The organism is Haloechinothrix alba (assembly GCF_900188115.1).
Taxonomy (GTDB): Bacteria; Actinomycetota; Actinomycetes; order Mycobacteriales; family Pseudonocardiaceae; genus Haloechinothrix; species Haloechinothrix alba.
On sequence record NZ_FZNW01000008.1, the window covers coordinates 57,672 to 115,342 of the forward strand.

Annotated in this window: 56 protein-coding genes (2 of these 56 cut by a window edge); 11 read left to right on the top strand and 45 right to left on the bottom strand. The window is 69.6% G+C overall.

Going from position 1 to position 57,671, the window contains the following annotated elements; all coding sequences use genetic code 11:
- The 10 genes from rpoZ to pyrR form a co-directional block, all read right to left on the bottom strand.
- Positions 1-237 carry the 5' portion of a DNA-directed RNA polymerase subunit omega gene (rpoZ, locus tag CHB84_RS09170; RefSeq protein WP_089301116.1) on the bottom strand. Its footprint begins 36 nt before the window's first position, so only the first 237 of its 273 coding nucleotides appear in the window; its start codon is at positions 235-237; its stop codon lies beyond the left edge, outside the window.
- 67 nt (positions 238-304) lie between these two features.
- Complete coding sequence (gmk, locus tag CHB84_RS09175; protein ID WP_089301117.1) at positions 305-913, bottom strand: guanylate kinase; 609 nt, start codon at positions 911-913, stop codon at positions 305-307.
- Entirely contained in the window at positions 910-1,227 is a 318-nt protein-coding gene (mihF, locus tag CHB84_RS09180) for an integration host factor, actinobacterial type (RefSeq protein ID WP_089301118.1), read from the bottom strand. Before mihF ends, gmk begins: the two co-directional genes overlap by 4 nt.
- A gap of 145 nt (positions 1,228-1,372) precedes the next feature.
- Positions 1,373-2,200 carry an orotidine-5'-phosphate decarboxylase gene (gene pyrF / locus CHB84_RS09185; RefSeq protein WP_089301119.1) on the bottom strand — a complete coding sequence of 276 codons (828 nt, stop codon included), beginning with the start codon at positions 2,198-2,200 and terminating at the stop codon, positions 1,373-1,375.
- Complete coding sequence (carB, locus tag CHB84_RS09190) at positions 2,197-5,601, bottom strand: carbamoyl-phosphate synthase large subunit (protein ID WP_089301120.1); 3,405 nt, start codon at positions 5,599-5,601, stop codon at positions 2,197-2,199. Before carB ends, pyrF begins: the two co-directional genes overlap by 4 nt.
- 81 nt (positions 5,602-5,682) lie before the next feature.
- A complete protein-coding gene (gene carA, locus CHB84_RS09195) occupies positions 5,683-6,810 on the bottom strand; it encodes a glutamine-hydrolyzing carbamoyl-phosphate synthase small subunit (RefSeq protein ID WP_245818640.1) in 1,128 nt (375 codons plus the stop codon).
- 17 nt (positions 6,811-6,827) lie between these two features.
- Entirely contained in the window at positions 6,828-7,391 is a 564-nt protein-coding gene (locus CHB84_RS09200) for a PH-like domain-containing protein (RefSeq protein WP_089301121.1), read from the bottom strand.
- A gap of 14 nt (positions 7,392-7,405) precedes the next feature.
- Entirely contained in the window at positions 7,406-8,719 is a 1,314-nt protein-coding gene (locus CHB84_RS09205) for a dihydroorotase (protein WP_089301241.1), read from the bottom strand.
- 119 nt (positions 8,720-8,838) lie between these two features.
- On the bottom strand, positions 8,839-9,777 hold the full coding sequence (locus CHB84_RS09210) for an aspartate carbamoyltransferase catalytic subunit (RefSeq protein ID WP_089301122.1): 939 nt from the start codon (positions 9,775-9,777) through the stop codon (positions 8,839-8,841).
- Positions 9,774-10,418 carry a bifunctional pyr operon transcriptional regulator/uracil phosphoribosyltransferase PyrR gene (gene pyrR, locus CHB84_RS09215; RefSeq protein WP_089301123.1) on the bottom strand — a complete coding sequence of 215 codons (645 nt, stop codon included), beginning with the start codon at positions 10,416-10,418 and terminating at the stop codon, positions 9,774-9,776. Before pyrR ends, CHB84_RS09210 begins: the two co-directional genes overlap by 4 nt.
- A 245-nt stretch (positions 10,419-10,663) precedes the next feature.
- Here pyrR and bldD point away from each other — a divergent pair, with 245 nt between their 5' ends.
- Positions 10,664-11,155 carry a transcriptional regulator BldD gene (gene bldD / locus CHB84_RS09220; RefSeq protein ID WP_089301124.1) on the top strand — a complete coding sequence of 164 codons (492 nt, stop codon included), beginning with the start codon at positions 10,664-10,666 and terminating at the stop codon, positions 11,153-11,155.
- Positions 11,156-11,243: 88 nt separating this feature from the next.
- Here bldD and nusB read toward each other — a convergent pair whose 3' ends face one another.
- From nusB to CHB84_RS09235, 3 genes are all read right to left on the bottom strand, one after another.
- Positions 11,244-11,693: a transcription antitermination factor NusB gene (gene nusB, locus CHB84_RS09225; protein WP_089301125.1), complete on the bottom strand. Its 450-nt coding sequence runs from the start codon at positions 11,691-11,693 to the stop codon at positions 11,244-11,246.
- Positions 11,694-11,793: 100 nt separating this feature from the next.
- Positions 11,794-12,357: an elongation factor P gene (gene efp / locus CHB84_RS09230; RefSeq protein WP_089301126.1), complete on the bottom strand. Its 564-nt coding sequence runs from the start codon at positions 12,355-12,357 to the stop codon at positions 11,794-11,796.
- 70 nt (positions 12,358-12,427) lie between these two features.
- Positions 12,428-13,543 carry a M24 family metallopeptidase gene (locus CHB84_RS09235; protein WP_089301127.1) on the bottom strand — a complete coding sequence of 372 codons (1,116 nt, stop codon included), beginning with the start codon at positions 13,541-13,543 and terminating at the stop codon, positions 12,428-12,430.
- Between the two features lie 132 nt (positions 13,544-13,675).
- On the opposite strand from CHB84_RS09235, the gene CHB84_RS09240 reads away from it, so the two are divergent.
- On the top strand, positions 13,676-14,206 hold the full coding sequence (locus CHB84_RS09240; protein WP_176439881.1) for a B-4DMT family transporter: 531 nt from the start codon (positions 13,676-13,678) through the stop codon (positions 14,204-14,206).
- Here CHB84_RS09240 and CHB84_RS09245 read toward each other — a convergent pair.
- From CHB84_RS09245 to CHB84_RS09270, 6 genes are all read right to left on the bottom strand, one after another.
- Complete coding sequence (locus CHB84_RS09245) at positions 14,179-15,741, bottom strand: glycoside hydrolase family protein (RefSeq protein ID WP_089301128.1); 1,563 nt, start codon at positions 15,739-15,741, stop codon at positions 14,179-14,181. The two genes, CHB84_RS09240 and CHB84_RS09245, sit on opposite strands and share 28 nt — an antisense overlap.
- A gap of 153 nt (positions 15,742-15,894) precedes the next feature.
- Entirely contained in the window at positions 15,895-16,329 is a 435-nt protein-coding gene (gene aroQ / locus CHB84_RS09250; RefSeq protein WP_089301129.1) for a type II 3-dehydroquinate dehydratase, read from the bottom strand.
- Positions 16,326-17,447, bottom strand: a complete 1,122-nt coding sequence (aroB, locus tag CHB84_RS09255; RefSeq protein WP_089301130.1) for a 3-dehydroquinate synthase — start codon at positions 17,445-17,447, stop codon at positions 16,326-16,328. Before aroB ends, aroQ begins: the two co-directional genes overlap by 4 nt.
- On the bottom strand, positions 17,444-17,977 hold the full coding sequence (locus CHB84_RS09260; protein WP_089301131.1) for a shikimate kinase: 534 nt from the start codon (positions 17,975-17,977) through the stop codon (positions 17,444-17,446). Before CHB84_RS09260 ends, aroB begins: the two co-directional genes overlap by 4 nt.
- Positions 17,974-19,167, bottom strand: coding sequence for a chorismate synthase (gene aroC / locus CHB84_RS09265; protein ID WP_089301132.1), 1,194 nt, complete (start codon positions 19,165-19,167; stop codon positions 17,974-17,976). The genes CHB84_RS09260 and aroC overlap by 4 nt, the downstream gene beginning before the upstream one ends.
- Before the next feature lie 28 nt (positions 19,168-19,195).
- On the bottom strand, positions 19,196-19,849 hold the full coding sequence (locus tag CHB84_RS09270; protein WP_217898499.1) for a prepilin peptidase: 654 nt from the start codon (positions 19,847-19,849) through the stop codon (positions 19,196-19,198).
- A gap of 133 nt (positions 19,850-19,982) precedes the next feature.
- Between CHB84_RS09270 and CHB84_RS09275 the strand changes: the two genes are divergently transcribed.
- Complete coding sequence (locus tag CHB84_RS09275; protein WP_089301134.1) at positions 19,983-20,810, top strand: serine hydrolase domain-containing protein; 828 nt, start codon at positions 19,983-19,985, stop codon at positions 20,808-20,810.
- 179 nt (positions 20,811-20,989) lie between these two features.
- Positions 20,990-21,256 carry a DUF1876 domain-containing protein gene (locus CHB84_RS09280; protein WP_089301135.1) on the top strand — a complete coding sequence of 89 codons (267 nt, stop codon included), beginning with the start codon at positions 20,990-20,992 and terminating at the stop codon, positions 21,254-21,256.
- A gap of 91 nt (positions 21,257-21,347) precedes the next feature.
- On the opposite strand, the gene CHB84_RS09285 is transcribed toward CHB84_RS09280, so the two are convergent.
- The 11 genes from CHB84_RS09285 to CHB84_RS09335 form a co-directional block, all read right to left on the bottom strand.
- On the bottom strand, positions 21,348-22,298 hold the full coding sequence (locus CHB84_RS09285; RefSeq protein WP_089301242.1) for a D-2-hydroxyacid dehydrogenase family protein: 951 nt from the start codon (positions 22,296-22,298) through the stop codon (positions 21,348-21,350).
- A gap of 10 nt (positions 22,299-22,308) precedes the next feature.
- A complete protein-coding gene (locus tag CHB84_RS09290) occupies positions 22,309-23,238 on the bottom strand; it encodes a shikimate dehydrogenase (protein ID WP_089301136.1) in 930 nt (309 codons plus the stop codon).
- Positions 23,213-24,367, bottom strand: coding sequence for an endolytic transglycosylase MltG (mltG, locus tag CHB84_RS09295; RefSeq protein WP_089301137.1), 1,155 nt, complete (start codon positions 24,365-24,367; stop codon positions 23,213-23,215). Before mltG ends, CHB84_RS09290 begins: the two co-directional genes overlap by 26 nt.
- A 245-nt stretch (positions 24,368-24,612) precedes the next feature.
- Complete coding sequence (gene ruvX, locus CHB84_RS09300; protein WP_089301243.1) at positions 24,613-25,137, bottom strand: Holliday junction resolvase RuvX; 525 nt, start codon at positions 25,135-25,137, stop codon at positions 24,613-24,615.
- A 43-nt stretch (positions 25,138-25,180) separates the two neighbouring features.
- On the bottom strand, positions 25,181-27,847 hold the full coding sequence (gene alaS, locus CHB84_RS09305) for an alanine--tRNA ligase (RefSeq protein ID WP_089301138.1): 2,667 nt from the start codon (positions 27,845-27,847) through the stop codon (positions 25,181-25,183).
- 112 nt (positions 27,848-27,959) lie between these two features.
- Positions 27,960-28,301, bottom strand: coding sequence for a hypothetical protein (locus tag CHB84_RS09310; RefSeq protein WP_089301139.1), 342 nt, complete (start codon positions 28,299-28,301; stop codon positions 27,960-27,962).
- Complete coding sequence (locus tag CHB84_RS09315) at positions 28,298-28,699, bottom strand: DUF948 domain-containing protein (protein WP_089301140.1); 402 nt, start codon at positions 28,697-28,699, stop codon at positions 28,298-28,300. Before CHB84_RS09315 ends, CHB84_RS09310 begins: the two co-directional genes overlap by 4 nt.
- A 118-nt stretch (positions 28,700-28,817) precedes the next feature.
- Positions 28,818-30,188: a replication-associated recombination protein A gene (locus CHB84_RS09320; protein ID WP_245818642.1), complete on the bottom strand. Its 1,371-nt coding sequence runs from the start codon at positions 30,186-30,188 to the stop codon at positions 28,818-28,820.
- 333 nt (positions 30,189-30,521) lie between these two features.
- Positions 30,522-31,619, bottom strand: a complete 1,098-nt coding sequence (locus CHB84_RS09325) for a pyridoxal-phosphate-dependent aminotransferase family protein (protein WP_089301141.1) — start codon at positions 31,617-31,619, stop codon at positions 30,522-30,524.
- Between the two features lie 106 nt (positions 31,620-31,725).
- Entirely contained in the window at positions 31,726-33,420 is a 1,695-nt protein-coding gene (locus CHB84_RS09330; protein WP_089301142.1) for a PQQ-binding-like beta-propeller repeat protein, read from the bottom strand.
- Positions 33,421-33,607: 187 nt separating this feature from the next.
- Positions 33,608-34,792 carry a phosphotransferase gene (locus tag CHB84_RS09335; protein ID WP_089301143.1) on the bottom strand — a complete coding sequence of 395 codons (1,185 nt, stop codon included), beginning with the start codon at positions 34,790-34,792 and terminating at the stop codon, positions 33,608-33,610.
- Between the two features lie 110 nt (positions 34,793-34,902).
- Here CHB84_RS09335 and CHB84_RS09340 point away from each other — a divergent pair, with 110 nt between their 5' ends.
- On the top strand, positions 34,903-35,406 hold the full coding sequence (locus CHB84_RS09340) for a DUF309 domain-containing protein (RefSeq protein WP_089301144.1): 504 nt from the start codon (positions 34,903-34,905) through the stop codon (positions 35,404-35,406).
- A 61-nt stretch (positions 35,407-35,467) separates the two neighbouring features.
- Here CHB84_RS09340 and aspS read toward each other — a convergent pair whose 3' ends face one another.
- Positions 35,468-37,270 carry an aspartate--tRNA ligase gene (gene aspS, locus CHB84_RS09345; protein ID WP_089301145.1) on the bottom strand — a complete coding sequence of 601 codons (1,803 nt, stop codon included), beginning with the start codon at positions 37,268-37,270 and terminating at the stop codon, positions 35,468-35,470.
- 240 nt (positions 37,271-37,510) lie between these two features.
- Here aspS and CHB84_RS09350 point away from each other — a divergent pair, with 240 nt between their 5' ends.
- Positions 37,511-38,164 carry a hypothetical protein gene (locus CHB84_RS09350; RefSeq protein WP_141134631.1) on the top strand — a complete coding sequence of 218 codons (654 nt, stop codon included), beginning with the start codon at positions 37,511-37,513 and terminating at the stop codon, positions 38,162-38,164.
- A gap of 25 nt (positions 38,165-38,189) precedes the next feature.
- Here the strand turns inward: CHB84_RS09350 and CHB84_RS22850 are convergent, their stop codons facing one another.
- Positions 38,190-40,292 carry an intein-containing Rv2578c family radical SAM protein gene (locus CHB84_RS22850; protein WP_089301147.1) on the bottom strand — a complete coding sequence of 701 codons (2,103 nt, stop codon included), beginning with the start codon at positions 40,290-40,292 and terminating at the stop codon, positions 38,190-38,192.
- A gap of 74 nt (positions 40,293-40,366) precedes the next feature.
- Here CHB84_RS22850 and CHB84_RS09360 point away from each other — a divergent pair, with 74 nt between their 5' ends.
- A complete protein-coding gene (locus tag CHB84_RS09360) occupies positions 40,367-41,173 on the top strand; it encodes a DUF3592 domain-containing protein (protein WP_089301148.1) in 807 nt (268 codons plus the stop codon).
- Between the two features lie 117 nt (positions 41,174-41,290).
- On the top strand, positions 41,291-42,709 hold the full coding sequence (locus CHB84_RS09365; RefSeq protein WP_089301149.1) for a YibE/F family protein: 1,419 nt from the start codon (positions 41,291-41,293) through the stop codon (positions 42,707-42,709).
- On the opposite strand, the gene CHB84_RS09370 is transcribed toward CHB84_RS09365, so the two are convergent.
- Entirely contained in the window at positions 42,685-43,455 is a 771-nt protein-coding gene (locus CHB84_RS09370) for a helix-turn-helix domain-containing protein (protein ID WP_089301150.1), read from the bottom strand. The two genes, CHB84_RS09365 and CHB84_RS09370, sit on opposite strands and share 25 nt — an antisense overlap.
- A gap of 64 nt (positions 43,456-43,519) precedes the next feature.
- Here CHB84_RS09370 and CHB84_RS09375 point away from each other — a divergent pair, with 64 nt between their 5' ends.
- Both CHB84_RS09375 and CHB84_RS22855 read left to right on the top strand, forming a co-directional pair.
- Complete coding sequence (locus tag CHB84_RS09375; RefSeq protein WP_089301151.1) at positions 43,520-44,068, top strand: TIGR03086 family metal-binding protein; 549 nt, start codon at positions 43,520-43,522, stop codon at positions 44,066-44,068.
- A gap of 103 nt (positions 44,069-44,171) precedes the next feature.
- Positions 44,172-44,336 carry a hypothetical protein gene (locus tag CHB84_RS22855; RefSeq protein WP_176439883.1) on the top strand — a complete coding sequence of 55 codons (165 nt, stop codon included), beginning with the start codon at positions 44,172-44,174 and terminating at the stop codon, positions 44,334-44,336.
- Between the two features lie 68 nt (positions 44,337-44,404).
- Here CHB84_RS22855 and CHB84_RS09380 read toward each other — a convergent pair whose 3' ends face one another.
- Both CHB84_RS09380 and CHB84_RS09385 read right to left on the bottom strand, forming a co-directional pair.
- Positions 44,405-45,076, bottom strand: a complete 672-nt coding sequence (locus tag CHB84_RS09380; RefSeq protein WP_089301152.1) for a hypothetical protein — start codon at positions 45,074-45,076, stop codon at positions 44,405-44,407.
- Positions 45,077-45,090: 14 nt separating this feature from the next.
- Positions 45,091-45,777: an MBL fold metallo-hydrolase gene (locus CHB84_RS09385; RefSeq protein ID WP_089301153.1), complete on the bottom strand. Its 687-nt coding sequence runs from the start codon at positions 45,775-45,777 to the stop codon at positions 45,091-45,093.
- A gap of 153 nt (positions 45,778-45,930) precedes the next feature.
- Between CHB84_RS09385 and CHB84_RS09390 the strand changes: the two genes are divergently transcribed.
- On the top strand, positions 45,931-46,779 hold the full coding sequence (locus tag CHB84_RS09390; RefSeq protein ID WP_089301154.1) for a peptidylprolyl isomerase: 849 nt from the start codon (positions 45,931-45,933) through the stop codon (positions 46,777-46,779).
- A 119-nt stretch (positions 46,780-46,898) separates the two neighbouring features.
- Here CHB84_RS09390 and CHB84_RS09395 read toward each other — a convergent pair whose 3' ends face one another.
- From CHB84_RS09395 to CHB84_RS09440, 10 genes are all read right to left on the bottom strand, one after another.
- Entirely contained in the window at positions 46,899-47,678 is a 780-nt protein-coding gene (locus CHB84_RS09395; RefSeq protein ID WP_089301155.1) for an enoyl-CoA hydratase/isomerase family protein, read from the bottom strand.
- Between the two features lie 73 nt (positions 47,679-47,751).
- Entirely contained in the window at positions 47,752-50,061 is a 2,310-nt protein-coding gene (locus CHB84_RS09400) for a RelA/SpoT family protein (protein ID WP_089301156.1), read from the bottom strand.
- A gap of 94 nt (positions 50,062-50,155) precedes the next feature.
- A complete protein-coding gene (gene secF, locus CHB84_RS09405) occupies positions 50,156-51,388 on the bottom strand; it encodes a protein translocase subunit SecF (RefSeq protein WP_217898508.1) in 1,233 nt (410 codons plus the stop codon).
- A 76-nt stretch (positions 51,389-51,464) separates the two neighbouring features.
- Positions 51,465-53,282 (bottom strand): protein translocase subunit SecD, encoded by a 1,818-nt coding sequence (gene secD / locus CHB84_RS09410; RefSeq protein ID WP_089301158.1) that lies wholly within the window; start codon positions 53,280-53,282, stop codon positions 51,465-51,467.
- Between the two features lie 328 nt (positions 53,283-53,610).
- Positions 53,611-54,015 carry a preprotein translocase subunit YajC gene (gene yajC, locus CHB84_RS09415; RefSeq protein ID WP_089301159.1) on the bottom strand — a complete coding sequence of 135 codons (405 nt, stop codon included), beginning with the start codon at positions 54,013-54,015 and terminating at the stop codon, positions 53,611-53,613.
- A 201-nt stretch (positions 54,016-54,216) separates the two neighbouring features.
- Entirely contained in the window at positions 54,217-55,281 is a 1,065-nt protein-coding gene (gene ruvB, locus CHB84_RS09420) for a Holliday junction branch migration DNA helicase RuvB (protein WP_089301160.1), read from the bottom strand.
- Between the two features lie 37 nt (positions 55,282-55,318).
- Positions 55,319-55,936 carry a Holliday junction branch migration protein RuvA gene (gene ruvA / locus CHB84_RS09425; protein WP_089301161.1) on the bottom strand — a complete coding sequence of 206 codons (618 nt, stop codon included), beginning with the start codon at positions 55,934-55,936 and terminating at the stop codon, positions 55,319-55,321.
- Positions 55,933-56,526 (bottom strand): crossover junction endodeoxyribonuclease RuvC, encoded by a 594-nt coding sequence (ruvC, locus tag CHB84_RS09430; RefSeq protein WP_176439884.1) that lies wholly within the window; start codon positions 56,524-56,526, stop codon positions 55,933-55,935. Before ruvC ends, ruvA begins: the two co-directional genes overlap by 4 nt.
- A gap of 123 nt (positions 56,527-56,649) precedes the next feature.
- A complete protein-coding gene (locus tag CHB84_RS09435; protein WP_089301163.1) occupies positions 56,650-57,186 on the bottom strand; it encodes a DUF4262 domain-containing protein in 537 nt (178 codons plus the stop codon).
- Positions 57,187-57,252: 66 nt separating this feature from the next.
- On the bottom strand, positions 57,253-57,671 hold the 3' portion of the coding sequence (locus CHB84_RS09440) for a YebC/PmpR family DNA-binding transcriptional regulator (RefSeq protein ID WP_089301164.1). The gene runs 331 nt beyond the window's last position; the window shows 419 of its 750 coding nt (coding positions 332-750); its start codon lies off the right edge, out of view — the gene reads right to left on this strand; its stop codon occupies positions 57,253-57,255.

Sequence of the window (57,671 nt, forward strand, 5' to 3'; positions counted from 1 at the left end):
GATCTCCCGGAGCGCGATCGAGAGCGGCTTCTCCCGCGTACCCGGGTCGACCAGCGGGCCGACGTACTCGAGCAGGCCCTCACCGAGCTGGGCGTAGTAGTCGTTGATCTGCCTGGCACGCTTCGCGGCGAAGATCGCCAGCGCGTACTTCGAGCTGACCCGCTCCAGCAGGTCGTCGATCGGCGGGTTGGTGATGCCCTCGAGCCTGTCACCTTGATGACCAAGCGTGGTGCTCACTCGCGATGCTCCTGTAACTGGGGTCGATGCTGTGCTGGGTGGGGTGGGATCGCCGGCGCGCGCCGGTTCAGCTCACGGCCCTGCCGGACACCAAGGTTAGCAACTCCTCGGCCGCGCTGCGCACATCGGTGTTGACAACGCAGGAATCGAACTCCTCGGCCGCGGACAGCTCCTCGGCTGCGACGGTCAACCTGCTGCGCAGCGCGTCCGTCGCCTCGGTGCCCCTTCCGGTGAGGCGGCCGACGAGATCCTCCCAGCTCGGTGGCACCAGCATCACCAGCCGGGCGTCCGGCATCGCGGCGCGTACCTGCCTCGCACCCTGGATCTCGATCTCCAGCACCGCCGGCCTGCCCGCGTCGAGTGCCTCCTCAACGGGCTGCCGTGGTGTGCCGTAGCAGTTGCCTGCGAACTCGGCGTGCTCGAGGAACGCTCCCTCCTCGATCATCGCCTCGAAGGCGGGGCGGTCGACGAAGTGGTAGTGATACCCGTCGACCTCGCCCTCCCTCGGCGGTCGCGTGGTCACCGACACGCTGAAGAAGACGTCGGGCTCGAGCCTGCGCAGCTCGGCGAGCACACTGGACTTGCCGACCCCAGAGGGCCCGGATACGACCGTGAGCCGGGCCCGGGCTGCCTCGCCCGGCCCCGGCTCACCACCGGCCTTGTCTGCCGCTATCACTCGTCGCTGAACTCGGCGAGGAGCGCCTTCCGCTGTCGCTCACCGAGGCCACGCAGCCGACGGCTGGGTGCGATATCCAGCTTCTCCATGGTCTGCTGCGCACGAACTTTGCCCACGCCGGGAAGCGACTCGAGCAGCGCCGAGACCTTCATCTTGCCCAGTGTCTCGTCCTCGTCGGCCTGCTTGAGCACATCGGCGAGAGTGGTGCCGCCGCGCTTCAGCCGCTCTTTCAGCTCAGCGCGTGCGCGGCGAGCGGCAGCAGCCTTCTCCAGCGCAGCAGCACGCTGTTCCTCGGTCAGCTGGGGAAGTGCCACGATTTCCTCCGATACGCATCTGTTCGGTTCGTCGTCGAGACGGTACCCATCCTTGCCGCGTCATCACAATGCGGGTCCGCCTATTCGCCAGGATTTTCCTCTGTGCGGCCTCAAAAGCCTCTCACAGCGACGCCGGAACGGGGTGTCACGGGGTACCGATCCCGCCCAGGCCGTGCTGCACCGTAGCAATCCGGTCACGCAGCGCACCCGGATCGGGTCCATAGGCGAGGACGTCCCTGGCCGATACGGGAACGACCCCGTGCAGGCCGGCGCCGAACGCGCCGCGCAGCTGCTGCGCGGTCGCTCCCTGCGCACCGAGTCCCGGCGCCAGGACCGGGCCGTTGAGCTCGCTCAGGTCGAGGTCGGTGCCGGTGTGGGTCGCCCCGACCACCACCCCGACATCGCCGTACGGCTGCGCGCCCGCGTTGTGCCCGGCAGCGGCGTCGACGACCAGCTGCGCTACGCTACGCCCACCGACCAGGGCCGCCTGCACATCGCCCCCCTCCTTGTTGGAGGTGCGGGCAAGCACGAACACCCCGCGTCCGGTACTCGCGGCCAGCTCGAGCGCGGGCTGCAACGCCCCGAAGCCCAGGTAGGGGGACAGCGTCACCGCATCGACCGCGAGCGGCGAGCCGTCCGCGAGGTACGCGCGCGCGTAAGCGGCCATCGTGGAGCCGATATCGCCCCGCTTGGCGTCCAGCACGACGAGCGCACCGCGCCGCGCGCACCCGTCCATCACGCGCTCCAGCACCGCGACGCCCTGCGCGCCGTAGGCCTCGAAGAACGCCGACTGCGGTTTGACCACCGCGACCTGGTCGCCGAACGCCTCGACGCAGGTGGCCGTGAACCGGTCCAACCCCGTGACGTCGGCGGGTAGGCCCCACGCGGCGAGCAGCTCGGGATGCGGGTCGATGCCGACGCAGAGGGGGCCCCTCCGGCGCACGGCATCCGCCAGCCGCGCGCCGAACCTCACTCCTGCCGCCCTCTCGCGGCAGGCGCGGTTACCCCCGCTGCTGCCGCCGCCGACTCTGCCGACGCAGCCATCGCGGCCTGGAGCCGCTGCAGGGACTGCACCCCGATGTCACCCCGGATCGACGCCTCGATGCCGTGCACGGCAGCGCCCGCGCCCTGCACGGTGGTGATGCACGGCACGTCCCTGGACACCGCTGCGGTACGGATCTCGTAGCCGTCGATACGCGGCCCGCTGTTGCCGTACGGCGTGTTGATGATCATATCCACGCCGCCGTCGAGGATGATCTCCACGATGTTCGGGGCGTCCTCCCCCGAGCCGTCCGCGGCACCTGCCACGTGCTCGCCCTCCGGGGTCGAGTACTTTCGCACCACCGTGCAAGGCACCCCGTTACGGCGCAGCACCTCCGCGGTCCCTGACGTCGCGAGCACCTCGAAGCCCAGGTCGGCGAGCCGCTTGACCGGGAAGATCAGCGCCCGCTTGTCCCGGTTGGCCACCGAGACGAACACCGTGCCGGACGTCGGCAGTGGCCCGTACGCGGCGACCTGCGACTTGGCGAAGGCCATTCCGAAAGCCGCGTCCACGCCCATCACCTCGCCCGTGGACTTCATCTCCGGGCCGAGGAGCGAGTCGACGCCGAGGCCTTCCGGGGTGCGGAACCGGTGGAACGGCAGCACGGCCTCCTTGACCGCGATCGGGGCGTCCGCAGGCAGCGTGCCACCGTCCCCCCACGCGCGGAGCACCCCGGAGGCACGCAGATCCGCGACCGAGGAACCGGTCATGATCAGCGCGGCGGCCTTGGCGAGCGGGACACCCGTGGCCTTCGACACGAACGGGGCCGTCCGGGACGCCCTGGGGTTGGCTTCCAGCACGTACAACACATCCCCGGCGAGGGCGTACTGCACGTTCAGCAACCCGCGTACGCCGACGCCCTTCGCTATCGCCTCGGTCGATGCGCGCACACGCTCCAGGTCCGCGCGGCCGAGCGTGATCGGTGGCAGCGCGCAGGAGGAGTCGCCGGAGTGCACACCCGCCTCCTCGATGTGCTCCATCACCCCGCCGAGGTACAGCTCTTCCCCGTCGTAGAGGGCGTCGACATCGATCTCGATCGCGTCGTCGAGGAAGCGGTCGACCAGCACCGGGTACTCGGGGCTGACCTCGGTGGCCCTGGAGATGTACGAGGCGAGGTGCGCCGCGTCGTAGACGATCTCCATTCCCCTTCCGCCGAGTACGTAGGACGGCCGCACCAGCACCGGGTAGCCGACCTCGTCGGCGATGCGCTGCGCGCCCTCGAAGGACGTCGCCGTCCCGTACTTCGGGGCTGGCAGCCCCGCGGCCCCGAGCACCTCACCGAACGCGCCCCGCTCCTCGGCGAGGTGAATCGCGTCCGGGGACGTGCCGACCACCGGCACCCCCGCATCGGCGAGCCGCTTGGACAGGCTCAGCGGCGTCTGCCCGCCGAGTTGCACGATCACCGCGGCGAGATTGCCGGACTCCTGCTCGGCGTGTACCACCTCGAGCACGTCCTCGAATGTCAGCGGCTCGAAGTACAGCCGGTCCGAGGTGTCGTAGTCGGTCGAAACCGTCTCCGGGTTGCAGTTGATCATCACCGTCTCGTACCCGGCCTCGCGCAGCGCGAGCGTGGCGTGCACGCAGGAGTAGTCGAACTCGATGCCCTGCCCGATCCGGTTGGGTCCGGAGCCGAGGATCAACGCCTTCGGCTTGTCGTGCTGGGCGATCACCTCGGACTCCGCAGCCGGGTCGCTCTCGTAGGCCGAGTAGTGATACGGGGTGCGGGCCGCGAACTCGGCGGCGCAGGTATCCACCGTCTTGAACACAGGGCGCACCCCGAGCCTGTGCCGTAGCGCCCGCACTCCGTCCTCGCCCGCCAGCTCGGGCCGCAGGGCGGCGATCTGGCGGTCCGACACCCCGAAACGCTTCGCCCCGAGCAGCAAGGCCTCGTCGAGCACGGGCGCCTCGGTGATCTCCTCGCGCAGCTCGACGAGCGACTGGATCTGGTCGACGAACCACGGGTCGATCCAGCTCGCCTCGCACACCTGCTCGATCGTCGCGCCCCAACGCAGCGCGCGCTCCACGGTGTAGAGCCGCCCGTCGTGCGGGGTACGCAGCGCTTCGAGGGTGTCCGCGAGCGTGACCCCCTCCGGATCAGGTTGCGTCCAGAACCCGAGCGCGCGGGTCTCGGTGGAGCGCAGCGCCTTGCCGAGAGCTTCGGTGAAGCTGCGGCCGACCGACATGGCCTCTCCGACGCTCTTCATGGTCGTCGTCAGGGTCGGGTCGGCGCCGGGGAACTTCTCGAACGCGAACCGCGGTACCTTGACGACCACGTAGTCCAGGGTCGGCTCGAAACTCGCCGGGGTCTCACCGGTGATGTCGTTGGGGATCTCGTCCAGGCTGTACCCGATCGCCAGCCTGGCGGCGATCTTGGCGATCGGGAAACCGGTCGCCTTCGACGCCAGTGCCGAGGAGCGCGACACCCTCGGGTTCATCTCGATGACGACCATGCGGCCGGTCTCGGGGTGGATGGCGAACTGGATGTTGCAGCCTCCGGTGTCCACCCCGACCTCGCGCAGCACGTCGATGCCGACATCACGCATGTTCTGGTACTCGCGATCGGTCAGTGTCATCGACGGCGCGACCGTCACCGAGTCGCCCGTGTGCACGCCCATGGCGTCGACGTTCTCGATGGAGCACACCACCACCACGTTGTCGCGGTGGTCCCGCATGAGCTCGAGCTCGTACTCCTTCCAGCCGAGCACGCTCTCCTCGACGAGCACCTCGGACACCGGGCTCTCGGACAGCCCGTAGGCCGCCATCCGCTCCAGGTCCTCCTGGGTGTGTGCCATCCCGGAGCCACGCCCACCCATGGTGAACGCCGGGCGGATCACCACGGGCAGGCCGAGCTCGGCGACACAGTCCCGGACCTCGTCCATCGTCCAGCACACGGCACTGCGGGGCACGTCTCCCCCGGCCTGGCGCACGATGTCCTTGAACTTCTGGCGGTCCTCCCCGCGTTGGATCGCCTCGATGTCGGCGCCGATGAGCTCCACGCCGTACTTGTCGAGCACGCCGCTGCGATCGAGCTCGACAGCTGCATTGAGCGCGGTCTGCCCCCCGAGCGTTGCCAGCAGCGCGTCCGGCCGTTCGGCCGCGATGACCTGCTCGAGGAACTCCGGGGTCACCGGCTCGATATAGGTCGAGTCGGCGAACTCGGGGTCGGTCATGATCGTGGCGGGGTTGGAGTTGACCAGGCTGACCCGCAGGCCCTCCTCGCGCAGCACGCGGCATGCCTGCGTGCCGGAGTAGTCGAACTCGGCAGCCTGCCCGATCACGATCGGCCCCGAGCCGATCACCAGAACGTGCGAAAGGTCCGTCCTTCTCGGCATCAGGCTATGACCTCCCCGAGTGACCCAGTTCCATTCGGCATCAGGCTATGACCTCCCCGAGTCGCCCAAATCCATTCGCCATCAGGACGCTCCCTCCATCAAGGACACGAACTCGTCGAAAAGCACGGCGGCGTCGTGCGGGCCCGCGGCCGCCTCCGGGTGGTACTGCACCGAGAACGCGGGCACGTCCAGGCAGCGCACGCCCTCCACCGTGCCGTCATTGGGACAGTGGTGGCTGATCGTGGCCGCGCCGTACGGTGAGCTGAACCGCGCACCGGGTTCGCCCTCGAGCGCGAACCCGTGGTTCTGCGCCGTGATCGCGATCCTGCGTGTCGCGGTGTCCATCACCGGGATGTTCATCCCCCGGTGCCCGTAACGCATCTTGTAGGTGCCCAGCCCGAGCGCCCTGCCGAGGATCTGGTTGCCGAAGCAGATACCGAACAGCGGTACCTGCCGCTGGAGCACGTTGCGTGTCAGCTCGGTCACGTGTGTCGTGGTCGCCGGGTCGCCGGGGCCGTTGGACAGGAACACCCCGTGCGGTTCCACGGCGAGCACCTCGTCCAGGCTTGCCGTGGCGGGCAGCACGTGCACCTCGATACCGCGCTGCGCCATCATCCGCGGGGTGTTGCTCTTGATACCCATATCCACCGCTGCCACCCGGTAGCGCACCGGGCCGTCGGGGCGCACGACGTACGGCTCGGCCGTGGTGACCTCCCCGGCGAGATCCGCACCCGTCATCGAGGGCGACTCGGTCACCCTGGCCAGCATCTGCTCGGCCGTGCCGACCTCCGTACCGGAGAACACCCCGGCGCGCATCGCCCCGTGCTCACGGATGTGCCTGGTCAGGGTGCGCGTATCGAGCTGCGCGATACCCACGACTCCTTGCCGCTCCAGCTCGGTCTCCAGGGACCTGGCCGAGCGCCAGTTCGACGGCACGCGCGCGGGGTCGCGCACGGCGTAACCCGCCACCCAGATCCGGGAGGACTCGTCGTCCTCGTCGTTCCACCCGGTGTTGCCGATCTGCGGTGCCGTCTGCACCACGATCTGCTTGTGGTAGGACGGGTCCGTCAAGGTCTCCTGGTAGCCGGTCATGCCCGTACAGAACACGACCTCGCCGAACGCCCGCCCCGCTGCTCCGTACCGGAGGCCGCGAAACACCGACCCGTCCTCCAACACCAGCGCGGCCGGGGTGCCTCCGCCTGCGTTCACCCGGAAAGTCTGTCTACTCACTTCTCCTGCGCACGCCCTTCGATCGATCGCTGCTGATGTGTGTCCTCCGTGAGCCACGGGGCCCGTTCCGGCGCGGCGGCCCGCAGTGCGTGTATCCAGCGCGCGTACACCGACTTGTCGTCGGCACGGAAGCCTGTGTCGACGAGCGCGTCACCCAGTCGCCAGGTGATCACCAGTAACCCGTCCACCCCCATGACCTTGCCCGCCATCCCCTTCGACGTGCGCGCGTCGACGAGGGACTCGCTCGGGATGAAGAACGAGGGCGCGCCGGTGCGCGCCACGACGACCCCCGCGGTGTATCTCCGCAGGGTTGCCGAGCTGCGCATCCCCACCCCGCGCGCCACGATCCTGTCCTGCCAGTGCCCCGCGCTTGTGGTGGCGACGTAGACGCCCGTGACGGAGTCGCGCGCGGCGTCCGCGTCGAGCTGCTCCGGCACCTCGGGAAACGGCGCGTACCGCGAACCGTCCTCGCGCGCCTGGCGCCGCCATCCCCACCACATACCTGCCGCGAGCAGCAGGAATACCGCGAGCATCAGCATGCTCAGCAGGAACCGTTCCATCGGTCTCGTTCCATTCATCCTTCGGTTGGGCTCGTCGCCGTGTCCCGTGCCGTCACCCGGCCACGCAGCACGGTCGCCCGTACCTTGGCAGGCAACCGCATACCCTCGTACGGGGTGTTGCTCGCGATGCTCGCGAGCTCCGCGCCGCGCACCGTCCACTCCGCATCCTGGTCGACGATCGCCAGGTTGGCAGGCTCACCGACCTCGATCGGCCTGCCCTGGTCCGGTAGCCGCGCGATCTCGGCAGGTCGCTCGCTCATCACCCTGGCCACGCCCCGCCAGTCGAGCAGGCCCGGCCGCAGCATCGTGCGAACCACTACCGACAGCGCCGTCTGCAGGCCCAGCATGCCCGGTCGCGCCGCGGCCCACTCGGCGTCCTTGTCCTGTACCGCATGCGGTGCGTGGTCGGTGGCCACGCAGTCGATCACGCCCTCGGCCAGCGCATCGGCGAGCGCGGCGGCATCCGATGAGGTGCGCAGTGGCGGGTTGACCTTGTTCACCGGATCGTAGCCGGTCAACCGTTCGTCGGTGAGGAGCAGGTGGTGCGGGGTGACCTCGGCCGAGATCGCGGCGGGACCGCTGGGATGACGCGGCTTGCCCCACCGCAACACATCGGCGGTGCCCTCCGTGGACACGTGGCAGACGTGCAGGCGTGCCCCGGCGTGCGCGGCCAGAATGCAGTCCCTGGCGACGATCGACTCCTCCGCGGAGGACGGCCAACCCGCCAGCCCCAGTCGCGCGGCCCGCTCCCCTTCGTGCGCCTGGGCACCGGCGGTCAGCCGGGGTTCCTCGGCGTGCTGGGCGATCACCGCGTCCAGCGCCGTGGAGTACTCCAGTGCCCTGCGCATGATCAACGGATCGTCCACGCAGTGCCCGTCGTCGGAGAAGACCCGGACCGCCGCCGCCGAGCCGGCCATCGTGCCGAGCTCGGCCAGCTTCGCACCCTCGAGCCCCACCGTGACGGCGCCGACCGGATGGACGTCGACCAGCCCGACCTGCCGGCCCGCTCGCCAGACGTGCTCGGTGACCAGCGCGTTGTCCGCGACAGGGTCGGTGTTGGCCATCGCGAACACCGCGGTGTAACCGCCGAGCGCTGCGGCCGTCGCGCCGCTGCGCACCGTCTCGGCATCCTCCCGGCCGGGTTCGCGCAGGTGGGTGTGCAGATCGACGAACCCGGGCAGCAGTACGCCGCCCGCCGCATCCAGCACGTCGGTGGCCTCGCCGGAGGCGCGTACCGACCCGACCGGGCCGATCTCGGCGATGACCCCGTTCACGGTGAGCACGTCCACCGGATCACCCTCGCCGTACGGTACGGCGTTGGTGATCAGTACGCTCCCGCGGTCGCGCGGGCCGTCACCACCGGCAGACCGGCCCGCGCCGGTCGGGACGACCGGGGGCGCGTCGTCGCTGCGCCCGGACTCCTCGTGCCCGCCTGCGTCCTGCTCGGTCACTGTTGTCCCTCCTCGGCTCCCGCCGCCAGCAGGTGGTACAGGATCGCCATCCGTACATGAACACCGTTGCGCACCTGTTCGGCGATCGCCGAGCTCGGCGCATCGGCCACCGGCGCCGCGATCTCCATGCCGCGCATCATCGGGCCGGGGTGCAACACCACGGCGTGCTCGGCCAGCAACGCGGCGCGGGCCTCGGTCAGGCCGAAGCCGACGGAGTACTCCCGTGCCGACGGGAAGAACGCCCCGTGCATACGTTCGGCCTGCACCCGCAGCATCATCACGGCGTCGACCGCGGGCAGCTCGGCATCGATGGAGTGCGACACGGTCACCGGCCAGCTGTCGATGCCCGCAGGAAGAAGTGTCGGCGGTGCCACGACGACGACCTCGGCCCCCAGCGCCGCGAGCAGGTGCACGTTCGAACGCGCCACCCTGCTGTGCAGCACGTCACCGACGATCGCGACGCGCCTGCCGGCGATGTCGCCGAGCCGCTCCCGCAGCGTGGCCGCGTCCAGCAGTGCCTGCGTGGGGTGCTCGTGCATGCCGTCACCGGCGTTAATCACCGCGGTACCCGTGCCGTCCAGCCACGAGGCGAGGCGGTGGGCCGAGCCGGACGACGGGTGCCGCAACACCACGCAGTCGGCACCGGCGGCCGACAGGGTCAATGCCGTGTCCCGGAGCGACTCCCCCTTGCCGACCGAGGAGCCTCCGGCCGAGACATTGACGACGTCCGCGCTCATCCACTTACCGGCCAGCTCGAACGACACTCGCGTGCGCGTGGAGTTCTCGTAGAACACCGTGATCACGGTGCGGCCACGCAGCGTCGGCAGCTTGCGCACTTCCCTGCCGAGCAGGGTTTGCTTCATCGTCTCGGCGCTGTCCAGCACCTGCGTCGCCACAGCCGGGTCCAGACCGTCGGTGCCAAGCAGATGTCTCACGTCCGGTCCCCTTCACCCTCGTGGCGCTCCCCTCCCGCAGCGGCGGTATCAGCGCCGCCCGCACGGGCCTGGTTGAGCAGTACGGAATCCCTGCCGTCGACCTCGTCGAACTGGACGGCGACGTCCTCGTCCCGCGCCGTCGGCATGTTCTTGCCGACGTAGTCGGCGCGGATCGGCAGCTCCCGGTGGCCCCTGTCCACGAGGACCGCGAGCTGTACGGCGCGGGGCCTGCCGTGCTCACGTAGCGCATCCAGCGCCGCCCGCACGCTGCGACCGGAGAACAGCACGTCGTCGACGAGGATCACGACACGGTCGTCGACGCCCTCTCCCGGCATCTCCATGTGTTCGAGCGGCCTCGTCGGATGGTGCCGCAGATCATCACGATAGAGCGTGATGTCGAGGGTGCCGTACGGGACCTCGACCCCGGAGAACGTCCGGATACGTTCCGCAAGGCGGGCCGCCAACGTCGCGCCGCGGGTGGGAATACCCAGCAACACCACCGGCGATGCCGCCGCGGAACCGAGTGCGGTCTTCTCGATGACCTGGTGGGCCATCCTGGCGATGGTGCGCGCGACGTCCTCGGCCGTCAGCAGCTCACGCTGCCCGGCCGTCTCGCCCGCACCGCGTGTGTGCGGTGCCACGATTGTCTCCTTCTCCGCCTCACTGGACGGTCCGTTAAAGGATCAACCCCTGCGGAATCCCACTGACTGTAGCAGTACGCACTGTTCAATCGACCGGGTGGTGGCACGAGTTCGGACCAATTCCGCCACTAGATCGGGTTGACCTGTTGACGACAACAGGTAACCATTACGCTGAGTATTCGACTCGCTGAGTCCCCGCCGGCCGACACCGCGTGACGGGGCACACGAAACGGAGATGTGACCAGATGGGCGATTACGCCAAAGCGCTCGGGGCCAAGCTCCGAGGTATCCGACAGCAGCAGGGCCTGTCCCTGCACGGGGTCGAGCAGAAGTCCGGCGGACGGTGGAAGGCGGTGGTCGTCGGCTCCTACGAGCGCGGCGACCGTGCGGTCACGGTCCAGAAACTCGCCGAGCTTGCCGACTTCTACGGCGTTCCGGTGGTGGAACTCCTCCCGGAGGGGCGCGTGCCCTCCGGCGCGGAGCCCGCCACGAAGATCGTTATCAACCTGGAACGACTGCAGCAGCTCCCTGCCGAGAAAGTGGGCCCGCTCGCTCGCTATGCCGCGACGATCCAGAGTCAACGTGGCGATTACAACGGCAAGGTGCTGTCCATTCGTACCGAGGACCTGCGATCCCTGGCAATCATCTATGACATGACCCCGGGAGAGCTCACCGAGCAGCTCATCGACTGGGGTGTACTACCACCCGAGGCTCGGCCCGCCAAGGATGACATCTGAGAGCCTGTTCCCGAGCACATCGCCAGGCACGGTACCGCCCGGAGGCGCGCACAAGGTCCACAACGAGCTCCACGGCCGGCAGGCGGTCCTACAGGACCGCGCGCAGCCGGTCCGCAATGGTGGCGATGCGACCAAGCACGCCGTTGACGAACCGGGGAGAATCCTCGGTCGACAGCTCCTTGGCGAGGCCGACGGCCTCGTCGATCGCCACGGCATCCGGTACGTCGCTCATCCACAGCATCTCGTAGATGCCGATGCGCAGCACAGCGCGATCCACCGCGGGCATCCGCTCCAGCGACCAGCCGTGCGCGTGCTCGGCGAGCACCTCGTCGATGCGCTTCCGGTGCGCACCGACACCTTCCACGAGCGAGATCGTGTAGTCACCGATGGGCTCGACGTCGACCGACCCGACGCGGCCCGAGGCCAACGTGACCGCGTCGGTGTCGCGCTGCTCTGCTTCGTAGAACAGCTCGACGGCCCGTAACCGGGCAGCGTGCCGCCCGAACGGCGCGCGCTTCGAGGTGGAGTCGGTGCTCATAGCTCCTCATCCGCTACGACCGTCACTGGCAGGGTCCGCCGGCGCAGACCGGCTTCTGCATCGGCATGGTCGGCACGGCTCAAACGCCGGGAAGGCGGCATCAGTTGCTGGAACGGCCGAGGTACCGCCCGTCCCGGCTATCGATCTTGATCTTCTCGCCGGTCTCCAGGAAGAGCGGCACCTGCACCTCGGCTCCGGTCTCCAAGATGGCGGGCTTGGAGCCTCCGGTCGAGCGATCGCCCTGCACCCCGGGATCGGTGTGCTGGATGACCAGCTCGACCGAGGTCGGCAGTTCCACGAACAGCGGGTTGTTCTCGTGGAAGGACACCTGCACCTCGGAGTTCTCCAGCATGAACCGTGCGGCGTCACCCACGGTCTCGGGTGCGATCGGGACCTGCTCGAAGGTGGCGCCGTCCATGAACACGTAGTCCGCGCCGTCGTTGTAGAGATAGGTCATGGTGCGACGGTCCACCGTCGCCGTATCGACCTTCACCCCCGCGTTGAACGTCTTGTCCACGACCTTGCCGGTCATCACGTTCTTCAGCGTGGTGCGGACGAACGCGCCGCCCTTTCCCGGCTTGACGTGCTGGAAGTTGACGACGGACCACAGCTGGCCGTCGAGGTTGAGGACAAGTCCGTTCTTCAGGTCGTTCGTGGTCGCCACTGGTTTCGGTCTCCTGTGCGGTATGCGATGTCGCCGTGCGTGACTCGGGCCGTTCGCAGCCCGGCGTCACTCACGACACGGTCACCAGGTCCTTGGTGGAGAGCGTCAGGATCTCGTTGCCACCCTCGTGCACCACGAGGGTGTCCTCGATGCGCACCCCACCGCGTCCGGGTAGGTACACACCGGGTTCGACGGTGACCGTCATTCCCGCGGCCAGTGTACCGGTGGCCTCCGTGGACAGCCGGGGCGCCTCGTGCACGTCCAGACCCACGCCGTGGCCGAGCCCGTGCACGAACTCCTCGCCGTGTCCCGCGCGGTCGATCACGTCACGCGCGGCGGCGTCCACAGCCGCCGTCCGCGCGCCGGCCACGGCGGCTGTGGACCCCGCGGCCTGGGCGGTACGGACCAGTTGGTACAGCTCGCGTTGCCAGTCGGCCGGTGAGCCGATCACCAGCATCCGCGTCATGTCCGAGTGGTAACCGTCGATGCGCGCGCCGAAGTCCAGCTTGACCAGGTCCCCGACCGCGAGCTCCGCGTCGGTCGGGCGGTGGTGTGGCACGGCCGAGTTCGCCCCGGTGGCCACGATGGTCTCGAACGCCGGTCCGGCTGCCCCGTTGTCCAGCATCCGGTCCTCCAGCGCCCGCGCCACCTGGCGCTCGGTGCGGCCCGCCCTGATCTCACCGTGCTCGACCAGCTCGGTCAGTGCCCGGTCCGCGGCAGCGCACGCCATCCGGATCGCGTCGACCTCGGCACTGTCCTTGACGATGCGCAGCTGCTCTGCCAGACCGGTGGTCCGGCAGAGCTCGATACCCTCGGCCCGCTGTGTGAGGGCGTCGAACTCCGCGACGCTGACGTGCTCGCTCTCGAACCCGGTTCGGCCGTGCTCGTCGCGTTCGGCCGCGGCCCGCTGGACGAGCGCGGCCGCGCAGCGGCGCTCGATGACCGTCGTCAGCTCGCCGACCTCCTGCCCGGCTTGCTGTACGTAGCGACCGTCCGTGCAGAACACGGTGCGCTCGTCTCCCCCGCTGTGTACGAGCAGCGCTGCGTTAGAACCGGTGAAGCCGGTGAGGTAGCGGATGTTGCGCGGCTCGGTGATCAGCATCGCGTCGAGGTCGCGATCCGCCATCCGCGTGCGAAGCGACGCCCGGCGCAGGGCGCGTGTCTGGTGGGTATGCGACTCGGTCACCGCTCCCACCCTAACGACGTGCCGATGCGCGTGGCTGCGCGGCTGCTCCCGCGCGACCGGGACCGCGCCGCCACCGCGCCGGAGCCCGCACCACCGGCACCGGTCGGCGGGCGCGACACTTACAGTGGAGGAGTGCCTGGCTGGTTGTTACGCGCGCTCGTCCTCGCCGCCGTTCACGCCGCCGCGAGCGTCTCGCTCGCCAAGGTCGCGGTGTTCCGTCCCACCGACACGACCGTCCTGACCTCGGTGACGTTCGCCGTGCTGATCGGCATCGCCGCCGGGTGGGCAGCGGTCGACGGCTGGCTCCGCCGCCCGGGCCGCGGCCGCACCTGGTTGGTGGCCGCCGTACTCACCGCCGTGCTCGCCGGTTTCCTCGACGTCGCGGGCAGGGCGCTGCTCGTCGACCAGACCGGTGTATCGGCGCTCGGCGACGCGCTCACCAGCGGTGCCGCCTTCGTCGCGCTTCTGGTGCTGTTGCCGGCCGGCCTCGGGTTGTTCGTCGGTGGCAGGCTCACCCCGCCGGACGGTGCGGGCACGCGATCCGCCGACACCGCCGGGGACACCAGGGCCCACACCGGCACGGATACCGGTGCGGAAGGCGCCGGATCGGCAGGCCCCGCCGGGTCCGCCCGTGCTCAGCCCAAGGACGGGCCTTCCGGGTAGGACGACCACCGGGAGTCACTGACGGTGCGGCCCGCGGAGTCGTTGAGCTCGCGCAGCTGCCCCGCCTGCTCGGTGCTCAACGACCACAACCGGCCGTCGTCGAGCAGCACACCCCTGCCCGCGTTCGGCGAGTACAGCAGCGGAGCGCCCGCATCAAGCCGTGCGGCGACCGGCAGCTCCGCGAGCCGTTCCGGCCGCTCGTCGAGCACCCGTTCCGCCAGCTGCTCGGCGACCACACGCCGTTCCACCCGCACCAGCGCGCCGTCCACGACCAGGTCCATCGTGCGCTCCGGGGACGGCATCGCGTAACCGTCAAGGACCCGCCCTGCCCGTCGCCGGTCGCCGCACCCCTCGACCCCGGTGATGTCCAGCCCGAACCGGCGGAGGTCGGTCGGGGCGTGCTCGTCCCGGGCCGCGCGGACCACGTCCACGGGGACCGTCCCGCACGGATCGTGCTCGGCCCGCGGCGCATGACCCTGCGGCGTCCGTACCAGTCCCGGCCCTTCCTGCCACGGCCCCTCGATGACGACCGGATCGTACGGGGTGGTGCTGAAGTCCCTGTCGAAGAAGGTCAGCGAGGTGCCGTCGGCCGTCTGGTGCGCCACCGCGAAGGCGTCCAGCACGTCCACCCACATGAGGTCGACGCTGAAGGCGTCCAGCACCGCGTGTGCGCGCAGCTGCTCGGTGCCCTCGACCGGTACGAACCCGTCCGGCCCCAGCGCCTCGAGGCCGGACCCGAACGCCGGGTCGGGCGAACGCAGCACGAACTGGCCCGCGCCGTTCCACCCGGCCGCGAGGCCTGTCGTGTCGGTGAAGACCAGGTAGAACCACCCGTCCACATGAGCCACTGCCGGTTGACCTGCCCCGTAGGTGTTGTCCCTTGTGATGTCCCGCCCGGGTCGCAGGATCGGCTCGCCGTCGCCGGCACGCCGCCACGTACGGCCGTCCTCGCTGGTGGCGAGGCCGATGGCGTTGACGAAGTCGTGGTCACCGTCCGCGCCGGTGTAGTAGAGGTAGTAGACGCCGTCGACCTTGATCACGGAGGGGTCGCAGGTGTGCTTGCCGTCGAACGCGCCCGGATTGCCGGAGAACACCACCTCCGGGATGCCGCCGCCGGGCCCGGTGAACCGTCCGGCCGTGCCGGTGTTCCCGCCGTCTCCCGCGTCGACGCCGTACACGATGTCGTCTCCTGCCGGGTACGCGGTGTTGTACTGGCTGCACCACCACATCCGGGCGTCGTCGCCGTCGAGCATCACCGTCGGCGCGTAGTTGTACGGCGCACCCGCGCCACCCTCGGCAACCACACCGTCGCTGCGCCGGTGGTGCTCGGTCTCGAGCGCGACGGTCCCGCCGGCCTCGCCGGCGCCGGTCGGGTTGGCCACGGAGCCCGCGATGGCCTGCGACCCGTCCGTCGCGGTCCGGTCGCGCTGAACCTCGACAGGGCCGATCGTCGTGCACGCCGCGAACACGCTCGCGCAGGCCACCAACGCGGCCACGACGCGCACGCGCCGTGCCACACTCGCCCGCACGCCCATGCTCCCCGCCTTCACCCGGCTGTCACGACGCGGTGACCACGACGGCCCGGCCGCGGGCACGCCGCACTCGCGAGGATCATCATCCCACGCGCTCGGCGCCCCGTCCGGCACGTGGCGCGACCGGCCCGTACACGCCGCGTCGGTCCCCCACGATCACTGCTCGCCGTGCTCGGCCATCCAGCGCAGCGCGAGCAGGTACCCGTCGACACCCAGCCCGGCGATCACCCCGGTCACGATGTCGGAGAGCACGCTGTGCTGTCGGAACGACTCGCGCTTGTGCACGTTGGAGATGTGCAGCTCCAGCACCGGTGCCGCCAGCTGGCTGGCCGCGTCGCGCACCGCGACCGAGTAGTGGGTCCACGCGCCCGCGTTGAGCACCACGGGCCTGCCCGCATCGGCGGCCTCGTGCAGCCACTCCACCAGCTCGCCCTCATGGTTGGTCTGGCGTACGTCGACCTCCAGACCGAGCGCGGCGCCCTCCCGCTCACAGCGCCCCACGAGCTCGCTGTAGCTGGTGCTGCCGTACACCGAGGGTTCCCGGGTGCCCAGCCGGTTCAAGTTCGGGCCGTTGAGTACGAGTACTTTCACAGCAGCACGCTCCCACCATCCTCAGTCACCTCGCCTGCGATCGCCGAGTACGCCGCGGCGAGCAGCGACGGGTCAGGGCCCTCGAGGCGCCCCGGCTTACCTAGCGCGTCGAGTACCACGAAGCGCAGCACGCCGGAACGGCTCTTCTTGTCCGCGCGCATGCCTTCCATCAGCTCCGCGAGGGCGTCCGGATCGTAACGGGTGGGCAGCCCGAGCATCCCGAGCACGGCGGCGTGCCGATCGGCCGTCGCGTCGTCGAGCCTGCCCGCGAGCCGGGACAGCTCGGCTGCGAACACCATCCCCACGCTGATGGCCGCACCGTGCCGCCACCGGTACCGCTCCCTGCGTTCGATGGCGTGACCGAGCGTGTGGCCGTAGTTGAGGATCTCGCGCACGTTCGACTCGCGCAGATCCCGCGCAACGACATCGGCCTTGACCTGGATGGCGCGGCGCACCAGCTCGGCGAGTACCTCCCCAGCCGGGTCCGTTGCGGCCGCCGCGTCCCGCTCGATCAGCTCCAGGATGCCCCCGTCGGCGATGAAGCCACACTTGACGACCTCGGCGAGGCCTGCGACCAGCTCGTTACGGGGCAGGGTCTGAAGCGTGGCGAGATCGACCAGCACAGCGTGCGGCTCGTGGAACACGCCGACGAGGTTCTTGCCTGCCTCGGTGTTGATGCCGGTCTTGCCACCCACCGCGGCATCGACCATGCCGAGCAGCGTCGTCGGCACGTTGACCAGCCGCACACCTCGCATCCAGGTACCGGCCACGAACCCGGCGATGTCGGTGACGGCTCCCCCGCCCAGCGCGACCACGGCCCCGTGCCTGTCCAGCCCGACCCTGCCGAGCACCTCCCAGCAGAACCCGGCCACCGTCAGCGCCTTACCGTCCTCGGCGTCCGGGATCTCGACGCGGTGCGCGTCGATCCCGGCGTCGGCGAGCTCGCTCCGGGTGGCCTCGGCCGTCGTCGTCAGCGTCGGCGGGTGGATGATCGCCACCACCGAGGCGTCCTGGACCGCCTCGGTCAACTCCCCGAGCAGCCCGCGCCCGATGATGACCTCGTAGGAGCGTTCGGCGGCCACGGTGAGCCTCTCGGGGCTCGCCTCCTGCGTGCTCATGAGGTTCCTTCCACGGGTGCCTTCTCGCCCAAGGCAGCCAGAACCGCGTCGACCACCTCGTCCGGGCGGCGCTCGTCGGTATCGACCTCCGCCGTCGCCACCGAGCGGTACAGCGGCAGGCGTGCCTCGAGCAGTTGCTTGTATGTCGCGCGGGGGTTGACCCCCGCCAGCACGGGTCGCGCCGTGGACATGCCGGTGCGCTGCATGCCGGCAGGCATGCTCACGGAGAGGAACACCACGGTGTGCCCGGCGAGCAGTGCGCGGGTCTCCTCGGCGAGGATCGCGCCACCGCCGAGCGAGTACACGCCCTCGTAACTTCCGAGGCCGTCGGCGACGGCGCGTTTCTCCAGCTCGCGAAAGGCGGGTTCGCCGTCCGAGGTGAAGATCTCCGGGATGCTCCTGCCAGCCGCAGCCTCGATGTCGGCATCGGCGTCACGGAAGTCCACGCCCAACCGCTCGGCCAGCAGCGGACCCACCGTCGACTTGCCCGATCCCGGCGGGCCGACCAGAACAGCTCTCGGTGACGTCACTGCCCCCACCACTCTTCCAGGTTCGTCATGTAGGCCTCCGCGTTGCGCTTGCTCTCGGCCAGCGAGTCACCACCGAACTTCTCCAGCGCCGCCCCGGCGAGGATCAGGGCGGTCACCGACTCCAGCACCACACCGGCCCGTGGTACCGCGCAGACGTCCGAGCGTTGGTGGATGGCCTCGGCGGCCTCCTTCGTGGCGACGTCGACGGTGGCCAGCGCGCGCGGGACCGTGGAGATCGGCTTCATCGCCACCCGGACGCGCAGCGGTTCACCGTTGGTGATGCCACCCTCGAGGCCGCCCGCGCGGTTGGACCGCCGTGTCACACCACCGGCCCCGTCGCTGATGTCGATCTCGTCGTGCGCCTGGCTGCCCCAGCGGTGCGCGGTGGTGAAGCCGTCCCCGACCTCCACGCCCTTCATCGCCTGTACCCCCATCAGCGCGCCGGCCAGCCGGGAGTCCAGCCGCCGATCCCAATGCACGTGCGAGCCCAGCCCGGGCGGCAGCCCGTAGGCGATCACCTCGATGACCCCGCCGACGGTGTCCCCGGCCTTCCGCACCGCGTCCACCTCGTGCACCATCGCGTCGGTGCTGGCCTGCAGGTATGCCCGGACCGGGCTCTCGTCGACACCGGCGAGGTCGTCGGGGCCGGGCAGCGGTCCGTCGACGGCCTCGGCGCGGCCGATGGAAACGACATGGCTGATGATCTCGACACCGAGTAGCTGGCGCAGGTAGGCGCGGGCGACGGTGCCGAGCGCCGTACGCGCGGCCGTCTCCCGCGCGCTCGCGCGTTCGAGCACCGGCCGCGCCTCGTCGAAACCGTACTTCAGCATGCCGGGCAGGTCGGCGTGACCGGGTCGCGGGCGCGTCAGCGGCTCGTTACGCGCGAGACCGTCGATCTCGGCGGGATCCACCGGATCGGCGGCCATGACCTTCTCCCATTTCGGCCACTCACTGTTGGGGATCTGCACCGAGATCGGGCCACCCTGGGTCAGGCCGTGCCGTACACCCCCGGTGAACTCCGCAGCGTCGGTCTCGAAACCCATACGCGGGCTACGCCCGAACCCGAGTCGCCTGCGTGCCAGCTGCTCGCCGAGCTCGGATGTGGTGATCCGTACCCCGGCCACCATGCCTTCGAGCACCGCGGCCAGGCTCGGGCCGTGTGATTCTCCTGCGGTCATCCAGCGCAACACGCATCGATCCTGTCACGAGCGCGTCAGCTCAGGTCACCAGGCCCGCCTCCGGTGTGACGGACAGCAGCCACGTCGCGATCAGCAGCCCTGGACCGTACGGGACACCGTCCTGCCACCTGCGGCCGCCGAGCAACGCCTGCCCCGCCGCCAGCGCCAGCGTCACGACCGCAGCCATGACGGCCGCCAGCAGCACGGCAGGCGGTCCGAGCACGCCGAGCACGGTCCCGAGCGCGCCTGCGAGCTTGACGTCGCCCGCACCGAGCGACCGGGGACGTACCAGGTGGATCACCAGGTGTGCACCGCCGAAGGCGATGCCGCCGAGCAGGGCACCAGCGACCGTGGCTCCGGCACGGCCGGTCAGCGCCCACGGTGCCAGCGCCGTGGCCAGTACCGGGTAACTGGCGCAGGTGAGCACGTTGGGCAGGCGACGCTGCATCAGGTCCGTCGCGCCGAGGGCGACCGCCAGCACCGTCAGGGCCGCAGGGACCGGCGACCACGCGGGCGGGACGTGCCCGGTGGACCAGCGCACCGCGACAGCGGCCAGACCGGCAGCGGTAGCCACCTCACAGCAACCGGAGCGCGGCACCGCCGGGCGCCGGATCCCGACCAGCACGGACCTGGTCCCTGCGCCGAGCACGGCACCGCAGACCGATGCCGCCAGGACGAGCGTCGTCGTGGTCACCGGTGCACGGTCTCCCGCCTGCCGCAGCCGCGCCCGCCCGCGTACTGCACCGGAAGCGCCATCGGTGCCCCCGATCGGGCGTGCTCGACTCCCCCGACCCCGTCCGGCCCAGCCGGTGCGTACCGTAACGAGCATGCACAGCGTGAGCCAGATCGAGCAGTGGCCGGTCGACCACGCCGCGACAGCGGTGATCGCGCGGGACGGAACCACTCTCGGCGCGCACGGCGATACCGCGCGCCGGTTCCCCATCGCGTCGGTGACCAAGCTGCTCACCGCGTACAGCACCCTGATCGCGCTGGAAGAGGGCGTCTTCGAGCTGGACACACCAGCGGGCCCGGAGGGCTCGACCGTGCGCGACCTGCTGGCCCACACCTCGGGGCTGGCGTTCAACCAGCACAAGGTCGTCGCGGAACCGCGCACGAGGAGGCTGTACTCCAGCGCCGGCTTCGAGCAGCTCGCCGAAACGCTGACCAAGCAATCCGGCATCGAATTCGCCGACTACCAGCAGGAGGCGCTGCTCACGCCACTGGCCATGCGGGCAACGACGCTGGACGGCTCGCCCGGCTCGGGAGCGACCTCCACCGTCGACGACCTCGCGTCCTTCGCCGCCGAGCTGCAGCAGCCCCGCCTGATCGCCCCGGAGACGCTGGCGACGGCGACCTCGGTCACCCGGCCCGGCCTCAACGGTGTGCTTCCCGGTTTCGGTCATCAGAAACCCAATGACTGGGGGCTGGGTTTCGAGATCCGCTCGTGGAAGGATCCGCATTGGACGGGTGCGGCCAGCTCGCCACGCACGTTCGGGCACTTCGGCCAGTCCGGAACGTTCCTGTGGGTCGACCCGGACGCCGGCGTGGCCTGCGTAGCGCTGACCGACAGGGACTTCGGCCCGTGGGCCGTCGAGGTCTGGCCAGCATATACCGACGCCGTGCTGGCCGAGGTGGCGCCGGCCGGGTCGGAGTGAGTCCGGCGGCTTCCTTCCTGTTCCGCGGCACGGGCGAGCCCGGCCGGGCGACGCCCGGCGAGGCTGTATCGGTGCAGCCACCCGCCTCGGCCTCTGGCCTTCCGCGGCTGCGCGGAGGACAGTGAGAGTCATCAGCCTGTTGCGGGCATCTGGCTGGCACGAGAGTCGAGGAGGGCGCCATGCGTGAGAAGCACTGGGCCGTCGAGATCACCATCGACGAGCATGAGGATCGCACCCGCGCACGGGCCACGCTGACCAGCGATCGCGACATCAACCTGACCGGGGTCGGGATGGCGAGGCTCAACCCCGACGACCGCAACATCCCCGAGATCGGGGACGAGCTCGCTGCGTCGCGCGCACTGTCGGACCTGGCACACCGGCTGCTCGACGTGACGGGCGACGACATCCAACGCGTCACACACCAACCGGCCTACCTGTCGCTCTGAACGACCGGGACGGCCGCTCACCCCTGCCCGGCGCCGGGGCCACCTCACGTGCACGGGCACGGCCGCCGGACAGGCGGGTACGCGTGTGCGCTCAGGAGCCTGCCTGCGTCATCACCCTGATCGGGCTTCCTGCCTCGAACGCGGCGATATCCTCCACAGCGTCCTGGTAGAAGACCCGGTACACGTCGTCGCAGACGTACCCGATGTGCGGGGTCAGCACCGTGTTCGGGGCCGATCGCAGCGGATGGTCCGCGGGAAGCGGTTCGGTGTCGTAGACGTCCAGCGCGGCACGGATGTGACCGCGTTGGACCGCGTCGAGCAGCGCGGCCTCGTCCACGATCGGTCCACGTGACGTGTTGACCAGCAAGGCGCCACGTTTCATCGAGTCCAGCTCGCGCGCACCGAGCAACCCGCGGCTACGGTCGCTGAGCACGAGGTGGATCGAGACGACATCGGCGGTACCGAGCAGCTCCCCGAGCGACAGCGCGGTCGCGCCGTGCTCGCTCGCCCGTTCGGCGGTGAGGTTCTGGCTCCACGCGACCACGTTCATGCCGAACGCCCGGCCGATCTGGGCCACCTGACCGCCGAGCCTGCCCAGGCCGATCAACCCGAGGGTCTTGCCCCGCAAGGCGGTGCCGACCGTGCGCTGCCACCCGCCTTCCCGCACGGACCGTTCCTCGCTCGGCACGTTGCGCGCCGCCGCCAGGATGAGCGCCCAGGTCGCCTCCGCCGTAGGGTACGGCAGGTAACCGGTGCCGCAGACCGTGATCCCCGCCGCGTGCGCGGCGTCCATGTCGATAGCCGCGTTGCGCTGACCGGTGCTGACCAGCAACTTCAAGTCGGGCAGGCTGTGCAACACGCGCGCGGGAAACGGGGTGCGCTCCCGCATCGCCACCACCACATCGAATCCCTCGAGCGCTTCGATGACCCGATCGTGCCCACCGAGGGGTTCGGTGAACACCGTGATCTCGGCCTCCAGCGAGTCCCAGTCGGCGAAGGAACGTGCGACGTTCTGGTAGTCATCGAGGATCGCGATACGCATGAGCGCCACGCTACCGCTCGCCGGGCAGCGGAAGCGGCACCGCGTCCCCCGTCGCCTCACGCAGCGCGGCCCGCATCGCCTCGCGGGGCGCAGGCAGCCCGGTGAACTGCTCCACCTGCCCGAACGCTTGATGCAGCAGCATGTCCAGCCCGGTAGCGATCCGGCCTCCGCAGGCGTGCACCGCATCGGCGAGCGGGGTCGGCCACGGGTCGTAGATCACGTCCACCACGCACGCGGCACGCGCCAGCGCCGCGGCATGCGGTGCGGTCACGTCCGGAGGAACGGTGCTCACCAGTACAGCCGCCGAGCCGGCCAGGCCGGCGAGGTCGGCATCGTCGAGCCGGGCCACCTCCGCGTCCATACCGGCTGTACGCGCGGCCGCCAGCGTCTCCTGGGCCCGGGCAGGCTCCCGAGCGACCAGCGTGACGTGCGAGATGCCGAGCTCGGCCAGGCCGACCACCGCGGCAGCGGCGGTGCCCCCCGCTCCGAGAACGACTCCGCTTCGCGCGGAGGTCCCGCCGGCAACGTCCGGATGGCCGCCCGCCGCGCGCACCGCGCCGACCACGCCGTCCACATCCGTGCAGTCGGCGAACCAGCGCGGTGTTCCATCGGGCCGTGCCTGCGATCGGACCAGGGTGTTCGCTGCCCCGACGGCGGCCGCGCGATCCGTGCACTCGCTCGCGAGCTCCAGCGCAGCACGCTTGCCGGGCATCGTCACCGATACGCCGACCCATTCCGGGCCCATGCCCCGAACAACGTCCGCCAGTGCGGCGGCATCCGCCTCGACCCGGTCATAGCTCCACCCGGCGAGCCCGAGTGCGTGGTACGCGGCTCGGTGCAGTACCGGCGAGAGCGAGTGCTCGATCGGCTTGCCCAGCACTGCCGCCTTGCGCGCCTCATCGGCACCGGTGGCGTCAGTAGACCCCGCGGGCTTGGGCATCTCGCACGTTCTCCTTGTGTTCCTCGTAGCTGTCTGCGAAGCACGACAGCCCGTTGTCCTCGCACTTGACGAAGAACTTCCACGAACCCTCGTCCGGGTTCAGTGCCGCCTGCAACGCCTCCATGCTCGGAGCCGAGATCGGGGTCGGCGGTAGCCCGGTATTGCGGTAGGTGTTGTACGGACCCGGCTGCGCGCGATCCTCCTCGCTCGTGCGGACATCCGGACGGTCGAGCACGTAGTTGACCGTCGAGTCCATCTCCAAGCGCATGTCCTCGTCGAGCCGGTTGTAGATAACCCGCGACACCCGTCCGAAGTCGTCCTCGACCGCTTCGTGCTCGATCACCGAGGCGATCGTGAGTACCTCGTACGGCTCGTAACCGACATCCTCGGCGCTGCCAGGCAAACCGACGGCCGACAGCTTCCGCGCCGAGCTCGTCAGCACCTCGGTCAGCAGCTCACGCGCTCCCCAGCTCGGGTCGACGTCGTACACGCCGGGCATCACCAGACCTTCGAGCTTGCGTTCCGGGTCGACGTCGGCAACGGCCTCGGCCAGCCACTCCGGCGCGCCCAGCTCGGCCAGGTCCGTCCGCGTCGCTACCTCGCGCAGTTCCCGCGGTTCGACGCAGTCGCTCTCCCCGTTGAGATCCACACACGAGGCCTCCGACATCCGGGACAGTACGCCGCGCGTGACGGTGTCGTCGGAATGCGTGACGTCCTCGAGCTTGATGCCACCACGGATCTGCAGGTTGCCGACACGCGCGTCCGGATCGGTGATGGCATCCACGGCGTGCTCACCGGACATCCGCGTGCGCATCACGTAGTAACCGGGCTGGATGGCGTTGACATCGGGGTTCTCGTTACCGGCGACCACGAAAGCCCTGCTACTGGCGACCACATCGGCGCGCTCCAGGGTATCGGCGATCGTCCGCACCGAGTCGCCTGCGGACACCTCGATGACCACCTCGTCGTCGCCCGAACCGCCGTAGTCGGCGTAGTTCATCCCGAGCAACTCACGGGCGCCGTACCAGGCTCCCCACGCGATCAGCGCGATCAGACCGACGGCGAGCAACCAGCCCAGCGCCCTCCGGCCGCCGCGCCCGCGTCGTGGTTCGTCATCGTACGAGTACACACCGCCATTGTCGGGGCCGTCCTGCCCCGAGTTCCAGCGATCGCCGCTGTCCCGCTCGTCGAACAGGTCCGGCAGGCTGCCGGACGCGCTGCCCTCGACGCCCGGAAGTCCGGTGGTACGCGGGGCGCGCCCCTGCCGTTCGCCGCGCGCGCTGGACCGCCGCTGCTGGGGCTTGTCGGGTTCATCCCTACTCGCTCCACGCCGATTGATCGCAGATCTCCGTTCTCTCGCGCCGAACTGCTCGCTTACTCCTCGGACGAACCGGCGGGTCGGGAAGCCGCTCCCCCCGTGCCGGACCGGTCGATCCGTGCGGACCGCGCGTCCAGCCAGCCCTGCAGGATCTCCACGGCGGCAGCCTGATCGACGACGGCACGTTGCTCCCGCGCACTCATGCCGCGGGCCGACAGCATCCGCGACGCGCTCACCGTACTCAACCGTTCGTCGGCCATCCGCACAGGCACCGGGGCAATCCGGTGCCGCACGAGGCCCGCATACCGGACGGCCTCCTCGGCCGCGGAACCGTGCCGGTCGGCCAGCGTGCGCGGGAGCCCGACCACCACCTCGACCACATCGTGCTCGGTAACGAGCTCGGCGAGCTGGGCGACGTCGGAGCCGTCCCCGGCGCTTCGCCGCAACGTCTGCAGCGGGCTGGCCAGCATCGGGCTCGGATCGCTCATCGCGACCCCGACCCGCACGGATCCCACATCGACACCGATCCGCCGTCCCGGGCCGGGATCGTCCTCACCCGGCTTGTCCGGTCCTCGCGTCACCGCGTCGCCACCCCCGTCCGCACCGTGAACCGTGCCCGCGCGCTCATCCTGCCGCACCTCGCAGCTCCCGCTCGAGCGCACGAATCGCGTCACCGATCCCGGCCGGGTTCGAGCCGCCTCCCTGGGCCATATCCGCTTTGCCACCCCCGCGTCCGTCGACCGGGCCGCCCACGCTGCGCACCAGATCACCGGCGACAAGGCCCTTGTCGCGAGCGGCAGGGGTGGTGCCGACGACGAAGCTCACCTTCTGCTCGTCGGCGACGAACAGCGCGACCACCCCGGGCCGTGACCCGAGCCTGCTGCGTACCTCCGAGACCAACGACCGCAACGCCTGGGCATCGACATCCTCGGTGATGGTGTCCGCGACGAGTGACACGCCGTCGATGTCGCGCGCGCTCTCGGCGAGGCTACCTGCCGAGGCGAGCACTCGTTCCCTGCGCAGCCGCTCGACTTCCTTCTCAGCGTCGCGCAACCTGCCGAGCACGTCGGAGATACGGTCCGGCAGCTGGTCGCTCGGCACCTTGAACGTGTTCGCGAGCTCGGAGACCAGCAGCTGCTCCTTGCGCACGTGCCGCAGCGCGTCGGTGCCGACCAGTGCCTCGATCCGGTGCACGCCCGAACCGATCGAGGAGTCGGATACCAGCTTGACCAGGCCGAGCTCACCGATCCGGTTGACGTGCGTACCACCGCACAGCTCACGGGAGTAGTCGCCCATGTCGATCACACGGACCTGGTTGCCGTACTTCTCCCCGAACAGCGCGATGGCGCCGAGCTCGAAGGCCTTGTCCTTGGACGTGACGTAGCTCGACACCTCGACGTTCTGCAGCAGGTAGTCGTTGACCTCCTCCTCGACCTCGCTCAACACGTCCGCCGAGACCGACCCCGGGGAGGTGAAGTCGAACCGCATCCGCCCGGGCGAGTTGAGCGAGCCCGCCTGCGCGGCGCGCTGGCCGTAGGCACCGCGTACCGCCGCGTGAACCAGGTGTGTGGCCGAGTGGGATCGGGCGATGGACATCCGCCGCGCCTCGTCCACCGAGGCGGTCAGCTTGTCGTCGACCCCGACATCGCCTGCGATGACCTCGACCGTGTGCACCGACAGTCCCGGCACGGCCTTCTGCACATCCAGCACCGACACCTGCGCGCCCGCGCCGTAGAGCATGCCGGTGTCGGCGATCTGGCCACCGCTTTCCGCGTAGAACGGGGTGCGGTCGAGGATCAGCTCACCGCGCTGGCCCTCGCTCAGCGCGGGCACCGGGGCGCCGCCCGACAGCAGTCCCACAACACGGCACCCGGCCTCCAGGTCGCTGTAGCCGAGGAACTCCGTCTCCCCGTGCTGCTCCAGGACAGCGCGGTACTCGGAGAGGTCCCCGTGCCCGCTCTTGCGTGTCGCCGCATCGGCCTTGGCCCGCTGGCGCTGCTCCTCCATCAGCGAGCGGAAGCCCTCCTCGTCCACCTCGAGCCCCTGCTCGGCGGCCATCTCCAGGGTGAGATCGATCGGGAAGCCGTAGGTGTCGTGCAGCTGGAAGGCCTGGTCCCCGCCGAGAACGGTGGCACCCGACTGCTTGGCCCGTTCAGCTGCCATGTCGAAGATCTTCGACCCGGTGCTCAGGGTGGCGAGGAACGTGTCCTCCTCCATGCGCATCACATCGCTGATGCGCTCGAAGTCCCGCTCGATCTCCGGGTAGGACGGCGACATCGCGTCCCGGACGACGGCGGCGAACTCCGGCAGCACCGGCTCGTGCACGCCGAGCAGGCGTACCGAGCGCACGATCCTGCGCAGCAGCCTGCGTAGCACGTATCCCCGCGCCTCGTTGCCGGGCGTCACGCCGTCACCGATGAGCATCACACCCGACCGGGCGTGATCGGCGATCACGCGGAACCGCACGTCATCGGCGTGATTCTGGCCGTACGTGCGGCCGGAGAACTCCTCTGCGGCCGCGATGACGGGGCGCACCAGGTCGGTCTCGTAGACGTTGTCCACGCCCTGCAGCAGGAACGCGACCCGCTCGACGCCGAGCCCGGTGTCGATGTTCTTGCTGGGCAGCTCCCCCAGCACCGGGTACCCGTCCTTCGGGCTGCCGTCCCCCCGCATGTCCTGCATGAAGACCAGGTTCCAGATCTCCAGGTAGCGATCCTCGTCGACGACGGGACCGCCCTCCTGGCCGTACTGCGGACCACGGTCGTAGTAGATCTCCGAGCAGGGACCGCCAGGGCCGGCCACCCCCATGTCCCAGTAGTTGTCCTTGGCGTCGCGATACTGGATCCGCTCGGCGGGCAATCCCGCCACCTTCTGCCACAGCTCGGCCGACTCGGGGTCGTGCTCGTAGACCGTCGTCCAGATCCGGTCCGGGTCGAACCCGTAACCGCCCTCGGACTGCGGTTTGGTGACCAGGTCCCAAGCCTGCTTGATGGCCCCTTCCTTGAAGTAGTCGCCGAACGAGAAGTTGCCGGCCATCTGGAAGAACGTGTTGTGCCGCGTCGTCTTGCCGACCTCGTCGATATCGCCGGTACGCACGCACTTCTGCACGCTGGTGGCGCGCGAGTACGGCGCGGGCACCTCGCCGAGGAAGTACGGCTTGAACTGGACCATGCCCGCGTTGACGAACAGCAGGTTCGGGTCGTCCAGGATCAGCGACGCGCTGGGCACCCTGGTGTGGTCGTTCGATTCGAAATGCCGGAGGAAACGTTCGCGTATCTCGTGTGTCTGCACGTCTGGGTCCTGTGTTGGTTCGGACACCGGTCGATCACCGAACCGGTGTACAAGGCTCGTCGGGCTCGGTGCGGGGGTGGCGAAGGAGCCACGCCTGCTCTCGGGCGGCGCCTCAGTCCTCCGCCGACCGCGCTCGCCGGTACTGCCCGGCCGCCGCCGCGCGCCCGCTGTCGCGATCCGTGTGGCGGCCGGACGAGCCCGCCACGACGCCCGCGGCTCGGGAGGCCCTGCCGGAGTGAGTGTCGAACAACTCGCCCAGTTCGAGCTCTCGCTCGCTCATCCCGGCCCGGACGTCGGCACCGAAGGCACCGACGGCCGCCGCCAGCTCACGTACGGCCTCCCCTACGTTCGAGGCTAACCCCGCCGGAGTCGCTTGACGAGCGGTCTCGTTCGCCTTCCTGCACACGACGAAGCCTGCGGAGAACCCCAGACCGAACCAGAACAGACGCTTCATCGCTTCGATCCTTTCCGTCCGCTGCGCGCGTGCTTACCTTGCTCGCCACGGGCACGCCGCGCGCGGATCGCCTTGGTGACGCCGTAGGACAGCGCAGCCGCCTTGACAAGGGGGCTGCCAAGGGTCGCGGTGAACACCGAGGACAGCGCCGTCGCGTTGCTGGAGACCTGCTGCACGTTCGCCGTGACTCCGTCCACACGCTCCAGCTGGGTGTTCACGTGCGTGATCGTGTCGTTGGCGCCGTGCATCAGCGGGTCAGAGTTCTCGTGTGCCTTGCGGATGGCGATGGTCGCCTCGTCGAGCGTGCGGCCGAGTTTGATCAGGGGGATCGCCAGCAGAACCACGAGCAGCACGAATGCGCCTGCGGCGACAAGCACTGCGACCTGTTCCGGCGACACGGGCCCTCCTTGTGAGCAGTAGGTTGGGTGGGCCACAGGTTACCGCGCGTCGCCTCCTGCCCACCGGTGGCCCCGTCCCGCCGTGCCGACGACCCGTCACCCTGGCACGCGAAGCGGCTCACCGGCCGCGGATGGTACGCCGCAGGCGTGGCAGGCGCTCGGCGATCGCGCGCTCCGCGCCGCGCGTCGTCGGCGTGTAGTAGTCCGTGTCCGCCAGCTCGTCCGGCGGGTACTGCTGCTCGAGCACACCTTCGGGCACGCTGTGCGGGTAGGCGTAACCCTGCGCGTTGCCCAGCCGCGCGGCACCGGCATAGTGCCCGTCGCGCAGGTGCGGCGGGACGGGACCGATCTTGCCCGCGCGCACGTCGGCCAGTGCGGCGTCGATCCCGGCGATCACGGCGTTCGACTTCGGTGCCATCGCCAGGTGAACCGTGGCCTGGGCGAGGGAGAGCCTTCCCTCTGGCATCCCGATGAACTGCACCGCGTCGGAGGCGGCGACAGCGGACTGCAACGCTGTGGGGTCGGCCATGCCGATGTCCTCGCTGGCGTGCACGACAAGGCGTCGCGCGATGAACCGGGGGTCCTCCCCTCCCTCGATCATGCGTGCCAGGTAGTGCAGTGCGGCATCCACGTCCGAACCACGGATCGACTTGATGAACGCGCTGATGACGTCGTAGTGCTGGTCACCGTCGCGGTCGTAGCGCACAGCGGCCTTGTCCACGCAGGCCTCCACCGTGCGCAGGTCGATCGCGTGGTCACCGGCCGAACGCGCACCGTCTGCGGATGCTTCCAGTGCGGTCAGTGCGCGACGCGCATCACCGGCGGCCAGCCGCACGATGTGGTCGGCAGCCTCACTGGAAAGTGTGAACTCGCCGGACAGGCCACGATCCTCGCGCAGCGCCCTGTCCACCAGCCCGCGTACATCGTCATCGTCGAGAGTGCGAAGCTGCAGCACGAGTGAGCGGGACAGCAACGGGGACACCACCGAGAACGACGGGTTCTCCGTTGTCGCGGCCACCAGGAGCACTGTCCGGTCCTCCACAGCGCCGAGCAGGGCGTCCTGCTGTGTCTTGGAGAACCGGTGCACCTCGTCGATGAACAGCACGGTGTCCTCGGCGGCGTGCGAGCGCCGCCTCCGGGCCTGGTCGATGACCCCGCGGACCTCCTTGACCCCGGAGGACAGCGCGGACAGCGCCACGAACCGCCGTCCGGTGGCACCGGCCATGAGGTAGGCGATGGTGGTCTTCCCCGTTCCGGGAGGCCCGAACAGCAGTACCGACGCCGGTGCGGCGCCTTCCACGAGCCTGCGCAGCGGAGCGCCCTCGGTCAGCAGATGGTCCTGACCGACGACCTCGTCGAGCGTGCGGGGTCGCATGCGCACGGCCAGCGGCGCGCCGGCATTGCCCCCGTCGTTCCCGTCCGGTGCCGGATCGGGATCGTCGGCGTCCCGGCCGGCTTCTGGGTTCACCACGAACAGCTCGTCCTGCACATTTCCCACGCTACCGCGCCGCCACGCACCGGTGTCGGGCGTTCGCACACCCGAGTTGGGCCCTCCGGCAGACCGTGTTGGTCACACACCGATGAGAAACAGCCCGCCCGGCAGTCGCCACCGCACGAGAGCGGGCCGCTCGGAACGCCCGTTCTCGTGGCCGACACCCGCGGAGACCTCCGCGACCGTGTCAGCGCACTGTCTGTCGCCTTCGCCGTCACGACGGCGAGTTCCATCGGCCCGGAGGTGTCCGCGCCGCCCCGGTCGCTGGCGCCGACGCGGCGTGCCCGCACGCCCGACACAGCCTGTACGGGCGCCCGACACGGGCTCAGCTCAGCGGCCGAGCACCTTGGCAAGGGCGCCCAGCACCGCTTCGGCGCGGTCGAGGCGCGCGTTGTGACCCATCAGGCCGATGCGCCAGACACTGGCGGCATACGGCCCGGCGCCCGCACCGATCTCGATCCCGTACTCCTCGAGCAGCTGGGTCCGCACCTTCGCGGAGTCGACGCCTTCCGGGACCCGCACGGTGGTCAGCTCGGGCAACCGGTGGCCTTCCGCGGCGAACAGCTCCAGTCCCATCGCACGCAGGCCGTCGGCCAGCCGCTGCCCGGCCGATGCGTGCCGGGCATACACCTCACCGAGCCCTTCGTCGAGGATCCGTCCCAGACCTGCGTGCAGGGAGGCGATCATCGCGGTCGGTGCGGTGTGGTGGTAGACGCGCGCCCCGCCGTCGGTACCGGAGACGTAGTTGCCGATCAGGCCGAGGTCCAGGTACCAGGTCGGGGGTGAGGCCACCCTGCTGTGCCATGCCCGCTCGGACACCGTGAACGGCGCGAGGCCGGGAGCGACGCCGATGCACTTCTGGGTGCCGGCGTAGGCGAGGTCGACACCCCACTCGTCGATCTCCACCGGGATACCGGCGATCGAGGTCACGCAGTCGGCAAGCACGAGCGCGGCATCGTCCCGCTCGTGCACGGCCCGTGCCAGCGCCCCGATGTCGCTACGCACACCGGTCGATGTCTCCGCGTGGACCGCACCGACCAGGCGCGGCCGAGGGTGCGCGTCGAGCACTCGCTGCACGTCGATGGGCCGGCCCCAGTCGTGGTCCACGCGGACGACCTCGGCGCCGTACCGCCCGGCCACGTCCACCATGCGCTCACCGAACAGCCCGTTCACCGCGATCACCACGACATCGCCGGGGCGCACGGCGTTGGCGAAGGCCGCCTCCATGCCGATCGAGCCGGTACCGGACAGCGGCAGGGTACGCGGGTTCTGCGTCCCCCACACGGCCCGGAGCCTGTCGTTGGTCTCGTCGAGCAGGCTCAGGAACTCCGGGTCGAGATGCCCGAGCAACGGCTGGGAAAGCCCCTGGGAGGCCTCCGGATACGGGTTCGACGGACCAGGGCCGAGCAGCAGACGATCAACCAACATGCACACGACCGTACTGCCCGCGATCGCACCGGGATGAGCCCCACCGCGTCGGGATGTGACGTTCGTCCCTTCGACGCGGTGGGACTTGCCCGCGCGCGACCCGCGTCTAGCCGATCGTCGCCGACGACGATCCGACGCGTTCACCATCGGCGTCGATCGCCCGTATCCAGTACGTACCCGAGCTCGCGTCGGTGTCGATGTAGCTCATCACCTCGCGCTCCCACGGCTCGGGCCCGTACCACGGCCGAGCGGGGACCGGGTCCGTGACGTGGATGGGTTCCGGCGTGCCCGCCCGCATCACCGCGTAGCGCATCTCGCCGTTCTGCGCGTTCCAGATGGCCGGCCAGGTCAGCTTCACGCCGCCGTCGACGCTGTCGAGCTCCGGAGCACGGAACGGCCACTGGGGACCGTTGTTCCGCGCGCCGTCCACCCCGCGAGCGGCGAAGCGGGTCAGCGACTGTTGCTGGTGACTGTCACGGGAGTGCGTGTTGACCGCGGTGAAATCGCCGCCGACCACGACGTAGTCCTCGGTCGCGTCGATGGCCCATGTGCCGTTGTTGATGAGCGTGTCGGACTTGCCGGCGTTGGTATTGGGAAACCACGGCAGGATCTCGGGAATCGGATCACCCGCGCTGACGAGCGTGTAGTCGCGGGGTGCGGTACGTACGGCCTCCTTGGTCTGGGCAAGCATGCGGAAGTACCGGAAGTCGGCACCCCGCTCCGGGATCGCCTCGACCGCCCAGCAGTCGTGCGCGTGGGTCACGCTGTAGAGCACCTCGTCGGTGACCGCCATGCGCATCGAGTCACCAAGGCAGCCATCCCACCAGTGCTCCGTACCGCTGGAGATGTCCACCGACATACGGCCCTCGAAGCGTTGCTGACCACCGCCGTGCCGGAAATCCAGCGCACTGATCCATGCGGTGCCGGATCCGTCCGAGACGATGTCGGTCACGATCGGTGTCCCGGCGGGCGGTTGCGCCTGCCAGGCGACGCTGTCGCCGCTCGTGGCATCGACCGCGGCCATGCTGCGCTTCGTGGAGCCGTTGACCTCGTCGAATCCACCACCGATGAGCACGCGGTCCAGGTCGGGCCTTGCCAGTACCGCCCACACTTCACGGTTGGCCGTCGGTGCCCAGTCGAGCAGGTTGCCGTCGTGGTCGACAGCGGCCAGCCGGGTGCGGGACGTGCCGCCGACGCTGGTGAACCCGCCGCCGAAGTACACGGCGTCGTCAACGACCGACAGCGCCCGCACGCGCCGGTTGGTCGGAGGTGGGTCGAACGCGGTCAACTCCCCCGAGTCGGCGTCGAACGCTGCGATGCGGGACCGCCACGCGCCGTCCATCCGATCGAAGTCACCGGCCACGTAGATGCGCTCGCCGGCAGGGTCCGTCTCGATTCGAAAGACCGAGTCGCAGATCCACCTGTCGGTTCCGGTCTCCCGGCACCAGGAACTCAACCCGGAGTCTCCCGAGGAGAACTCGCTGCCGAATGCGGTGGGACCCCAGTCCAGCAGTTCGCCGGTGTGCAGGTCGAACGCCATCAGGTTGCGGCGCGGCACCTCGTGCTCGCCGGGCGCGGCCCCAGCGGGCCGGGCATGGTCGAACCGCCCACCCGCATAGACGGTGTCCCCGACGATCTCGACGTCGAACACGATCCCGTCGGTCTGCGGGGTCGGGAGTCCACCGGCCGTGACCGGTCTGGGTAGTGCGGTATCGGCCGTCGCGGTCGTCGTCGGGGTCAACACCGCGGCCCCGACCAGGATCGCGGCGCCCCCGCAGAGCAGCCTTTTCCGAAGTGACATACACCGGTTCCTCACGTAACTGTAGGTCTCGCCGCAGGCGGGTGTAGGGATCCGTGCCGGGCACCGTGAATTCCCTCTACCTGTATAGGTAGGACTCACACGGCAATTCGTTACATCCGCCACAACCCGGACAGACTACATACTGTCTCACCCGCCCGGGTGAGACGTGAGGCTTCTGCGTGTGTGCTCAGTGGAAAGCGGGGTACAGGCCGAGCTCGATCCCCGGGCCGAACCGGTCGTCCAACGCCTGCGCCACCAGCTCGGCGTGCTCGGCGATGCCCGCGAGCCCGAGCTGGCGTGCCTGCTTTGCCAGCTCCTGCCAGCACCACCGCACGGCCGCCGGGCGTTGCGTCCCGGCGGACACCGGATCCTCGAGCAGTTCGGGAAGTACCCGCACGCTCTGCGACCACACACAGATGAGCTGGCTGTCCAGCAGCCCCTCGGCAAGCGCCTCGTGATCGTCAAGGCCCGGCCACACGCCGGTAACCTCGGCGCTCCACGCCGCGACCATCGCCTCGCTCATACCGGGAGGCAGTGCCAGCGCGCCCTCCCAGAACGCGAACGGCGCCCGCAGGTGCGCGACATCGACCAGCGCGTTACGCATGCACCCGTGCTCGAAATCCAGGAACCGCACGCCGTCATCGGTGACGAGATTGTTCTCCGGGGACAGGTCCGTTGGCGAGAACGCGCGGTACTCCTGCGAGGTGACCCACGTGGCTGCGCGGTGCACGCGCTTGATGACCTGGTCCGGGGTGTCCACGAGCAGGTGCTCGCGCAGCAGCCGGGTGAGCCGGTCGCACGTGACCGGCAAGGCCTCGCCCTGCTGGTCGGTCTTGGCGCCGAGCCGCCGCAACAGCGCGTTGAAGTCGGGTTCCCGCCCTGCCGTCGTCGCGTGCATCCGGCCAAGGGTGCGGGCCCAGGACAGCAGTGTGCGCTCCGCGGTACGCGAGTCGTGCTCGGTGAGCCTTGCTTCGAGTGTCGGGGCGATACCCAGGTCTTCCAGTACCAGCACGCGCCGGGAGCCGTCGTGCGCGATCAGTTCCGGGCATACCCGGTCCTCCGGCGAGAGTGCGGTGAACAGCTGGTAGCTGGCCGACTCGGTCGCGAACGGGTCCGGTTGCTCGTCGAGCTCCCCAGGATAGTGCTTGATCACGAGTGTGCGGGGCAGTTCGAACGGCGAGGAGTCCACCTTCGCGCGCACCACGGAGGCCGGTCCGCTGCCGTGCAGGTCCTCGGGATCGATCAGCGTGATCTGCGCGCCGAATCGCTGTGCCAGCACGGACTCACCGGCAGCGACTACTGCCCCCAGTTTATCGGCGGCGGCTCCGTTGCCGGCGCGCTCGTCCCCGGCGGAGGAGGTGTGCACGCTCATCGCAACGCAGCCTACTAGCGACGGAGTCGGCGAGACCAGCTACCGGCAGCCGCAGGTATGAAGCGATACCGTTACGTTGTCGAAGACTACGCGCGCGGAGGTGCCGAGCGATGGAGCGCCCGACGTCGGTGGATCGTGACCGTGACGAGGAGGGCCGGGCACACAACTCCCGCCCCAGGGACGGACTGGGCCGCCCGCTGCCCTACGGCTCGGAGGGTGTCGAACGCCAGCCTGAGGGGGTCGAGCGCTCGCCCGACCAGGCCGTCGACGACGCGCAGCGGCTGCTCGACGCGGGTATGCCGTTCCACGCGCACGAGGTGTTCGAGGACGCCTGGAAATCGGGGCTCGACCCGGACCCCATGCTGTGGAAGGGCCTTGCGCAGCTTGCTGTCGGACTCACGCATGCCGCGCGCGGCAACCTCGTCGGCGGCGCCCGGTTGCTCCGGCGTGGCACGGAGAACATCCAGCCGCACGCTGTGAGCGCGCCGCACGGCCTCGCCGTTTCCGACTTGCTGGGCTGGGCGAACGAGCTGGCCGCCGAGCTGGACTCGGGCCACGGCGTCGACTCGGCGGCCGAACGCGCCCCGAGCCTGCGCGGTGGGAGCCGAACGTGACATCGGGCGCCCTCTAGGAATCCGGTGTCACCTTCGGCTCCTACCCGCAGGGGTGTGCGGGTTACTCCTCGGGGGCGGGCTTGGATGTCCCTGCGTGGGGTGCCGAGCCTTTGGGGGTGGCGTCCACGCCGGTCTCCTTGCGCTGCTCGGCGGTGATCGGTGTGGGCGCCCCGGTGAGCGGGTCGTAGCCGCCACCGGTCTTGGGGAAGGCGATGACATCGCGCAGCGACTCGGCTCCGGCGAGCAGCATCACGATGCGGTCCCACCCGAAGGCGATCCCACCGTGCGGTGGCGCCCCGTACTGCAGGGCATCCAGCAGGAACCCGAACTTCTCCTGCGCCTCCTCAGCGGAGATCCCCATCAGGTCCAGCACCCGCCGCTGCACGTCCGGCCGGTGAATACGGATCGACCCCCCGCCGATCTCGTGACCGTTGCACACGATGTCGTACGCCGCCGAGAGGGCGTTGCCCGGATCCGAGTCGAACTTGTCCTCCCACTCCGGCGTCGGCGCGGTGAAGGCGTGGTGCACCGCCGTCCACTCGCCCGTGCCCACGGCCACGTCGTCGGTCTGCCCCGCCGGTTCGAACAGCGGTGCGTCGACCACCCACACGAACGACCACTCGTTCTCACCGATGAGGTCGAGCATCCGCCCGATCTCGCCGCGCACGGCCGCGAGCAGGCCGCGCGCCTCGGAGGGCTGCCCGGCAGCGAAGAACACGCAGTCACCCGGTCCGGCACCGACCGCATCGGCGAGCCCCGCCCGCTCGTGCTCGGCCAGGTTCTTCGCGACAGGCCCGCTGAGCGTTCCGTCCTCGCCGACGAGCACATAGGCCAGACCCTTCGCGCCACGCTGCTTGGCCCAGTCCTGCCAGGCATCGAGCTGGCGGCGAGGCTGGCTCGCCCCACCCTCCATCACGACCGCACCGACGTACGGCGCCTGGAACACGCGGAAGGGTGTCGCCTCGAAGAAACTCGTCAGGTCGGTCAGCTGCACGCCGAAGCGCAGGTCCGGTTTGTCCGTGCCGTACTTCGCCATCGCCTCGGCGTAGCTGATCCGCGGGATCGGCGTGGTGACCTCGTGCCCGATCAGGCGCCACAGCGCGGCGATGACCTCTTCGGACAGCGCGATCACGTCATCCTGTTCCACGAAGCTCATCTCGATGTCGAGCTGGGTGAACTCGGGCTGCCGGTCAGCCCGGAAGTCCTCGTCCCGGTAGCAACGCGCGATCTGGAAGTACCGTTCGATCCCGCCCACCATCAGCAACTGCTTGAACAGCTGGGGCGACTGTGGCAGGGCATACCACGAGCCAGGCTTCAAGCGGGCCGGGATCACGAAGTCGCGGGCGCCCTCGGGGGTGGACCGCGTCATCGTGGGGGTCTCGACCTCGACGAACTCCCGGTCGTGCAGCACTTCCCGCGCGGCACGGTTGACCTCGCTACGCAGCCGCATCGCGCTCGCCGGACCGCCGCGCCGCAGGTCGAGGTAGCGGTGCCGCAACCGCACCTCCTCGCCGACCTCCAGCCGGTCGTCGATCGGGAACGGGAGCGCATCCGACTCGGCCAGCACCTCGAGTTCGGTGGCGAGTACCTCGATCGCACCCGTCGCGATCTCCGGGTTCTCGTTCCCCTCGGGACGCACGGAGACCTCACCGGTGACCCGCACGCAGTACTCGGCGCGCAGGTCGTGCGCGCGTTCTGCCATCTCACCCTCGCGGAACACGACCTGCGCGACCCCGGAGGCATCACGCAGATCGATGAAGATCACGCCGCCGTGATCGCGCCGACGCGCTACCCACCCGGCCAGGCTGACGGTCTGACTGGTGTGCTCGGCACGCAGGGTGCCCGCGTCATGAGTTCGAAGCACTGAGCTGCTCACTCTCGTTACGAAGTTCGGCCGGACGGTCCAGCTAAGGCTAACGAACCGCTGACCAGGTCCGGCGTCCGGCCACCGCACGACCTCGCGCGGCACACGTCCCGGACAGCGATTACTTCCCGTAATAAACTCGTCACAAAATTGCCATCAACTCATCACCCACAAGTGTCTTCTTTTACAGCACGCAATCAACCGACGTCGTATAGCAACACCCGCTGGCATAATCGGAATATGGCACATCATGCGATGGTGTTTCGGGCACTGATCTCCTGCCCCGCGGATATCGAACTCGACGACATCCGCGCCATCCAGGCTGCCATCACACGTTGGAACGTCCTGCTCGGTGAACGGTTCGGGTCGATCGTGATCCCCGTGCAGTGGAGCGAGCACGCCGCGGCTGCCTTCGGCGCCCCGCCCCAGGAGATCGTGAACGAGCAACTGGTCGAGACGGTCGACCTGGCGATCGCGGTGCTGTGGACACGGCTCGGCGCGCCCACCCCCGACGCCGAGTCGGGTACCGTTGAGGAGATCAACCGGATCTCCGCGGCAGGTAAGCCGGTCAGCGTGCTGCGCTGCGCGCGGCCCGTCGACTGGGCATCCCTGGACTCCGGGCAGCTCACGCGCCTCGATCAGTACCTCACCGAGCTCAAGGCGCATGCCTTGATCCTCAAGTACGCCGATACGGGCTCCCTCGCCACGCAGGTCGACACGATTCTGACCAGGCTCGTCACCCACGAGCCCGGACGCTTGGACAGCGGCCTCTCCGGAAGCGGGAGCGGGCCCCTGCCCTCGCCCCGCCAGGCCTCCGCCGACGAGAAGCAGGAGATGCCACCCGGCCAGTCGTACGGCCATTCCGGCCCCGAGGCCTCATCGCAGCACCCCTGACTCGCGGCGGTACACCACCATCCCGTCACAGCAACGTCAGCTGCTCGCCGGTGCCCGGATCCACGCGCTCCGGCCGTTCGGCGCCGTCCTGCGCGCGACCACCCCCGTGTCCCCGCAGTCCGTACCGGTGCGCGGCTCGCCGAACCCGTGCCGTGACCGTTTCCTGATAGCTCTTCGGCGCGTACGCCCCGCGCCGGTAGAGCTGCGCGTAGTAGTCGTACAGCCCCGGGTACCAGCGGGCGAGCCAGGCGAAGTACCACTCCCGCGCACCGGGACGCAGGTGCAGCACGATCGGGGTCACTCCGGTGGCTCCGGCGGCCGCGATCCCGGCGACGGTCGCCTCGATCTGCTCCTCGGTATCGGTCAGGCCCGGCAGGATCGGCGCCATCAACACCGAACAGCCGATCCCCAGGTCGGCGAACCGGCGCACGACATCCAACCGCCGCTGGGGACGCGGCGTTCCCGGCTCCACCGACCGCCATACCTGCTCGTCCAGCGAGCCGACCGAGACGGCGAGAGACACCGGAGCCTGTCGCGCGGCCTCGGCGATCAGCTCGGCATCTCGCAGGATCAGGCTGCCCTTGGTCAGGATGGACAACGGGTTGGCGAAGTCACGAAGCGCCCCGATGATCTGCGGCATGAGCCGGTACCGTCCCTCGGCGCGCTGATACGGGTCGGTGTTGGTGCCCATCGCGATCGGCTCGCCGCACCACCGAGGGTGCGCGAGCTCCTTGCGCACCAGCTCCCCGGCATTGACCTTCACCATGATCTTGGTGTCGAAGTCGTGCCCCGAGTCCAGGTCCAGGTACTCGTGCGTGCGGCGCGCGAAGCAGTTGTGGCTCACCACGCCGTCGGCGAGGAAGTCCCCGGTGCCTGTGGTGATGTCGTAGAGTGCGCGCTCCTGCCCCGTATCCGCGATCGAGACGATGTCGAGTCGAGCCTCCGGCTCGATCGCGACATCGTCGATGCCTCGCCCACCGATGATCGCCGGATCCGTCGTGTGGAAGAAGCGCAGCCGCTCCCGGAGCCCGCCGGTGAGCCGAACCACCCGCATGGACGGCCGGCCGGCGCACTCCTCAACGATGTAGTCGAAGCCGAAGCGTTTCAGACCGAGACAGACCTCGGTGATGATCTCGTCGTCGGTACTCGAGACCCGCACCACTCCACCCGAACAGCTGCCCTCGGAGTCGAAGATCCCCGCGAGAAACCCCTTACGCCACTCGTCGCACGGCGCGACAGGCAGGCTCGCGAGCTCACGGACGCGAGCGGGCGCGACACGCCGCGAGCTCGATACCGCTCGCCGGTCGACCGTAGCCGCGGCCACGTCCAACCGATCGGTACGCACGCCGAACGAGGAAAGATACCGTGCCGCGCGGCTCAACGCCTCGTGCTCGTCCGGGGCGAGGCGGAACCGGTAACCCCACTCGTCATTCACCGAGCGTCCCGTGCGGGTACGGCCGCACTCGCCGAGTACACCATCACCGTCGACAACCCCGCACAGGTAACCCTGCCGGTAGGTTTCGGTGTCCTCGGGGCCGCGCGCGTACCCGCCGGTACCGAGCAGGGTGTCGCCCTCGACGAGGTGCCCACGCGCCTGGCGGCCGGCCTTGGCACCTGTGACGTGCTTCCACCCGCTGGTGGTCAGAAACCGGTGATCGCCGCCCGCGACGAGAGTGGTGCCGTCCGCGAGCGTGACCCGGTACGCACGGTCCACCGTTGCCCAGTGCGCCAGCACCGGTGTCGCGGTGTAACGCCGGTGGTCGCCGACCCGTCGCGTCCCGTAGACGCGGTCGCCGACGCGGATCGAGGACAAGCGTTTGGTCCGGCCGTCTGCCATGAGGATGGGCGTATCCCCCGACAGGCAGTAGACGCAGGCGTGGCTGCAACCGCGGTACGGGTTCACCGTCCAGCGAAACGGCACCGCGGACTCCCCCGGCACGCGATTGATGATCGACCGCGCGCGAATCTCCACCGCGACAGCATCGGAGTCGTCACCGGAGACGACAGGGCCCGATCCAGGGGTGCCGAGCCCCGCCCTGCCCGTTCCCCTGTCGACCGGTTGCCGAACTTCACTGAGCTCCAGCAACGCTCCGTTGTCGATACCTTCTCTCAACTGTTCCCAGCGCACGCACCTATTCGAACACAAGTTCGACCTCACGTCCAGCTCCGACACGCGGCACGAGACATGCGACACTGCGCGGCATGAGCTACCGGGCCGGCACCATACGCCCCCTGTCCGGCAAGACCCGACGGTTCGTGCCGCTACTGCTCATCGGGCTCGGTGCCGCCCTCGTCCTCACCGCCGTCGTCGTGGCGATCGTGCTCGACCGCGCCTCGGCCGGCCGCACCGAGAGCACCGTGGCGACCGTCGTGGAGGTCACCGAGCGCACCACCCGGACACGCGACACCGACGGGCAGAACCGCACCACAACCACGTACTGCCCGACAGTCGAGTACACGGTGGACGGTGAGCTGTTCAGTCACGAGTCCGGCATCTGTACCGGCTCGCAGGAGGGCACCGAGGTCGGCGACGAGGTTACCGTCAACTACGACCCGGACGACCCCTCGGACGCCGCGGTCGACTCGTGGGCGCACAGGTGGCTCGCACCGCTGATCGTGGGCGGTGTCGGCGCGCTGTTCACGCTCATCGGAGCAATCCTGCGCGCCGCCGCACGAACCGGCACGCGCACGGAAGCGGCGGAGTCCGGTACCGGCGCGCCACGCGGTCAGGCGGAGGGCCCGGAGCCGGCGTTCCACCGCCCGTACTTTCCCGCTGCCCGGGCGGGAACGGCCGGCTACGACGTGGCGGCTGTCGACACGCTCATCGGGCACATCGAACACGCCTACCGCCAGATCGCAGGCGGCCAACCGCCCGACCTCACCGCGCACGACCTCGAGAACCACCAGCTGGCCACCACCGACACCCCCGGAAGCGGCTACGACACCGCGACCGTGGAGATGTACCTGACGTCGGTGCGCGGCGATCTGGAGCGGGTCCTGGGGCACTGAACACGCCGCCGCACGGCAGCCGGTGAAACGCGGTGCGGTGCAGGCACTCCACGCCGTGCGCGCGGACGGGTAGGTCCCCTGCGCGCGTCCGCTACCGCGTGCAGGAAGATTACCCGCGTGGCACGACACCAGAGCGGCAACCAACCCGAGCGAGCACGGCCGAGCCGGGCGTCCCCCGAGGAGGAAACCGGCCCGATCCAGCGTGTGCCACGGTTGTCCGACCCGGGAGGGATCGGACCGGCACACACCGGCCTGCGGCAGGACGGGGACGCACACGGAGCCGGCGATCCCGGCGGACACGGCCACGCGCATGCCCACGGGCCCGCCACGCCTGCCCCGCCGCGCGTCCGCACCCTGTTGACCGCGCTGCTCGTGCCGTTCGCACTCGCGGCGATCATCGGTATGGCGCTGCTCTACCCGTTCGGAGACGAGCTGCCCGGCAACGAGGGTCTGACAGGGACGCCGGTCGACGCCGACGTGGTCGCCGTCGCCGCGAGCAGCTGTACCCCGCAAGGCGACGTGGAGGTCGACACCGGTGGGGGCGAGCCGACGGAACACGGCTGCGTGGCAGTCGATATCGAGCTCGCCGAAGGTCCGGCGGCGGGGAGCACGATCACCAAGACGGAGCCGGTCGGCCCCGGGCGTCCCCAGTTCGCACCCGGTGACGCGATCGTGCTCGAGTACCACGGGGCCGCGCCGGAGCAAGCCGGGTCGTACCAGGTGGTCGACTTCCAACGCGGAACCCCGCTTTTCGTGCTCGCCTGTGCCTTCGCGCTGGCCGTGCTGCTGCTCGGACGGTGGCAGGGCGCGCGGGCGCTGCTCGGGCTCGGTCTGAGCTTCGTGGTGATCGCGCTGTTCATCCTGCCCGCGATCCTCGCCGGACAAGACCCCGTCCTGGTCGGCATCGTCGGCGCAGGGGTGATCATGTTCCTGACGCTGTACCTGTCTCACGGCCTGTCCGCACGGACCTCCGTGGCCATACTCGGTACGTTGGTCAGCCTCACCCTCATCGGGGTCATCTCGGCTGCCTTCACCGAGCTGAACCACCTGACCGGCCTGGACGAGTCCACGTCCACCCTGATCGGCACGCTCGGCGGCGGGATCGACACCCGCGGTCTCCTGCTCGCCGGGATCGTGATCGGGGCGCTCGGGGTTCTCGACGACGTCACCGTCACGCAGTCCAGCGCGGTTTGGGAACTACGCCACGCCAACCCCGCGCTCAGCCGGCGTCAGCTGTACGCTGCCGGGTTGCGCATCGGTCGCGACCACGTGGCCGCCTCGGTCAACACGCTGGTCATGGCCTACGCGGGCGCGGCGCTTCCTGTCCTGCTGTACTCGGCGATCTCCGGTGTCGGGATGGGCTCCATCCTCGGCTCGCAGGACATCGCGCAGGAGATCGTCCGTACGCTCGCAGGCAGCATCGGCATCGTCGCCGCTGTGCCCGTCACAACCGCGCTCGCCGCGCTGATCGTCACCGCTGGACCGGCAGGAACCGGCACCCGCGCGGATGCTCACACGCACGAGTTGCGGGCGTAAGCCGCGGGCGAGGTCCCCACCGACGCCGTGAAGTCGCGGACCAGGTGTGCCTGGTCGCAGTACCCGAGATCCGACGCCAGCCGTGCCCAGTGCACGCCTGTCCCGCGCGCCGCCATCTCCGCGGCGTCGTAGAGCCGGTACCTGCGGATCAGCCACTTCGGACCGATGCCGACGTGGTCGACGAACCGGCGTTGCAGCGTACGCACCGTCGTACCGGCCAACCCGGCGACCTCGTCCACGCGGCGAATCGACCAGTCACCGGCGACACGCTCGGCGAGCCGGACGGTGTCCTCACACGGCTGGGTGTCGCCCGGCACGAGGTCGCGAAGCCACGCGTCGACGGCCTCGGCCGTGGGCTCGGGGAGCTCGGTGCGGAACACGTCGGCGGCCGGGACCACCCGGTCGGTCAATGACACCATCGGCGCACGCACCAATGCCCGGAAGCCTCCGGGACGGAACATGATGCCCAGCGCGCGGCCTCGCCCTTCGAGCACACGAGTGAACAGGCGGGTCCGCACGCCGTGCACAGCGGCCGGCCCGTCCCCGAGTACGACGTTGGCCACCGGATGCACCAGCACGTGTTGCTCGTGCCGCTCCCCCGGCGGCAGGTCCCAGAGCACCTCCCAGTACCTGTCCACGAAGCGGGCCACCGCGGGAGACGGCTCGTGGCGCGTCAGCGCGAACCGCCGCAGGCCGGCAGCCGGGTACAGGATGCCCCGGGTGTCCCGATCGACCGGCTCGACCACGAGACCCAGCTTAGCGCGTCGCGTTTGTCCAAGACACCTGCACAGGCGCCGATACGCTTGCCGCATGACCGAGGTTTCCGAACGACACCGCCGACTGTCCAGAGCCTTCGCCGACAAGATCGCGGCGGTACCCCCCGACCGCTGGAACGCAGCGACCCCGTGCACCGAATGGAACGTGCGCGACCTCGTCAGGCACGTCACGGACAACCACGAGCTGTTCCTCGGGCTCGTCGGCAGGGACGTGCGCCCGCGCCCGAGCGTCGACGACGACCCCCTCGGTGCCTTCACGACGGGTAGTGACCAGATCCAGTCCGATCTGGAGGATCCCGCCCGCGCCGGTGCCGAGTTCGACGGCTACTTCGGCAGGTCCACGTTCGCGCAAGCCATCGACCGCTTCCTGTGCTTCGACCTCGCCGTACACGGCTGGGATGTCGCCCGCGCCACCGGCCAGGACGAGCGGCTGTTCCCGCAGGACCTGCCCTGGCTCTGGGCCGGTACAGAACTGTTCGGCGACGCGATCCGCAGTGAGGGAGTCTGTGGTCCCGCGGTCGACCCCCCGCCCGACGCTGATGAGCAGGCCCGCCTGCTGTCCTACCTCGGCCGTCACGTGTAGCGTGCCTCCCCGGCCCAGCGGGCCGTCGGCGAGAACCGTCCCGTGCCGACTCACCTCAACGTCGAGATCACGGCCCGTTGCCCCGACGCCGACGCGACCCTCCTTGCGGCTCGCGACCACGGGGCGCGGCTCCAGGGACGGCGACCGTGGCCACGATCGGCTGCTCGACCAGTGCAGGCAGTACCTGCACGCGCTTCGCATCGGCCGGGACCAGCTCGAGGCACGCTCCTACAGCGACATGCTGCTGGACGCCCGGCAGGGGCCGTGAGCGCAGAACCCGACCCTCAGGGATGCCCGGTGCGGTCCCCTGCCGGGCCTCGCGTCGTCCCGCCGGGCTCATTCCAGCGAGGCAACGAACCTGCTGACCGCATCCATGCGGTATCGCTGCACGAGCTTGCCGCTCGGCGCCGCCACCGCGAGCTGATGCAGCGGGCGCTCGCCGAACGGTGCCTCCCGCGCGGCCGCGCGCAGCTGGGCAACCAGCAGTTCGGTGAAGACCATGCCGTTGGCGTCGGTGTTGTTCGCCAAGGCGTCCGCGAGCCTGCGCAGCGCGAGGATGTCGAGCTCCCATCCGCGATCGCCTGCGTACACCGCCAGGTCGATACGGACCGACCTGCGCCGCTGATGGGCGTTGATCATCAACCCGACCGAACGCGCGCCGCGCATCTCCGTGACGAGGACATCGATCCGGCCGGCTCCCGTCAGGTCCACCCGCCGGGAGCCGCACGTACGCAGGATCAGTGTCGACCCCTCCAGCCACAGCCGCCTGCGGACCTGGCACACGAGCACGTACAGCAAGGGCAGTCCGACGGCTGCGGCCGCTGCCAGACCGGCGGTTCTGCCCCCGATCAGTCCCGCGATACCACCGCACGCCGCCGACAGCACCAGTACCGCCACCGCGCCCACCCAGAACCGGCGCCGCCGCACCTTCGCGGTCGTGCGATGCAGCGTGACACGTTCCGGTCCGCCGGACGTACCGCCGGAACCCGCCTCGTCGATATCGCTCATCCGCGCAACTCCACTTAACCCGAACCGGCACCGTGGGCCGGAGTGAGCCCCGCCAGGAACGGGTTACTCGCGCGCTCGTCCCCGATGGTGCTCGTCGTACCGTGCCCGGGCAGCACCACCGTCCTGTCCGGCAACGACAGCACCGTGTCCCGCAGGCTCTCCTGCATCCGCGCCATGTCACCACCAGGGAGGTCGGTCCGCCCGATGGCCCCGGCGAACAACGTGTCGCCGGTCAACGCCACCTCGCCCCCTTCATCGGTGGACAGCCGAAAGATCACCGATCCGGGCGTGTGGCCGGGCGTGAGATCCACCGCGATACTCAGGCCCGCGAGCTCGAGAGGTGTTCCGTCCAGCTCGACGACACGCGCCGGTTCCGTCATCTGCACCTGACCGCCGAACATCGCGGACAGCTGCGGCCCGAGTCCCTTGAGCGGGTCCGACAGCAGCTCCCGATCGTCGCCGTGAATGTAGACCGGGATGCCGTGCGCGTCCGCCACCTCGCGCGCGGAGTACACATGGTCGAAGTGCCCGTGTGTGGCCAGCACCGCGACCGGAGTGAGGCGGTGCTCGGCCAACGCCTCGTCGATCCTGGTGACCGCGTCCTGCCCGGGGTCGACGATGACGCACTCCGTACCGTCGCCCGTGGCCAGCAGGTAACAGTTGGCCTGGAACGCGCCTGCTGCGAAGCCGGCGACGAGCACGAACTCACCTCCATACGATGCGGTGCGCTGCCCGCCAAGCGTACTGGGACCTCCGCTGCGGCCTCACAGGGTGCGCCAATAGAATCCACCAGCAGGAACAGGCCGAATCCGCCGGCCCCCGAATGGGCCGGGCACCCGAAACCAGGAGCCTCCGTGGGGACGAACGAGCAACGACGCGCGGCAGCGAAGCGCAAACTCGAACGGTCACTGCTACGTCAGTCCGGACGGGAACGGCGCAACAAACGCCTCGCGATCACCGGAACCGTCACGGCTGTCGTGGTAGCCGCAGGGCTCCTGCTGTTCTTCGTCGTTCAGCAATCCGGCAACGAATCCGCTGCCGACGAGCAGGAGGACGGCGACCCCGGCGAGGCGGCGTTGGAGATCCCGGCCGAGCGCGTTGCCGTGCCCGAGCGACCGAACCCGCTGCCCGACCCGCAGACATGCGAGTACGACACCGGTGGGGACGAGTCCGACAGCGCGGTGTCCCCACCGGACGGCGACGAGGTACCTGCCGAGGGGACCGTGGACGTCGTCCTGGAGAGCACCGCAGGCGACGTCCCGCTGACGCTGGACCGCGCGCTGGCGCCGTGCACGGTCAACAGTCTCGTCAACCTCATCGAGCAGGACTTCTACGACGACACCGCATGCCACCGGCTGGGCACCGCGGGACTGCAGATGCTGCAGTGCGGCGACCCGAACGGCGACGGTACCGGCGGCCCCGGCTACACCATCCCCGACGAGAACTTCGAGGAGCTGCACTACGGGCGCGGCCTGCTGGCGATGGCGCGTACGGCCGAACCGGACAGCGGGGGCAGCCAGTTCTTCATGGTCTACGGTGAGGCGGAGCTGCCGCCGGAGTACACCGTGTTCGGCACGGTCTCCGACTCCGGGCTCGAGGTGCTGGACTCGGTGGCCCGCGACGGCGTCGCCTCGCCCGGACCGGACGGCACCGGCGAGCCCGACACCGAAGTCCGGTTCACCGACGTCACCATCGACGCCTGAGCCCGCTCACCCGAGCCCGCTGGTGGGGAGCCGAAGGTGACCTCGGTTCCGTCCAGGGAGCCTGACGTGACATTCGGCTCCCGACCCTGGGGTGGGGTCGGTACCGACCTCGCGGTGTATCAGCGGTGCGGGAACTGCGGGGTCCGGCGTTCCAGGAAGGCGGATACGCCTTCGGCGTAGTCCGGTCCGGTGATCGCCTCCGAACGGATACGGTCCACCTCGTCATCCGCCTCCGGCTGGCCGTCGGTGATCTTGGTGATGATGCGGTTCATCCCGCGCACCGCGAACTGCGAACGCGAGCCCAGCGTCGCGGCGAAGGCGCGCGCGTCGCCATCCAGCTCGTCATCCGTGCTTGTGTCGTTGACCAAGCCGATCTCCCTGGCCCGCGGGGCGTCGACGAGCTGCCCGGACAGCAGGAAGTACCGTGCCTGCGCCGGGCCGACCAGCCCCACGAGCTGCCGGGTGGAGAGGTAGTCGTAGACGATCCCCAGCTTCGCAGGGGTGATCCCGAACCGGGCGTTGGCGGCGGCGAACCGGAAGTCACACGCCACCGAGATCTGGCATCCACCACCGATGCAGTTGCCCCGGACCACGGCGACGCTCGGCTTGACCATCTCGGACAGCGACCGCACGGCCTCCTGAACCGCCTCGTCGTAGCGCGCGGCTCCCTCGGCGCTGGAGCGCAGCTCACGGAACTCCCCGATATCGGCCCCCGCGGAGAAGTTCGCGCCGGAGCCGGTCACCATCAGCACCTTCACCGCCGGGTCGTCCTCCACCTCGCGGACCACCCGCGGGATCTCCGACCACATCTCCAGGGTGATCGCGTTGTGCTTGTCCGGCCGGGTGAACGTCAGCCATGCCAGGTCGCCCTCACGCACCAGTTCGAAACCTTCGATCATGGCCCGTAGCCTACGGTGTGCCTTCCGGGCGTGGCCGTGCCGACCCGGCGCCATGCCCGGGCCGCCGCGCCGGTCAGGAAGCGGAGGTCACCCGGTAGACGTCGTAGACGCCCTCGATGCCCCGGACCGCCTTCAGGACGTGCCCGAGGTGCTTCGGATCACCCATCTCGAAGGAGAAGCGGCTGACAGCCACCCTGTCGTACGACGTGGTCACCGAGGCCGACAGGATGTTCACCTTCTCGTCGGCGAGTACCTTCGCAACGTCGGAAAGCAAGCGGTGCCGGTCCAGCGCCTCCACCTGGATCGCGACCAGGAACACCGACGACTCCGACGGGGCCCACTCCACCTCGACGAGCCGTTCCGGCTGGCCGCGCAGGTCATCGGCGTTGGTGCAGTCCGTGCGGTGCACGCTCACGCCACCGCTCCTGGTCACGAACCCGAGGATCTCGTCCCCGGGCACGGGTGTGCAGCACCGGGCGAGCTTGCTCCACACATCGCCCGCGTCCTTGACGACCACACCGACGTCGTTGCTGCCGCGCCGCCTGCCCACCGTCGACGGGGTGGAGCGTTCCGCCAGCTCCTCCTCGGCCTCGTCGACACCCCCGATGAACGCGACCAGGCGCTGCACGACGTGCTTGGCGCTGGTCTTGCCCTCGCCGACGGCCGCGTACATCGCGCTGATGTCCGCGTAGCGCAGCTCCGTTGCCAGCGCGCTCATCGAGTCCGCGGACACCAGCCGCTGCATCGGAAGGCCCGCGCGGCGGATCTCCTTGGTGATCGCTTCCTTGCCCTGCTCGATCGCCTCGTCGCGGCGTTCCTTGGCGAACCACTGCCGGATCTTCGCGCGCGCCTTGGGCGAGCCGACGAAGTTCAGCCAGTCCCTGCTCGGTCCCGCCGACTCCGCCTTGGACGTGAAGATCTCCACGACCTCGCCGTTGTCGAGCTTGCGTTCCAGCGCCACCAGCCTGCCGTTGACCCGCGCACCGATACAGCGGTGCCCCACCTCGGTGTGCACGGCGTAGGCGAAGTCCACCGGAGTGGCACCCGCGGGCAACGTGATGACGTCGCCCTTGGGCGTGAACACGAATATCTCCCGGGTCGCCAGGTCGTAGCGCAGCGACTCGAGGAACTCACCGGGGTCGGCCGCCTCGCGCTGCCAGTCCAGCAGCTGCCGCATCCACGCCATGTCCTCGACGCCGGAGTCGCCCTTGTGCGTACCGCGCGTCTCCTTGTACCGCCAGTGCGCCGCGATGCCGTACTCCGCCGTGCGGTGCATCTCGTGCGTACGGATCTGCACCTCGAGCGGGTTGCCGTCCGGCCCGATCACCGTGGTGTGCAGCGACTGGTACACGCCGAAGCGCGGCTGCGCGATGTAGTCCTTGAACCGCCCCGGCATGGGCTGCCACAGCGCGTGCACCACCCCCATGGCCGCGTAGCAGTCCCGTAGTTCGTCCACAAGGATCCGGACCCCGACGAGGTCGTGAATGTCGTCCAGGTCCCTGCCCCTGACGATCATCTTCTGGTAGATCGAGTAATAGTGCTTGGGGCGGCCCTCCACCGTCGCCTGGACCCGCGAGTTGTTCAGCTGCGCGGAGAGCTGGTCGACCACCGAGCGCAGGTAAACGTCCCGCGAAGGCGCGCGGTCGGCAACCAGCCGCACGATCTCGTCGTACTTCTTCGGCTGCAGGATCGCGAACGCCAGGTCCTCCAGCTCCCACTTGATCGTGGCCATGCCCAGGCGGTGCGCGAGTGGAGCCAGCACCTCCAGCGTCTCCCGCGCCTTGCGGACCTGCTTCTCCGGTGGAAGGAACCGCATCGTGCGCATGTTGTGCAGCCGGTCCGCCAGTTTGATCACCAGCACGCGCGGATCGCGCGCCATCGCGATGACCATCTTGCGGATCGTCTCGGCCTCGACAGCGGTACCGAGCTTGACCTTGTCCAGCTTGGTGACCCCGTCCACCAGCTGGCCGACCTCCTCGCCGAAGTCCTCCTTGAGCCTGTCCAGCGAGTAGCCGGTGTCTTCCACCGTGTCGTGCAGCAGGGCGGCGACCAGGGTGATCGTGTCCATCCCGAGCTCAGCCAGGATCGTGGCCACCGCGAGCGGGTGGGTGATGTAGGGGTCCCCGGACTTGCGCTGCTGGTCCCGGTGCAACTCCTCGGCGACGTCGTAGGCGCGCTGCAGCAGCGCGAGGTCCGCGCTGGGGTGCAGCTCCTTGTGCACCGAGACAAGCGGCTCCAGCACCTGCTTGACCGAACCCGCCCGCTGGCCGGTGATCCGCCGGGCCAGCCGCGCACGCACACGCCGGGTCGCCGAACGGGCCTCTTGCGGCCTACGGTCGGTCGTTTCCTCCGCAGGTGTCGAGGAACCGACGTCTTGGCTCACCCGGACCTCCTACCTGCTCACGCGTTCGCTACGTCCAGCGTAACGCCACCGGGTCCGGACCGTGTGCGTCGGTGCGGGTCAGTGAGGTCGCGGGCTACCGCCCTCGCTTGCCCGACGGGCGACCTGCCGACTTGCCCGAGGACTTGCCCGTCGGGGTACCGGAGCTCTTGCCAGCGGGTTTGGCGCTGGGCGAAGCACCCGACTTGGAGCGTTTCGGGGTGCGCGCAGGCACGCTCGCCGCGGCCGCGTACGCCTTCTCCTTACGCACCTCGCTGCTGAGCACCTCGTCGTCACCGGTGTCCGGCGCCTCGTCCCCTTGGGAGCCCGCGCCGCGGCGCGCCAATCCGCGCCGGGAGTACACCCGAGCGGCTTGGTCCCGGTACTCCTGATCGCGCATCTTGAGGTCGACCAGTACCGGAACGGCGATGTAGATCGATGACGCGGTCCCGACCGTGATCCCGATCGCCTGGACGAGCGCGAGGTCCTTCAGCGTCCCCGCCCCGAGCAGGCCAGCCCCGATCAGCAGCAGCCCGAGAACCGGAAGTAACGAGGTCAGGGAGGTGTTGATCGACCGCATCAGCGTCTGGTTGTTCGCGAGGTTCGCCGCCTCGCCGTAGGTCTGCCTGCTCAGGTTCAGCAGGCCACGGGTGTTCTCGTTGACCTTGTCGAAGACGACCACGGTGTCGTACAGCGAGTAGCCGAGGATCGTCAGCAGCCCGATGACCGTGGCCGGGGTGACCTCGAAACCGACCATGGAGTACACGCCCGCCGTCACCGTCAGGTCGACGGCGAGCGCCACCAGTGCCGCGACGGCCATCCATTTCTCGAAGTACAGCGCGATGAACACCGATACCAGCACGAGGAACACGACGAGCGCGATCAGCGCCTTCTGTGTGATCTCCCCGCCCCAGGACGCGCTGACCGCGCTGTCACTGATGGCAACCTCGCTCGGCGACCCGTCGACGCCGACGGGTTGGAACTCGTCGAACAGCGCCGACTTCACCTGGTCGGTCTCGGAGACGGTAAGGGTCTCCATCCGGAGCTGGACGCTCGCGGCATCCCCCGAGCCGACCAGCTGCGTCACCGAGGGCTCGACGCCGATCGCCTCGCTGACGACCTCGCCCGCCTCGTCGGGATCGATCTCGCCTGCCGCGCCCTCGGCGGGCATCTGCATCTGGGTGCCGCCGACGAACTCGATTCCAGGTGTGAAACCCCGGAACACGATGGTGGCGATGCACGCCAGCATCACGGCGGCGCCGATGATGTACCAGTACTTGCGTGTCTCTATGAACTCGAAACCGCCCGTGCCCAGGTAGATCTGCGCCATCTTGCCGTGCCGCTTGCGCCCGGCGGCGCCGCCGGCAGGTTTCGCCTCGTCCTCGGTGGTGGATGACTCGCTCACGTTACGTCCCCTCCGCCGGTGCGACTCCACGCGCTCGCGCGTTGCGCTGACGCTGCGCCACAGCGCCCAGGTCCTGCACCATGCCCAGTCCGGACAGGGTCTTGTTGTTCAAGATCCTCCAATGGCCCGCGATCGCAAGCAGCGGGTGCGTCACCATGAACACCACGACGAGATCGAGCACCGTGGTCAGCCCGATGGTGAACGCGAAGCCCTTCACCTGGCCCACCGCGAGCACGTACAGCACCCCGGCGGCGAGGAAAACCACCGCGTCGGCGGACAGGATCGTCCTTCGCGCTCGTACCCAGGCGCGCGGGACCGCGGAGCGGACGGTCCTGCCCCCACGTATCTCGTCCTTGAGCCGTTCGAAGTACACGACGAAGGAGTCCGCGGTGACACCGACGGCGATGATCAGTCCCGCCACGCCTGCCAGGTCCAAGGTGTAGCCCATCCACCTGCTCAGCAGCACGATCACCGGGTAGATCAGGCCTGCGGTCAGCCCCAGTGAGGCGACCAGCAGGACGCCGAGCAGCCGGTAGTACAGCACGCTGTAGGCGATCACCAGCGCGAACCCCAGTGCGCCCGCGAGCAACCCGGCCTTCAGCGAGGCCAGGCCCAGGGTCGGCGACACCGTCCGCGCGTCGGACTGCTCGAACGACAGCGGCAGGGCTCCGTACTGCAGGATGTCCGCGAGGTCCTGGGCCTCCGACTGGCTGAAGTTGCCGGTGATGCGGGTGTTGCCCCCCGGGATCGGCTCGTTCACCGACGGAGCCGAGACGACCTGGGTGTCGAGCACGAAAGCGACCTGCTTCTGCTCCGGGACGCTGGCGAAGTCCGAGGTGATCTGCGCCCACTCGGAGGTGCCCTCGCTGTCGAAGTCGAGCGTCACCTGGTGACCGGCACCGTCCTGGCGGAACCCGGAGTTGGCGTCGCTGATGTGCTCGCCCTCGAGGATCACCGGCCCCAGCACGTACTTGCTCGGCGGGATCGCCTCCGGGTCGTTCGGATCAGCAGGCTCCCGATCCTTGCTGCACGCCACGAGGGGCAGGTCGGGGTCGTCGTTGCCGCGCAGCGGGTCCACCGCACCCGGGGAGCAGTCCAGTGACTCCAGCGCGGCCTGTATCGCCTGCTGCGCCTCCGGGCCCTCCTCGCCGATGGCCGGGTTCTGCCGGACCTCCTTGGCCTCGGCGATCTCCTGGCGGGTCTCCTCGTCGAGCCCCTCGCCGGAGTCGTCCGCCTGCCGGCGCGCTCCGGCGTCGCCGGTGGCCGCGGCGCCACCGGGAGCACCGGCGGTACTGCCACCGCCCTCGGCAGGCTCCTCAGTCGGCTCGCCAGAGGGCTCTTCACTGGGTTCGTCGGCAGGCTCGGCGTCGGACTCCCCCGCCGGGGACTCCGACTGGTCCCCTTCCTGCTCGTCGGGCTGCTGCATACCCTCCGACTCGACGGGAACCTGAGCGATCACCTCGCGGAACCCCAGGCGCGCCGTCTGGCCAAGCGTACGAGCCTGCTCGCCTTCCTCACCCGGCACCGTGATGACGATGTTGTTGCCGTTCCGGACGACCTCGGCGCCCGCGACACCCATGCCGTCCACGCGCTCGTTGATGATCTCGCGCGCCTGTTCCAGCTGCTCGTGCTCCGGCTCGGAACCATCCGGCGTGCGCGCCGTCATGGTCACCGTGGTGCCGCCGCTGAGATCGATCCCCAGGGTGGGGCGCGCCTCGCGGTCGCCGGTGAAGAACACGAGGCCGTACAGCGCGACCAGGATGAGCAGGAAGAACGCGAGATAGCGTCCAGGGCGGATGGTCCCGGCCGGTGGTGCCACGGGAGTCGGTCTCCTCGAACTGGATAGCGTTCTACGGTGGGCAGGCCCGCGTCCACCCAGCAGGGCGACGCCGACGCGGCAGCAGTGTACTCAGCGCTACGTGAACGTAGCGTAATGCCCCTCCCGGAGCATACTCACTTCCGTCTGTGACCTACGCGCCACGGCATACCGGCACGGCTGTGCCGTGCGACAGGCACAATGCCGTACCGCGCATCGACGCCCATCAGGTGGCCGTACCGGCCCACCGGCCGAGCGTGGGCGACGGAAGCCGGGCGACTTGCACGAACGGTGGCGAGGCGCTCGCTCGCCGCCGCGAGTACAACGCGAGTTACTGCTTGCCGCCCGACTCGGCTGAGGAAGCCACCTCGGCGGAACGGTCCTCGTCGTCGTCCTCGGTGGAGTCGGTGCCGGAGGACTCGTCGAGGTCCTCGTCCTCAGAGTCTTCAGAGTCCTCGTCGAACTCGTCCTCGTCGACCGGCTCGATCTTCTTGGTGACCGCCTGGCGCAGCCACGTGGTCACCAGCCCGTCGGCGATCTCGAGCTCGAGAGTCTCGTCATCGCTGAGGTCGACGACAGTGGCGTAGAGGCCGGTCGAGGTCATCACACGGTCGCCGACCTCGAGACTGTTCTGCAGCTCCTGGTGTTCCTGCATCTGCTTCTTCTGCCGGCGCACACTGAGGAACAGCGGCAGCGCGAGCAGGAGCAGCAGCATCGGCAGGAATAGCGTTTCCATTCGGTCTCCCTAAGATCGACGTACGCGCGTGCCCTCGTACGTCCTAGTATCCAGTACGCGTCCAGGTGGCGAGTGTGCCAGGCCACCCGGTAGGCACCATCACCGGCCCACACGACCACAGTGCGCCGCAAACCGGACACGGGTCAACTCACGCCGCTCCGGTTCGGCTCCGCCGTACTCGCCGGGGACCGCGCGGCAGGCTCAGTCGAACAGCGTCGGGCCACCCTCGCCGCGCGGGTTCTGCAGTGGTCCGGCCCCGAGGTGCCGCCACGCGAACTCGGTGGCCACCCGGCCGCGCGGCGTGCGAGCCAGCATCCCGGCACGGACGAGGTACGGCTCGCACACCTCCTCGACGGTGGCCGCCTCCTCCCCGACCGCGACCGCCAGCGTGGAGATTCCGACCGGGCCGCCCCGGAACGACCGCACGAGCGCCGTGAGCACGGCACGGTCGAGCCTGTCGAGGCCCAGCTCGTCCACGTCGTAGACCGCCAGCGCCGCGCTCGCGATGTCCCGCGTGACGTGCCCGTCCGCGCGCACCTCTGCGTAGTCGCGCACCCTGCGCAACAGGCGGTTCGCGATCCGCGGCGTACCGCGCGACCTCCCCGCGATCTCGGCACCTGCCTCCGCGTCGAGGCTGACACCGAGGATGCTCGCGGAGCGCCGGAGCACATCCTCGAGCTCCGCGGGTTCGTAGAACTCCATCTGGCCGGTGAACCCGAAGCGGTCGCGCAGCGGCCCGGTCAGCGCTCCGGTACGCGTGGTGGCCCCCACCAGCGTGAACGGGGCGATCTCCAGCGGGATGCTCGTGGCACCCGGCCCCTTGCCGACGACGACGTCGACGCGGAAGTCCTCCATCGCGAGGTAGAGCATCTCCTCGGCCGGGCGGGCGATGCGGTGAATCTCGTCGATGAACAACACGTCCCCCTCGACCAGGTTCGACAGCATCGCGGCGAGGTCGCCGGACCGTTCCAGCGCGGGTCCGGAGGTGACGCGGATCGCGCTGTCGAGCTCCGCGGCGATGATCATCGCCAGGCTCGTCTTGCCGAGTCCGGGAGGCCCGGACAGCAACAGGTGGTCGGGCGCGACACCGCGCCTGCGCGCGCTCTCCAGCACGAGCTCGAGCTGCTCACGAACCTTGGGTTGACCGACGAACTCGGCCAGCTTGCGGGGGCGCAGCGTCGACTCCACATCGCGATCCCCGCTGTCCGGCAAGGCCGACAAGGGGGACTGTTCCTCCGCCGCATCCCCCGTGCCGTCACCGTGCATGATCAGAGTCCCTCCCCCGTGCCGTCAGCGCGCACGATCATAGCCGCTGTCCCAACGTCGACAGGGCAGCCCGCAGCACCGAGGAGGTGTCCGCGGCCCGGCCGTCGGCCCCGTCCCCGAGCACGCCGTCGACGGCCTGCTCGGCGTGCCGGGCAGTGAACCCGAGCGAGACCAGCGCCTCCACGACTTCCTCGCGTACGGGCTCGGACTGCGCGGCCGCTTCCGTCCCGGCGGCACCGGAGCCGCCCGCGGGCACCGTCGCGATCTTGTCCCGCAGCTCGAGGCTGAGCCGTTCCGCCCCCTTCTTCCCGATGCCGGGCACCTTCGTCAGCAGGCCGATATTGCCCTCCGACAGCGCCGAGCGCAGCGCGTCCGGCTCGAGCACGGCCAGCGCGGCCAGCGCCAGCCGTGGACCGATCCCGGAAACCGTCTGCAGCAGGGTGAACAGCTCGCGGGACTCGAGGTCGACGAACCCGTACAGGGTCAGCGAGTCCTCCCGTACCACCAACGTCGTATGCAGGTCGGCCCGCTCGTTCACCCGCAGGGTCGCCAGGGTCGAGGGCGTGGCCTGCACGGCCAGCCCGACACCACCGACCTCGACCACCGCGTGGTCCAGCGCCGTGGACAGCACGGTGCCGCGTATCGACGAGATCATTTCTGCGACCTTCCTTGCTGTACGCCTTGGTTGCCTCGCCGCGCCGCCGCGAGTCGCGCCTTGTGCTTCGTCGCCAGATCCGCGGCACGCTGCTCGGCCTCGGCGAGCCGGGCACGCATCGGTGCCCGCCACAGGTGGCAGATGGACAGCGCGAGCGCGTCCGCCGCGTCCGCGGGGCGAGGTGTGTCCTCGAGCTGGAGCAGGCGGGTGACCATGGCCGAGACCTGCGCCTTACCGGCACTTCCCGACCCCGTCACCGCGGCCTTGACCTCGCTCGGGGTGTGAAACGCCACCGGCAGGTCACGCCGCGCGGCAGCCAGTGCGATGACCCCACCCGCCTGCGCGGTACCCATGGCGGTACGCACGTTGTGCTGGCTGAACACACGCTCGATGGCGACCGCATCGGGCCGGTAGGTGTCCAGCCACTCCTCGATGGCGTCGGCTACCGCCAGCAAGCGCGCGGACAGGTCCGTACCCGCGGGTGTGCGCACCACGGACACCGCGACGCTGCTGACCGACCGCCCCTGACCGCCGTCGACGATGCCGAGCCCGCACCGCGTGAGGCCGGGATCGACGCCGAGCACTCGCACGCAACCTCCTCGGTACTCTGCACGCTCCGCGTGGTCCCGCTTGCGGGTCATGACGGCGCGCCAACCTACTTCGCGAACACTCGTTCGACCCCGGAGATTACCTTCTCGCCCGGCGTGCCGCGTTCAGGACTCGCCGCCTGCCTGCGGGCCGGAGTGCGGATTCCGGCTCTCCGGCTTGCCGCTGCGCGTCAGCAGCGGTTGCCACTCGGCGAATCCCGCAGGCGCCTCGGCACTCCACGGCCAGTACCCGTCCGGGGTGGGCACGATGATCTGCAGCGCGGGAAACGCCCCGTCCGGGTAGAGCAGGAAGGCGCTGCCGAAGTACTGCGGGTAGTGCTCGGCGGAGACGCGTTCGAAGGCCACGGGGACACCGTCGAAGAAGTCGTCGCACACGGTGCCGGGAACGAAGCGCTCCCCGGTGGCCGCGCGGTCGACGTAGGCGTCCAGCAGGACCGGGCCCATCTCGGCGGGCAGGCCGATCACTACCGCCTCGGGCACGCGATGTTTCCACCACGCCCCCGCGGTGAAGCAGAATCCCGCCTCTGCACCTTCCGGAGGCACCGACACCACAGCGTTGCCCCGGTTGTCGAGCTCGGCGAGCAGGCTGTCACGGAGCTGAATATCGTCATCGGTCAGGGTTCGCGTCGACACAGCGGCCATTCTGCAGCACTGGCCCCACGCGGCCTAGTGTCCCGTGCCGTGTCAGCCGAACTCTGCGGCGAAGCGTCAGCCAACCTGAGCCATCACGTCGTCGCTGACGTCGAAGTTGGCCCAGACGTTCTGTACGTCGTCGAGGTCTTCGAGCGCGTCGATCAGCTTGAACACCTTCTTGGCGCCGTCGGCCTCGAGTGGCACGTTCACGGAGGGAATGAAGCTCGGCTCGGCCGACTCGTAGTCGTACCCGGCCTCCTGCAACGCGCTCCGCACGGCGATCAGCTCACCCGGCTCGCACACGATCTCGAAGCTCTCCCCGAGATCGTTGACTTCCTCGGCCCCGGCATCGAGCACGGCCATCAGCACGTCGTCCTCGGTCAACCCGTTCTTGCGCAGGATGACCACGCCCTTGCGGGTGAACAGGTACGACACCGACCCGGCATCGGCGAGGGAGCCGCCGTTCCGGGAGAGCGTCGCGCGCACCTCGCCCG

Excerpts from the sequence above, each read along its gene's own strand:
- CHB84_RS09310 (WP_089301139.1), bottom strand. The coding sequence starts at position 28,301 with ATGAAGCGTCTGTTCTGGTTCGGTCTGGGGTTCTCCGCAGGCTTCGTC.
- CHB84_RS09340 (WP_089301144.1), top strand. The coding sequence starts at position 34,903 with ATGGAGCGCCCGACGTCGGTGGATCGTGACCGTGACGAGGAGGGCCGG.
- CHB84_RS09435 (WP_089301163.1), bottom strand. The coding sequence starts at position 57,186 with ATGGCCGCTGTGTCGACGCGAACCCTGACCGATGACGATATTCAGCTC.
- CHB84_RS09200 (WP_089301121.1), bottom strand. The coding sequence starts at position 7,391 with ATGGAACGGTTCCTGCTGAGCATGCTGATGCTCGCGGTATTCCTGCTG.
- nusB (WP_089301125.1), bottom strand. The coding sequence starts at position 11,693 with ATGAGCACCGACTCCACCTCGAAGCGCGCGCCGTTCGGGCGGCACGCT.
- secF (WP_217898508.1), bottom strand. The coding sequence starts at position 51,388 with ATGGCGCAGATCTACCTGGGCACGGGCGGTTTCGAGTTCATAGAGACA.
- CHB84_RS09350 (WP_141134631.1), top strand. The coding sequence starts at position 37,511 with ATGGCACATCATGCGATGGTGTTTCGGGCACTGATCTCCTGCCCCGCG.
- CHB84_RS09290 (WP_089301136.1), bottom strand. The coding sequence starts at position 23,238 with ATGCCCAAGCCCGCGGGGTCTACTGACGCCACCGGTGCCGATGAGGCG.
- CHB84_RS09285 (WP_089301242.1), bottom strand. The coding sequence starts at position 22,298 with ATGCGTATCGCGATCCTCGATGACTACCAGAACGTCGCACGTTCCTTC.
- aroB (WP_089301130.1), bottom strand. The coding sequence starts at position 17,447 with ATGAGCACGCAGGAGGCGAGCCCCGAGAGGCTCACCGTGGCCGCCGAA.
- ruvA (WP_089301161.1), bottom strand. The coding sequence starts at position 55,936 with ATGATCTCGTCGATACGCGGCACCGTGCTGTCCACGGCGCTGGACCAC.
- CHB84_RS09245 (WP_089301128.1), bottom strand. The coding sequence starts at position 15,741 with ATGGGCGTGCGGGCGAGTGTGGCACGGCGCGTGCGCGTCGTGGCCGCG.
- bldD (WP_089301124.1), top strand. The coding sequence starts at position 10,664 with ATGGGCGATTACGCCAAAGCGCTCGGGGCCAAGCTCCGAGGTATCCGA.
- carB (WP_089301120.1), bottom strand. The coding sequence starts at position 5,601 with ATGCCGAGAAGGACGGACCTTTCGCACGTTCTGGTGATCGGCTCGGGG.
- CHB84_RS09395 (WP_089301155.1), bottom strand. The coding sequence starts at position 47,678 with ATGATCGAAGGTTTCGAACTGGTGCGTGAGGGCGACCTGGCATGGCTG.
- ruvB (WP_089301160.1), bottom strand. The coding sequence starts at position 55,281 with ATGCACGGTGACGGCACGGGGGATGCGGCGGAGGAACAGTCCCCCTTG.
- CHB84_RS09380 (WP_089301152.1), bottom strand. The coding sequence starts at position 45,076 with ATGAGCGATATCGACGAGGCGGGTTCCGGCGGTACGTCCGGCGGACCG.
- CHB84_RS09330 (WP_089301142.1), bottom strand. The coding sequence starts at position 33,420 with ATGTCACTTCGGAAAAGGCTGCTCTGCGGGGGCGCCGCGATCCTGGTC.
- CHB84_RS09360 (WP_089301148.1), top strand. The coding sequence starts at position 40,367 with ATGAGCTACCGGGCCGGCACCATACGCCCCCTGTCCGGCAAGACCCGA.
- CHB84_RS09375 (WP_089301151.1), top strand. The coding sequence starts at position 43,520 with ATGACCGAGGTTTCCGAACGACACCGCCGACTGTCCAGAGCCTTCGCC.
- CHB84_RS09335 (WP_089301143.1), bottom strand. The coding sequence starts at position 34,792 with ATGAGCGTGCACACCTCCTCCGCCGGGGACGAGCGCGCCGGCAACGGA.
- CHB84_RS09275 (WP_089301134.1), top strand. The coding sequence starts at position 19,983 with ATGCACAGCGTGAGCCAGATCGAGCAGTGGCCGGTCGACCACGCCGCG.
- CHB84_RS09325 (WP_089301141.1), bottom strand. The coding sequence starts at position 31,619 with ATGTTGGTTGATCGTCTGCTGCTCGGCCCTGGTCCGTCGAACCCGTAT.
- yajC (WP_089301159.1), bottom strand. The coding sequence starts at position 54,015 with ATGGAAACGCTATTCCTGCCGATGCTGCTGCTCCTGCTCGCGCTGCCG.
- CHB84_RS09280 (WP_089301135.1), top strand. The coding sequence starts at position 20,990 with ATGCGTGAGAAGCACTGGGCCGTCGAGATCACCATCGACGAGCATGAG.